Annotated in this window: 56 protein-coding genes, 4 tRNA genes and 1 pseudogene; 23 read left to right on the plus strand and 38 right to left on the minus strand. The window is 39.7% G+C overall.

Translation table 11 applies throughout. The features are described from left to right. Positions 1 to 250: 250 nt before the first annotated feature. Positions 251 to 796 (plus strand): annotated as a pseudogene (locus FTU65_RS10835) (MFS transporter); the annotation flags it as partial. Positions 797 to 831: 35 nt separating this feature from the next. On the opposite strand, the gene FTU65_RS10840 reads toward FTU65_RS10835, so the two are convergent. Continuing rightward, a complete protein-coding gene (locus tag FTU65_RS10840) occupies positions 832 to 1,464 on the minus strand; it encodes a hypothetical protein (RefSeq protein ID WP_180065469.1) in 633 nt (210 codons plus the stop codon). Between the two features lie 106 nt (positions 1,465 to 1,570). Between FTU65_RS10840 and FTU65_RS10845 the strand changes: the two genes are divergently transcribed. Both FTU65_RS10845 and FTU65_RS10850 read left to right on the plus strand, forming a co-directional pair. Next, the gene (locus FTU65_RS10845) at positions 1,571 to 1,972 is read left to right on the plus strand and encodes a DUF3144 domain-containing protein (protein WP_078188837.1); all 402 of its coding nucleotides are present in this window, start codon (positions 1,571 to 1,573) and stop codon (positions 1,970 to 1,972) included. 172 nt (positions 1,973 to 2,144) lie between these two features. After that, complete coding sequence (locus FTU65_RS10850) at positions 2,145 to 3,209, plus strand: amidohydrolase (RefSeq protein ID WP_180007295.1); 1,065 nt, start codon at positions 2,145 to 2,147, stop codon at positions 3,207 to 3,209. Positions 3,210 to 3,288: 79 nt separating this feature from the next. Here the strand turns inward: FTU65_RS10850 and FTU65_RS10855 are convergent, their stop codons facing one another. After that, a complete protein-coding gene (locus FTU65_RS10855) occupies positions 3,289 to 6,057 on the minus strand; it encodes a pitrilysin family protein (RefSeq protein ID WP_180065467.1) in 2,769 nt (922 codons plus the stop codon). A gap of 149 nt (positions 6,058 to 6,206) precedes the next feature. Then, positions 6,207 to 7,028, minus strand: coding sequence for a PhzF family phenazine biosynthesis protein (locus FTU65_RS10860; protein ID WP_180010345.1), 822 nt, complete (start codon positions 7,026 to 7,028; stop codon positions 6,207 to 6,209). A 104-nt stretch (positions 7,029 to 7,132) separates the two neighbouring features. Here FTU65_RS10860 and FTU65_RS10865 point away from each other — a divergent pair, with 104 nt between their 5' ends. Together FTU65_RS10865 and gloB are read left to right on the plus strand one after the other, a co-directional pair. Next, entirely contained in the window at positions 7,133 to 7,741 is a 609-nt protein-coding gene (locus tag FTU65_RS10865) for a flavin reductase family protein (protein WP_180010344.1), read from the plus strand. 109 nt (positions 7,742 to 7,850) lie between these two features. Next, positions 7,851 to 8,582 carry a hydroxyacylglutathione hydrolase gene (gene gloB / locus FTU65_RS10870; protein WP_180010343.1) on the plus strand — a complete coding sequence of 244 codons (732 nt, stop codon included), beginning with the start codon at positions 7,851 to 7,853 and terminating at the stop codon, positions 8,580 to 8,582. 91 nt (positions 8,583 to 8,673) lie between these two features. Here gloB and FTU65_RS10875 read toward each other — a convergent pair whose 3' ends face one another. Next, positions 8,674 to 8,940, minus strand: a complete 267-nt coding sequence (locus tag FTU65_RS10875; RefSeq protein WP_257222679.1) for a hypothetical protein — start codon at positions 8,938 to 8,940, stop codon at positions 8,674 to 8,676. Positions 8,941 to 9,380: 440 nt separating this feature from the next. On the opposite strand from FTU65_RS10875, the gene FTU65_RS10880 reads away from it, so the two are divergent. Further along, positions 9,381 to 9,584 (plus strand): hypothetical protein, encoded by a 204-nt coding sequence (locus FTU65_RS10880; protein ID WP_078188846.1) that lies wholly within the window; start codon positions 9,381 to 9,383, stop codon positions 9,582 to 9,584. Between the two features lie 304 nt (positions 9,585 to 9,888). Here FTU65_RS10880 and FTU65_RS10885 read toward each other — a convergent pair. The 6 genes from FTU65_RS10885 to FTU65_RS10910 form a co-directional block, all read right to left on the minus strand. Further along, positions 9,889 to 9,973: transfer RNA gene (locus FTU65_RS10885), tRNA-Leu, on the minus strand. Between the two features lie 73 nt (positions 9,974 to 10,046). Then, positions 10,047 to 10,131, minus strand: a tRNA-Leu gene (locus tag FTU65_RS10890). 38 nt (positions 10,132 to 10,169) lie between these two features. Beyond that, positions 10,170 to 10,243 (minus strand) — tRNA-Trp (locus tag FTU65_RS10895). Positions 10,244 to 10,280: 37 nt separating this feature from the next. Next, a tRNA-Leu gene (locus FTU65_RS10900) sits at positions 10,281 to 10,365 on the minus strand. 107 nt (positions 10,366 to 10,472) lie between these two features. Next, positions 10,473 to 11,297 carry a protein kinase gene (locus FTU65_RS10905; RefSeq protein ID WP_180065465.1) on the minus strand — a complete coding sequence of 275 codons (825 nt, stop codon included), beginning with the start codon at positions 11,295 to 11,297 and terminating at the stop codon, positions 10,473 to 10,475. Continuing rightward, positions 11,275 to 12,786, minus strand: coding sequence for a DUF3336 domain-containing protein (locus tag FTU65_RS10910; protein WP_180065463.1), 1,512 nt, complete (start codon positions 12,784 to 12,786; stop codon positions 11,275 to 11,277). The genes FTU65_RS10905 and FTU65_RS10910 overlap by 23 nt, the downstream gene beginning before the upstream one ends. 189 nt (positions 12,787 to 12,975) lie before the next feature. On the opposite strand from FTU65_RS10910, the gene FTU65_RS10915 reads away from it, so the two are divergent. Further along, a complete protein-coding gene (locus FTU65_RS10915; RefSeq protein ID WP_180065462.1) occupies positions 12,976 to 13,848 on the plus strand; it encodes an ATP-binding protein in 873 nt (290 codons plus the stop codon). A gap of 43 nt (positions 13,849 to 13,891) precedes the next feature. Further along, complete coding sequence (locus FTU65_RS10920) at positions 13,892 to 15,394, plus strand: chromosome partitioning protein ParB (RefSeq protein WP_180026846.1); 1,503 nt, start codon at positions 13,892 to 13,894, stop codon at positions 15,392 to 15,394. 44 nt (positions 15,395 to 15,438) lie between these two features. Here the strand turns inward: FTU65_RS10920 and tsaD are convergent, their stop codons facing one another. Then, positions 15,439 to 16,455, minus strand: coding sequence for a tRNA (adenosine(37)-N6)-threonylcarbamoyltransferase complex transferase subunit TsaD (tsaD, locus tag FTU65_RS10925; RefSeq protein WP_180065460.1), 1,017 nt, complete (start codon positions 16,453 to 16,455; stop codon positions 15,439 to 15,441). 146 nt (positions 16,456 to 16,601) lie between these two features. Between tsaD and rpsU the strand changes: the two genes are divergently transcribed. Together rpsU and FTU65_RS10935 are read left to right on the plus strand one after the other, a co-directional pair. Further along, a complete protein-coding gene (rpsU, locus tag FTU65_RS10930; protein ID WP_001136722.1) occupies positions 16,602 to 16,817 on the plus strand; it encodes a 30S ribosomal protein S21 in 216 nt (71 codons plus the stop codon). Positions 16,818 to 16,856: 39 nt separating this feature from the next. Beyond that, positions 16,857 to 17,303: a GatB/YqeY domain-containing protein gene (locus FTU65_RS10935; RefSeq protein ID WP_078193617.1), complete on the plus strand. Its 447-nt coding sequence runs from the start codon at positions 16,857 to 16,859 to the stop codon at positions 17,301 to 17,303. Between the two features lie 103 nt (positions 17,304 to 17,406). Here the strand turns inward: FTU65_RS10935 and FTU65_RS10940 are convergent, their stop codons facing one another. The 14 genes from FTU65_RS10940 to FTU65_RS11005 form a co-directional block, all read right to left on the minus strand. Then, complete coding sequence (locus FTU65_RS10940) at positions 17,407 to 17,964, minus strand: GNAT family N-acetyltransferase (protein WP_180041330.1); 558 nt, start codon at positions 17,962 to 17,964, stop codon at positions 17,407 to 17,409. A 47-nt stretch (positions 17,965 to 18,011) separates the two neighbouring features. Next, complete coding sequence (locus FTU65_RS10945) at positions 18,012 to 18,371, minus strand: hypothetical protein (RefSeq protein ID WP_180065458.1); 360 nt, start codon at positions 18,369 to 18,371, stop codon at positions 18,012 to 18,014. Positions 18,372 to 18,492: 121 nt separating this feature from the next. Then, positions 18,493 to 19,932 carry a M48 family metalloprotease gene (locus FTU65_RS10950; RefSeq protein ID WP_180066789.1) on the minus strand — a complete coding sequence of 480 codons (1,440 nt, stop codon included), beginning with the start codon at positions 19,930 to 19,932 and terminating at the stop codon, positions 18,493 to 18,495. 85 nt (positions 19,933 to 20,017) lie between these two features. Continuing rightward, complete coding sequence (locus FTU65_RS10955) at positions 20,018 to 20,989, minus strand: D-glycerate dehydrogenase (RefSeq protein WP_180066791.1); 972 nt, start codon at positions 20,987 to 20,989, stop codon at positions 20,018 to 20,020. 20 nt (positions 20,990 to 21,009) lie between these two features. Next, a complete protein-coding gene (locus FTU65_RS10960; protein WP_180066792.1) occupies positions 21,010 to 21,657 on the minus strand; it encodes a hypothetical protein in 648 nt (215 codons plus the stop codon). Between the two features lie 174 nt (positions 21,658 to 21,831). After that, complete coding sequence (locus tag FTU65_RS10965; protein WP_180065454.1) at positions 21,832 to 23,721, minus strand: M48 family metalloprotease; 1,890 nt, start codon at positions 23,719 to 23,721, stop codon at positions 21,832 to 21,834. Between the two features lie 91 nt (positions 23,722 to 23,812). Then, the gene (gene purF, locus FTU65_RS10970; protein ID WP_078188865.1) at positions 23,813 to 25,351 is read right to left on the minus strand and encodes an amidophosphoribosyltransferase; all 1,539 of its coding nucleotides are present in this window, start codon (positions 25,349 to 25,351) and stop codon (positions 23,813 to 23,815) included. Between the two features lie 24 nt (positions 25,352 to 25,375). Beyond that, positions 25,376 to 25,963 (minus strand): CvpA family protein, encoded by a 588-nt coding sequence (locus FTU65_RS10975; protein WP_078188866.1) that lies wholly within the window; start codon positions 25,961 to 25,963, stop codon positions 25,376 to 25,378. Positions 25,964 to 25,968: 5 nt separating this feature from the next. Further along, positions 25,969 to 26,970, minus strand: coding sequence for a quinone-dependent dihydroorotate dehydrogenase (locus FTU65_RS10980; RefSeq protein ID WP_180003012.1), 1,002 nt, complete (start codon positions 26,968 to 26,970; stop codon positions 25,969 to 25,971). A gap of 90 nt (positions 26,971 to 27,060) precedes the next feature. After that, a complete protein-coding gene (gene gspM, locus FTU65_RS10985; RefSeq protein WP_180066794.1) occupies positions 27,061 to 27,540 on the minus strand; it encodes a type II secretion system protein GspM in 480 nt (159 codons plus the stop codon). Next, complete coding sequence (gene gspL, locus FTU65_RS10990; protein WP_180066796.1) at positions 27,540 to 28,679, minus strand: type II secretion system protein GspL; 1,140 nt, start codon at positions 28,677 to 28,679, stop codon at positions 27,540 to 27,542. The genes gspM and gspL overlap by 1 nt, the downstream gene beginning before the upstream one ends. Before the next feature lie 27 nt (positions 28,680 to 28,706). Continuing rightward, a complete protein-coding gene (locus FTU65_RS10995; protein ID WP_180066798.1) occupies positions 28,707 to 29,162 on the minus strand; it encodes a phosphoglycerate mutase family protein in 456 nt (151 codons plus the stop codon). 79 nt (positions 29,163 to 29,241) lie between these two features. Next, positions 29,242 to 30,315 carry an NAD(P)H-dependent glycerol-3-phosphate dehydrogenase gene (locus FTU65_RS11000; RefSeq protein WP_078188874.1) on the minus strand — a complete coding sequence of 358 codons (1,074 nt, stop codon included), beginning with the start codon at positions 30,313 to 30,315 and terminating at the stop codon, positions 29,242 to 29,244. Positions 30,316 to 30,375: 60 nt separating this feature from the next. Beyond that, complete coding sequence (locus FTU65_RS11005) at positions 30,376 to 30,966, minus strand: nitroreductase family protein (protein WP_171525909.1); 591 nt, start codon at positions 30,964 to 30,966, stop codon at positions 30,376 to 30,378. 212 nt (positions 30,967 to 31,178) lie between these two features. Between FTU65_RS11005 and FTU65_RS11010 the strand changes: the two genes are divergently transcribed. Further along, the gene (locus FTU65_RS11010) at positions 31,179 to 31,568 is read left to right on the plus strand and encodes a hypothetical protein (protein WP_078188876.1); all 390 of its coding nucleotides are present in this window, start codon (positions 31,179 to 31,181) and stop codon (positions 31,566 to 31,568) included. 129 nt (positions 31,569 to 31,697) lie between these two features. Here the strand turns inward: FTU65_RS11010 and rhlB are convergent, their stop codons facing one another. Both rhlB and FTU65_RS11020 read right to left on the minus strand, forming a co-directional pair. Next, on the minus strand, positions 31,698 to 32,849 hold the full coding sequence (gene rhlB / locus FTU65_RS11015; protein WP_180003018.1) for an ATP-dependent RNA helicase RhlB: 1,152 nt from the start codon (positions 32,847 to 32,849) through the stop codon (positions 31,698 to 31,700). A 99-nt stretch (positions 32,850 to 32,948) separates the two neighbouring features. Beyond that, positions 32,949 to 33,161: a cold-shock protein gene (locus FTU65_RS11020; protein WP_005014923.1), complete on the minus strand. Its 213-nt coding sequence runs from the start codon at positions 33,159 to 33,161 to the stop codon at positions 32,949 to 32,951. Between the two features lie 413 nt (positions 33,162 to 33,574). On the opposite strand from FTU65_RS11020, the gene FTU65_RS11025 reads away from it, so the two are divergent. From FTU65_RS11025 to FTU65_RS11050, 6 genes are all read left to right on the plus strand, one after another. Further along, positions 33,575 to 33,769, plus strand: coding sequence for a sulfurtransferase TusA family protein (locus FTU65_RS11025; RefSeq protein ID WP_078189214.1), 195 nt, complete (start codon positions 33,575 to 33,577; stop codon positions 33,767 to 33,769). A 142-nt stretch (positions 33,770 to 33,911) separates the two neighbouring features. Next, positions 33,912 to 34,781 (plus strand): RNA polymerase sigma factor RpoH, encoded by an 870-nt coding sequence (gene rpoH, locus FTU65_RS11030; protein WP_078188879.1) that lies wholly within the window; start codon positions 33,912 to 33,914, stop codon positions 34,779 to 34,781. 169 nt (positions 34,782 to 34,950) lie between these two features. Further along, the gene (locus tag FTU65_RS11035) at positions 34,951 to 35,316 is read left to right on the plus strand and encodes a DUF423 domain-containing protein (RefSeq protein ID WP_180010328.1); all 366 of its coding nucleotides are present in this window, start codon (positions 34,951 to 34,953) and stop codon (positions 35,314 to 35,316) included. 57 nt (positions 35,317 to 35,373) lie between these two features. Continuing rightward, positions 35,374 to 35,571 carry a sulfur carrier protein ThiS gene (thiS, locus tag FTU65_RS11040; RefSeq protein WP_111885686.1) on the plus strand — a complete coding sequence of 66 codons (198 nt, stop codon included), beginning with the start codon at positions 35,374 to 35,376 and terminating at the stop codon, positions 35,569 to 35,571. A gap of 12 nt (positions 35,572 to 35,583) precedes the next feature. Continuing rightward, positions 35,584 to 36,369, plus strand: coding sequence for a thiazole synthase (locus FTU65_RS11045; protein WP_078193631.1), 786 nt, complete (start codon positions 35,584 to 35,586; stop codon positions 36,367 to 36,369). 180 nt (positions 36,370 to 36,549) lie between these two features. Next, entirely contained in the window at positions 36,550 to 37,122 is a 573-nt protein-coding gene (locus tag FTU65_RS11050) for a hypothetical protein (protein WP_180003022.1), read from the plus strand. A gap of 393 nt (positions 37,123 to 37,515) precedes the next feature. Here FTU65_RS11050 and FTU65_RS11055 read toward each other — a convergent pair whose 3' ends face one another. Beyond that, positions 37,516 to 38,127: a glutathione binding-like protein gene (locus FTU65_RS11055; RefSeq protein ID WP_078188886.1), complete on the minus strand. Its 612-nt coding sequence runs from the start codon at positions 38,125 to 38,127 to the stop codon at positions 37,516 to 37,518. A 215-nt stretch (positions 38,128 to 38,342) separates the two neighbouring features. Here FTU65_RS11055 and FTU65_RS11060 point away from each other — a divergent pair, with 215 nt between their 5' ends. From FTU65_RS11060 to trmB, 3 genes are all read left to right on the plus strand, one after another. Further along, on the plus strand, positions 38,343 to 39,785 hold the full coding sequence (locus tag FTU65_RS11060; protein ID WP_180065450.1) for a SulP family inorganic anion transporter: 1,443 nt from the start codon (positions 38,343 to 38,345) through the stop codon (positions 39,783 to 39,785). A gap of 289 nt (positions 39,786 to 40,074) precedes the next feature. Next, positions 40,075 to 42,015, plus strand: coding sequence for a sensor histidine kinase (locus tag FTU65_RS11065; protein ID WP_180065448.1), 1,941 nt, complete (start codon positions 40,075 to 40,077; stop codon positions 42,013 to 42,015). Between the two features lie 175 nt (positions 42,016 to 42,190). Beyond that, positions 42,191 to 42,907 (plus strand): tRNA (guanosine(46)-N7)-methyltransferase TrmB, encoded by a 717-nt coding sequence (gene trmB / locus FTU65_RS11070; RefSeq protein ID WP_078188891.1) that lies wholly within the window; start codon positions 42,191 to 42,193, stop codon positions 42,905 to 42,907. A 104-nt stretch (positions 42,908 to 43,011) separates the two neighbouring features. Here the strand turns inward: trmB and FTU65_RS11075 are convergent, their stop codons facing one another. The 6 genes from FTU65_RS11075 to FTU65_RS11100 form a co-directional block, all read right to left on the minus strand. Next, complete coding sequence (locus FTU65_RS11075) at positions 43,012 to 44,529, minus strand: GMC family oxidoreductase (RefSeq protein WP_180010325.1); 1,518 nt, start codon at positions 44,527 to 44,529, stop codon at positions 43,012 to 43,014. Positions 44,530 to 44,747: 218 nt separating this feature from the next. Further along, on the minus strand, positions 44,748 to 45,431 hold the full coding sequence (locus FTU65_RS11080; protein ID WP_180010324.1) for a class I SAM-dependent methyltransferase: 684 nt from the start codon (positions 45,429 to 45,431) through the stop codon (positions 44,748 to 44,750). A 62-nt stretch (positions 45,432 to 45,493) separates the two neighbouring features. Further along, positions 45,494 to 46,270 carry a Rossmann-like and DUF2520 domain-containing protein gene (locus tag FTU65_RS11085; RefSeq protein WP_180010323.1) on the minus strand — a complete coding sequence of 259 codons (777 nt, stop codon included), beginning with the start codon at positions 46,268 to 46,270 and terminating at the stop codon, positions 45,494 to 45,496. Positions 46,271 to 46,497: 227 nt separating this feature from the next. Next, a complete protein-coding gene (locus FTU65_RS11090; protein WP_078193638.1) occupies positions 46,498 to 46,710 on the minus strand; it encodes a hypothetical protein in 213 nt (70 codons plus the stop codon). A 332-nt stretch (positions 46,711 to 47,042) separates the two neighbouring features. Beyond that, a complete protein-coding gene (gene pepN / locus FTU65_RS11095) occupies positions 47,043 to 49,652 on the minus strand; it encodes an aminopeptidase N (protein WP_180010322.1) in 2,610 nt (869 codons plus the stop codon). A 352-nt stretch (positions 49,653 to 50,004) separates the two neighbouring features. After that, positions 50,005 to 50,280, minus strand: a complete 276-nt coding sequence (locus FTU65_RS11100) for a hypothetical protein (RefSeq protein WP_168378916.1) — start codon at positions 50,278 to 50,280, stop codon at positions 50,005 to 50,007. Positions 50,281 to 50,774: 494 nt separating this feature from the next. Here FTU65_RS11100 and FTU65_RS11105 point away from each other — a divergent pair, with 494 nt between their 5' ends. The 3 genes from FTU65_RS11105 (at position 50,775) to thiM (ending at position 53,226) form a co-directional block, all read left to right on the plus strand. Then, positions 50,775 to 51,038 carry a hypothetical protein gene (locus tag FTU65_RS11105; protein WP_180010321.1) on the plus strand — a complete coding sequence of 88 codons (264 nt, stop codon included), beginning with the start codon at positions 50,775 to 50,777 and terminating at the stop codon, positions 51,036 to 51,038. A gap of 149 nt (positions 51,039 to 51,187) precedes the next feature. Next, a complete protein-coding gene (locus FTU65_RS11110) occupies positions 51,188 to 52,345 on the plus strand; it encodes a hypothetical protein (RefSeq protein ID WP_111885041.1) in 1,158 nt (385 codons plus the stop codon). 11 nt (positions 52,346 to 52,356) lie between these two features. Next, complete coding sequence (thiM, locus tag FTU65_RS11115; RefSeq protein ID WP_180010320.1) at positions 52,357 to 53,226, plus strand: hydroxyethylthiazole kinase; 870 nt, start codon at positions 52,357 to 52,359, stop codon at positions 53,224 to 53,226. Positions 53,227 to 53,340: 114 nt separating this feature from the next. On the opposite strand, the gene FTU65_RS11120 is transcribed toward thiM, so the two are convergent. The 4 genes from FTU65_RS11120 to FTU65_RS11135 form a co-directional block, all read right to left on the minus strand. Further along, on the minus strand, positions 53,341 to 54,087 hold the full coding sequence (locus tag FTU65_RS11120) for an IS5 family transposase (protein WP_180010319.1): 747 nt from the start codon (positions 54,085 to 54,087) through the stop codon (positions 53,341 to 53,343). A gap of 95 nt (positions 54,088 to 54,182) precedes the next feature. Next, positions 54,183 to 54,734, minus strand: a complete 552-nt coding sequence (locus FTU65_RS11125; RefSeq protein ID WP_180010318.1) for a hypothetical protein — start codon at positions 54,732 to 54,734, stop codon at positions 54,183 to 54,185. 19 nt (positions 54,735 to 54,753) lie between these two features. Next, on the minus strand, positions 54,754 to 55,482 hold the full coding sequence (locus tag FTU65_RS11130; protein ID WP_180010317.1) for a hypothetical protein: 729 nt from the start codon (positions 55,480 to 55,482) through the stop codon (positions 54,754 to 54,756). A 381-nt stretch (positions 55,483 to 55,863) separates the two neighbouring features. Further along, positions 55,864 to 57,384, minus strand: a complete 1,521-nt coding sequence (locus FTU65_RS11135; RefSeq protein WP_180010316.1) for a transporter associated domain-containing protein — start codon at positions 57,382 to 57,384, stop codon at positions 55,864 to 55,866. Positions 57,385 to 57,671: the final 287 nt, after the last annotated feature.

Below are 57,671 nucleotides of genomic sequence, written 5' to 3' on the forward strand. Positions count from 1 at the left end.
AGACAGAGCAGAACCTGGTCTTCCAGGCTTAACTTGGGCGGTCTGCCTTTGGCAGGGACATGTTTCTTCAATTGCTCAACCATCAAATAGAAAGTTGACCATGAGATGCCTGTGTATCGCTTGAACTAAGGATCAGAAAGCTTGTTTGAATCGATGTATTTCATCCGCAGATTATGCACGAATGCTAAGAAATCCGGAGTGCAAATATTAACCAAAAATAAGATCGTTTTTTGATTTATGAAAGAGATCTATTATTTTATTAATTGGTTTTGCTCATTTTTCTTCTTATAGTTATCTCGCCCCATTTTTTAAAAATCATGCAGGCTTTGATGCGACCACCATCAGTTCATTATTATTGATCTACGGCATCGCAGGTTTCTTTGGTAATTTATTTGCAGGTTATAGCAGCAACATCAATGTCCGCTATACCCTTGCTTTTGTCGCATTCAGTTTTATCGTGGTATTTTTTAGCTTCCCACACTTTGCAGTTCACTTATTCGGTGCATATCTTTTAACCGCATTATGGGGTTTCGCCTTTGGTGCATTTCCTACAACGGCCAATATCTGGATGTTTGTACATGCCCCTGAAGCTGTTGAAAAAGGCATGCCGCTGTTTATTGGTATTTTCCAACTCATGATTGCGTGTGGCTCTCTATTTGGCGGCTATATTGTCGATCATTTTAATGCCAATACCTTATTGTATTCGGTGATGATCTTTGTCGCCTTCGCCATAGTGGCTATTTTCACATTAGGGCGTGGATTAAATAATCCAAAGCTTCCTTGTGCAGCGAACTAAGTCCACGCTCTAAGTGATATCGTCAAAACATTTGATTAACGATATTTCCCAAAGATTTTCCACGTATTGTTATCTGCTAAAGGGTCACTATAGCTATCACTACGGGCTTTACGTGGTTTGTCACGGGCATCCACCAATTTAAAGTCGTTTTCGACACTGAGTACAATGCCATTCACATAAAAACGGGTACGGGTGTATTCACTTTGTCCATGTTGAAATACATAGGTTCTGAGGTCAATAAATTCACGGTGTGCGACCAAAGCTGCCGTATCATCGCTGTCTAGCCATAGCCGCATCGCTTGAATTTGATCTGCTTCAAATTGCCCACATTTTTCAACTAAGCTGGCAATACCACGAAAGGTTTTAGATTCTTTCGCACGTGTTTTGTTGATTCGAATACGATCCACGTGAAAATAAAAAAGCGGCAGATTCAAATGACTCGGCAAATGAATTGCATCAAGGACTTCATCTTCCATAAAGGGCTGAAATAAGTCTTGAGCACGTTCGATTAAGCCTGTCCACTGCGCATAATATTCAGCCACTTCAGACTGTGTACCATAATAAATGGGCAGCCCTTCTACATTGGCTAAGGTTGAGGGCGGCCAAATATTTTGTCGAAGTAATGCAATATCACTTTTCAGACTTTGCACTGCGATTGCATCTTGCATGGAGCATTCCATTCTACTTAGGCTATTTTTAGATTAAGTCAAAGGTTTAGTTTCTGCAAGGCTTTGCCTATAATACTGCATTAGATTTTTATGCTAGGACACATTCATGGTTCAAAAGATTGAAGCTACTGATGTAACCGAAGAAGAAGCGTTGAATGCAGCTTTCTTTGAACGTGCGGATGAATTTATTAAACAAGCCAATGAATTTTGTCGTGTTGAAAAAGGTTCTCAAGTCAAACCTGCAGAAATGCGCGGTCAAGTAAGTGCTGCCATGTTATTTGGTACTGCTCGCTTTAATACTTGGGTTGCTGCAAATGGCTTCAAAGATGGCAAAGAAATGCGTGATGCCAAAGATCAAGTGATGTCTTATATTCTTCAACAATTTCAAATGATGCTTGAAGATAATTATGATGAATATTGCGAACAGTTTGAAAACTATCTTCGCTTCCGTCATAACGAAGAATTCCATGCAAATAAGCATGATCACGACCACGATCATCAGCATTAATCAAAAGCCCTTCGGGGCTTTTTTTATACAACTTCTCTTTCACAAAGCTTTGATTTAATATTCAGTTATAACGTTGTATTTTCATCATTCAAACTATTTTCAGTACCTTGCGTATACGACAATACAATGAAATACGCAAGAAATGGACATGGTTTTAAGGACAAGGATAGCAATGCAGACGCTCGATTTTGCCATCGTGGATTCACATATACATCAATGGGATCCATACAATACGCCACATGCCGCTTCACTTGCCGTGAAATTATTGGGTAAACATCCCTACTTGCTCGACAAAATGATGCGCTTAGTTAAGCCGCAAGAGTTAATTGACACGGTTGGCTTAACCAAACATGTGACGACACCGTATTTGCCTGAAAATTATAAGCAAGATGCAGGACATTATCTGGTCGATCAAATCGTACATGTAGAAGCGAGCTGGCATGACCATAAAGGCAAAGGGGTGGTTGGTGAAACAAAGTTTATTGAATCTTTAGACTTTAATGCTCAAAAGATTAAACTTGGCGCCATAGTCGGCACTGCAGACCCATGTGACAGTAGTTTTAAGAAAATTCTTAAAATGCATAAACAAGCCTCCCCACATTTTCGTGGCATACGAAAAATGGCAGCTGTACATGAAGACCCAAAAGTTCACGCATGGACCAATGAGCCCCATCTCTATACCAATAAAAAATTTATGAAAGGTTTTGAAGCCCTTGCTCAAATGAATTTAAGTTTTGATGCATGGGTTTATTCAGACCAAATTCGTGATTTAACCGCTTTAGCACGTGCTTTCCCTGAAACATCTATCGTGCTGGATCATTTTGGGACACCTGTCGGTGCCTTTGGACCTGTCGGCTCACATACAGGCTTAACCCAAACTTCACGTGACAATATCTTGTTTCGTTGGAAAGATGATTTAGCTGAACTGGCAAGTTGCCCAAATGTTTATACCAAAATGTCTGGATTATTCATGCCTGTGCTGGGTCATCAGTTTCATAAAGAACAACGCCTTGCATCCAAACAAGAGATTTTCGATTGCGCCTTTCCGCTTATTTCTCATGCTCTACAATGCTTTGGAAAATACCGTGTGATGTTTGGCTCTAACTTCCCGATGGATAGTGTGAGTGCATCCTTGGTGAATATTATTGACGCCTTTTCAGATGCGGTCGCGAGTTATGATCCTGATGCACTGACTTTAGTCTTCCAACAAAATGCCCGTCAGTTCTACCGTCTATAAGTTCGTTAAGATAATCTTACAATCAAGTCATACAATGCAGCTCAAAAAAATCCTCCAGATGGAGGATTTTTTATTCGGTTTATTTTTGAGTAGATTTTACAGCTTGACCATATTGGTCAGCCATCACCTCAACCAAACGCTCAGGTTGAATATATTTTTTGATGACAGCATTAACATCCGCTTTGGTCAAACTAGCAATGCGTTGATCACGCTTTTCACGATAGTTTAAATCACGACCTTTTTCTAACTGTGGAATCAACATACTATGAATGCGACGGTCATCTTCAAGTGCAGTTAAACGCTTTTTCAAAATACTAGCTTTAGCTGCTTCTACTTCCTGTTCCGTCACGCCATTTTTCAATAAGTTTTGCAAAACTTTATGAACAGACTGAGAAACTTGTGCAGATTTACCTGCAGTGTAGTTTGCATCAATACTCAGTACACCTGAATTCACCCATTCATCAAAATTAATGTCTGCACTAAAACCATAAACCAGTGCATTCTTTTCACGTAACTCTTGAGCTAAACGTGAAGACAACTGTGAATCACCAAGTATGTGGCGTAATACTTGTAGTGCAGGAGAATCAGTATGCTCCACACCTACAGGTAGAGTCATAATCGCTTGGTAACTACCAAACTCACGCTGTTCAGACAATGCATGCACTTTCTGTGCAGGATATGCCGTAAACGTAGACTCTAAGCGTTGATATGGCTCGCTGGTTTTCCAATCTGCAAATTCTTTTTTCAGAATTTTTTCAATTTGCTTAGTATCAAAATCACCAGTTACCGCAATTTGTGCATGCTGTGTTTTAAAGAATTTTTGATGTAACTGCTGCACTTGATCACGTGTAGCCGACTCAATTTGTTTTTTCGCAAGTTCAGGTTCGAAGTGATAACGAATATCCCCCGGCTGATAGATCTCGACAATACGCGACAGCGTCATTGCAGCAACGGTATCCGGCTCTGTATAAGGTCGATCCAAACTCGATAAACTTTGCGCTTTGATTAAATCAAATTGTGACTGCTCAAATGCCGGAGCTTTAATAACATCAATGACATATTGCAAAAATTCTGCAAATTTTTCTTTACGAGCAACCACTTGAATCATGAGGCCATTATCATTTGCACTAACCGTTGCACCGCCACCGACATCAATAATTTTATCGGCAATTTGCTGTAAGCTTTGATCTTTAGATGCACGGAACATGAGATAAGCTGTTAAATCTAGCAACTCCCCTTTATTCATTAAGCTTTGTGCTGTACCAAAATCCAATGCAATCGTGGCATAGGTCTTGTCATCACGAGTTTTGGTTGGGAACAATGCATACTGAATGCCGTTTTTAAATTTAGCCCGCTGAATCTGCTTCTCTTTCTGATTTAGATATTGCTTAGACTCTGCAACGTATTGCTTCACTTCAGCTCGATAAACACTCGCATCTTTCAATGGCTCTTCTGCAGGCGCTTGCTGATCTAAAGTTTCAGCAGGTTTTGACGCGGCTTGTTGCTGTGCTTTCTTTTGATCTTCAGGTGTAGGCAGAATATTTCCTGTGACACGGTATTCAGGCTTTAGAAAGTCCTTATACACCTGATTCACCTCGCTTACATTCAGCTTTTGCACTTTATCTAAGTCACGGAAATATTGAGACCAGTCCCCGTTATAAGCCACAGTATAAGAACTAAGACGCTCGCCAAGTGCTGTTGCGCTATTTTTGACATTGTCAGCCATATTTCTAGTCAGGCTTTTAACACGGTTTAGCTCGACGTCATTAAAGGCTTTATTCTGCTCTACACCTTGTGCCAGACTGGTTGCCACTTTGTTAGCATCATGACTTGGGCCATATATCGCCCCCATAAACACCAAATTAAAATCTTTATCTAACCATGTGGTGGATTGAACTGCGGTTGCTGTCCCTGTTTCCACCATGCTTTGATACAAATGCCCACTTGGCTGTAAGGTATACAAAGTTGGAGATACCGCCAAAGCAGTTTTAATCGGTTCGACTGCACCATTTAAATAAATATTAAATTTACCAAAGTCACTGCCCTTATGAACTGTAAATTCGCGTTGCTTTAATTTCGTTCCATCTAATTTAGGGACTTTGGCCTGTTCAGGAATTTGGCGTGCGGCAATTGGGCTAAATTGTTGATCAATTTGTTTTAATACAGCCGCTTTATCAAACTTACCAGAAATCACCATCACTGCATTATTTGGCGCATACCAACGGCGATAGAACTGGTTTAATTCGTTCATATTGATGGATTGAAGTTCTTTCAAATCACCTATCGGTAAGCGGCCTAAAGATTGATTGCCATAGGCTTCTTTTAAAACTTGGTCGATTAACACTGAAAATGGCTGATCTAAACGAATTTCACGTTCACGCTTAACGATATCAATTTCTGTCGGTACAAATTTTTCCTGAAGTACCAATTTATCCATCCGTTCTGCTTCTAAATGCAAAACTTGATCGATTGAACTTTGTTCAGGACGAATCACATTGGTGTATTTCGTTGAATAATAATCCGTACTGGCATTGGTCATCAGCGTGAATTGGTCTAGGCGACGCTGAAATTCATCACCTTTGACATTTTCAGTGCCTTTAAAGGCCAAATGTTCAAGCAAATGCGCTAAACCACCTTTGCCCTCAGGGTCATTTAATGAACCCGTGAAATACACCGTATTCATAAACACTTTGCTTTCTTTATCGTTTTGCGCCAAAACCACACGAAAACCGTTGTCTAATTTATATTCTTCAATGGCTTGTTCAGTTTTAACCAATACAGGTTGAGCAAAGAGGCTTGTACTTAAACCTGCAAAAAAAAGTGAAAGCGTTAAATGTTTAATACGCATGTAATTCAAGTGTCCTCTATATTTAGCATCGATCAGCGCAGTGCTGTCGATCAGATTGGTTTTGATTTTATGCTGAGCTTTTCTGGATTAATAGTTACTTTTTATTAAATACATGCTGCAGAATGAGACAGCATGTATTTGATTTATGTTCAGATATAAATGTCAGACTGCATATACAAACACGCATAGCCTGAGATTTCTATACGGTCATTTTCAAGCATTTGACAGTGTAACTCACCACCACGACTCGATGCTTGATACGCCAAGATTTGACGTTTTTCTAGACGTTCTGCCCAAATAGGCACGATTCCAGTATGAATAGAACCCGTAACAGGATCTTCATTGATGCCATTGCCCGGTGCAAAATAGCGTGAAATGCAGTCATATTGCTGGGCTGCCGCAGTGATTGCAACATCAGTAATCGTACCCGGCGCTGTAATTGCGGTGCGAATTTTGCCAAGACGTTTTAAGATTTCAAAATTCGGTTGTTCGTCCAAGACTTGTTGAGTCGTTTCGTATTCTACGATATACGCCTGCGCATTCAGATAAACCTGCTTAAAAGGTTGACTCAACCCTAGACGTAGCTCTTCAGGATATTCGCTCACGACCTGTGCCCGACGCACAGGGAAATTCATCAGAATTTTTCCATCTTCAGCTTTATTTACGCTAAAAATACCGAGATTTTTGACATGAAATTGGATATTTTTTTCAGCCGTATAAAACTCAAAAAGCACATAACTACTGGCCAATGTCGCATGTCCACAAAAGTCCACTTCAGTGGTCGGTGTAAACCAACGAATTTCATAATTGCTGCTGTCGATTTTTTTCACAAATGCAGTTTCAGACAGATTATTTTCCAAAGCAATCTGTTGCATCAAGTGTTCATCTAACCATTCATCCAACACCAAAACCGCCGCTGGGTTGCCTTTAAATAACACTTGGGTAAATGCGTCCACTTGATACATTTTCATTGATAGAACTCCTGATTTAGTGATTTATATTAAAGGCTTTTGAAAATATTTCATGCGTTATATGCTATGTAGCTACACTTTTTAATAAAACATCTAAGTTATAGATGAACTTAACTATAGGCATAATTTTGAAAACGCATATTCACCCCGTTCCTTTAGAAAAATCATACCGACTTTTAAATCATGGACCGACTGTGCTCGTCTCTGCTCAGGATCAAACCCATACTGGTGTGATGACTGCAGCATGGGCATGCGCCTTAGAGTTCAACCCAGCAAAAGTGACGGTAGTACTGGATAAATCAACTAAAACACGTGAGATTATTGAGAATTCAGGCTATTTCGCCTTACAAGTACCGACACTGAAACAACTCAAACTGGTCTATGCACTTGGTATGATGAGCCAACGTGATGCGCCAGAAAAATTACGCCAATGTGGCGTGGAATTATTTCAATTTAATGCCTCAGATATTCCTGTGGTTGAAGGTTGTGCTGCTTGGCTACTGTGCAAACTTATTCCCGAACCTCACAATCAACAAGCGCACGATCTGTTTATTGGTGAAGTCATTGCTGCCTATGCAGACGACCGCGTCTTCCGTAACGAACATTGGTATTATCATGAAGTAGAAGATGAATGGAAAAGCCTACATCATGTTGCTGGCGGGCACTTTTATACCATTGGTAATCCTGTATCTGTAGATGAGACACCAGACTAAAATAGCGCTATGAACTCTGTCGTTTATTTAGGGTTGAAAATGGATAATCATACCTTTTGAGCATTTTCATGCTAACTTTAACTTAATTTAAAATATTGAATGAATGGATATGGCGTTTAAAATACATACATTGGATGTCAAAAATTCACTGCAAAATTATATTTGGCTGCTTGAGCACACCGAAAGTTATGATGTCATTGCAGTAGATCCTACTGAAGCTGCCTTGGTCGAGCGCTATTGTCAGGAACATCAGCTCAATCTTACGCAAATTTGGCTAACGCATTGGCATAAAGATCACGTTGGTGGCGTACCAGAACTTATTCAGGATAAAAACATTGCCGTTTACGGTCCCCGTGCAGAATTAAGCCGTATTCCATGGGTGAATTATCCTCTCGATCATAATGACCGTTTTGAATTTCATGGGCTTGAAGTTGAAATTACAGCAACGCCCGGCCACACCCTCGGTCATATCGTATATTTTATCGATGACATTCATACGCTTTTCTGTGGCGATGTATTATTTGCTATGGGCTGTGGACGTGTTTTTGAAGGCACCTTTCAACAAATGTACGATTCATTGAACCGTATAGCCGCATTCCCTGCTGAAACTCAAGTGTATTGTACTCACGAATACACCCTATCGAATGCGCAGTTTGCGCGGCATGTTGAACCTGACAACCTTGCCATACAACAGCGGTTTGATGAGGTTGAATCCCTACGCATGCTCGGACAATGTACTTTGCCAAGCAGCATTGAATTAGAACTAGAAACCAATCCATTTTTACGCGCAGAAAGTGTTGAAGCATTTCAACGCTTAAGAGAACTCAAAGACAATTTTTAATTGGATTGCGAGTTATAAGCATTTTAGATTTCATCACAAATATACTGTTTTATTTGTGATGAATGTTTCGGGCCGATTCATCATTTTATATTTATAAAATTTGATTGGTGGCAGCAAACTCATCCAATTCAGCTTGTGTTACAACTAGAACGGCTTGCATTTCATCGATACGTACCATCAATAAACCACCTAATGCCGGCTGATAACGTCGCGCACTGCCAAAAGGCGTATATGCCACTTTGGATTGCTCCGAAAAGACCAACCAATCTTCATGTCCAAGCATCATCGCAACAGGCGTCTGCCCTGCTTGTTGCATCTGTTCAATTTTTGCTTTGACAGCGTGCTCAATGTTTTGCATGCGTTCAATCTATTCATATCGATGGGACATAGTATAAAAGCTTTTCGATAAATCTTGATGAGAAATAGCTTTGCATGCTCACCTATCGAGCCATTTAGGCTGTGAATAATTATTTATTTGCAATCAATATTGCACGCCCAAACAGCTGTGCATTCTAAGCCAAGCAATCGTTTATTTTGCGCACAGCTTCTCTATAGGCATAGGATAGATTTTAAGCCAGCAGTTAAAAACCAAATTTTTAAAATACGTTATATTTACTTACATTAAGTTTAACTTGTTATAAAACAGCAATTTAAATGAATTTATACAGTTTACAAGCCGATAATCTGTTTATTTATCCATCAAAATTTCATATTTTAAATAAAAGTTTTCCATTTCCCCTTTAAAAAATATTTTGACACCCCTATTTAATATTTTAATGATTGATAAGGAGTTCGCTCGTGAAAAAAGTGGTTAAAGCAAAAAATTTAGTTGCCTTCCGTCTTTGGTTAGAAAAGTTAGGATATTCTGTTCGTACACTGGCAGATAATCGTGGATTTACATTCAGTTTTAAAAAAGAATATGGTCTAGTGACTGTAGACTTGTCTGGTAATGCTTTGGCCATGCAGCTCGGTGAAGAGTTTGAAGATCATTTAAAGGCATAATCTTCTCTATAATTTATTCGAACGATTAGAAATAAATGATTTAATTCGATTGATTCGAATCCGCATTTCAAAATTTGCCCGTATATTCGGGCTTTTTTTCACCTTTGTTTTACTGACTCATTTTAACGAGATAAATTTCAGACAATAAAAAAGCAAGATTAGACATCTTGCTGTATCTCTTCGTTCATCATTCTTTCATTAGATTTTTTATTAGAATTAGTCTTCAAAAAAGACCATGTTTAAGACACTGATTTTTCGAATTTCAAAAACAAAAAAGCAAGGTATAAAACCTTGCTTAATCTAATGGTGGGGACGGAGAGACTCGAACTCTCACACCTCGCGGCGCTGGAACCTAAATCCAGTGCGTCTACCAATTTCGCCACGTCCCCAACTCGGGTGCTGACAATGTCAGACTTAAATTTGTTTTAAAAACCTGTTTATTTGGCAACTTAATAAATTAAGTGGTGGGGACGGAGAGACTCGAACTCTCACACCTCGCGGCGCTGGAACCTAAATCCAGTGCGTCTACCAATTTCGCCACGTCCCCAACAGGGTTGCTGACAATGTCAGACTATTTTTAAAACTTGGCAGAGGATCAAGGATTCGAACCTTGACGAACGGTTTTGGAGACCGTCATGCTACCATTACACCAATCCTCTGTGACCTTCACTACTAAACTCATGTTTAGTAATTCAGTGGTGGGGACGGAGAGACTCGAACTCTCACACCTCGCGGCGCTGGAACCTAAATCCAGTGCGTCTACCAATTTCGCCACGTCCCCGATGGCTGTGTATATTATAGAGATCACCCTTACATGACAAGCCTTTTTTATAAAAAAGCATCTTGTTTGTTTAAATAAAAAACAATAGTGCTTTTTTTGTATTTTTCTTAAGCAAATTCAGCAACTAAGTCGCTTTTTAAGCGATAAAAATCCACCATTCTGTCATTTTTTTGCTTCATCAACATGTGTTGCAATAGCTGACTAAACCCTTGATATTGCATTGGCAGATCAAGCTTTAAGCGTTGGCAATGTAAATAGGCCCAATCTTGATAGTTTTTCGCCTCTAAACGCTGTGATGTCAGCCATTCCAAGAAAATAATCCCCAGCGCATAGATATCACTGTGCAAAGATTTTGCTTGTCCATGGAAAAGTTCTGGAGCCATATAACGTGGTGTCGCAGTTAAGGCATTTTGCTGATCAAAATCTAATGGTAGCGCTTGCTCAAAGTCGATGAGTCTGCACTGCCCTTGCCAATCCACAAAATGCTCTTGTTTTAAATCTGCATGTATCCAACCGTGCAAGCTTAATCGCTCAACCACATCGATTGCTTGCCATAGCACTTGCCTCACCTGCTCAATGCTCAAATTCGATACAGGCTGTAAGAACCAAGGCTCAGCATTCGGGAGTATTAATAGGCGATCAATAGGCTCTTGCTGAATACTGAGATGCTTCTCTTTTATCACTTGAAAAGGTAGCGTGATACTGTTTTGTGTAGACGCTTGATTGAATAGCTGGTACAGCTCAATTTCTTGACCAAAACTAGCTACATGTTCAGGGCTGCTGTCACTGACTTGCGCCTTGAGCCAATAACGTTGTTGATTGAATTGAAATTGATATAGACGACGGCCAAAAACCAAACTTTTGGTTTTGGTTTTTGGCTCGCAAATGGTTTGCGCTAAATCTGTGGATTTAAACTGCAATAAATTCTGCATGTCGTTGACTGGGTTCATTTTGATAATTTAATAATTCCAAACAATGCTGAATGGTCTTACCAATGCGGGCTTGCGTTTCGATTAATGAAATCTTCGGCCAAGTGGCTCTTTCACCTTCACGTTGCAATACTTTAAACAGGTAGGGTCGAGGATTTTGCAACATATAACTATAGTGTCTTAAGCCATATTTCCCCACAATATTGACATCACCATAGTAACGCTGATCCACCACGCCATAACCATGATCAAGCAAACGTCTTACAGGTGGGATACTTCCTGCACGCTCACGGGCAAAATCCATCACCCCTTTACTAATCACCTTACCTTGACGACGAACGATCCGCTCAGGCCAACTCAACATGCTTTTACGAAAGCGTGAAGCATCATCCTGCATAAACGGCACAATATGCGGATTGACCTGACTAGCGATACTGTAATTAATATTATACAAACGCGCCATTTTCTCCTGTGGGAAATCACTGCGCACACTGCCATCCACCCAACGCGTTGCCGACATATATGGCGTAAATTGCCCGTCATAACGCTTACTGGTCAGTCGTACCGGTGGAAATAGAATAGGCACTGCACATGATGCCAGCACCGCACTCCACACCAACAAATCGGGTGATGTATACGCATTCATAATTCGTGCATCTTGTGATGCATCATAAGGCGCAACTGCCACATTGATATGCAGACCTGATTGCTTATATGCTTCGGCAAAAGTTAAGTCACCTAAGTTTTCAACCAAAAACTTTTTCAGATATTTTACATCTGCCAAACCGCCATTACCCTGCACTAACTCAGTCAATTTACGAAAGTGAAATGCCTCACTAAAGAAGTTTTGTCCGTTTAATAAATTGGTAAATTCTGACGGTTTAGATACACCCAACATCCCGGTCATAATGGCGCCAGCACTGGAACCAGACAGAACTTTTGGCATTAAATCTTGTTCCATCAGTGCTTTACACACACCGGTATGAAACAAACCTAAAGTTGAACCGCCTGAAAACATCAAAACAGGTTGACCATAGGCTTTTTGACTTTGTTCAAAAAATTCAATTTTTTGTGCAGCATCAAGACAAACGCATTCTTCAGATGCGATAAAGGCCAAACTTTGACTCACCTCATCAACATAGTCTTCAATAATTTTTTTGGTGCCGACGTAGGCTTCTGTAAACAGTAAAGGATGAGCAATATTGCCCACATCATAAGTTAAACCTTCACTTAAAATGTACATCAAATCTCGGGTACGTTTCTGACCACGATATCGTCTCAGTAACCCTAAACGATGAGTAATAATTTCTGCATCAAAATACGGTGAACTATTATCGAATTTCCATTCTTGCGCACCCGATTCTTCATCTATTTTAAGTGCGATATCTTTCCATTCTTCATAACACTCAGCACGGTCAAGCTGACGCTTTAATTTTTTGATCCGATATGCCTGATGTGGATTAATACTTTTTGAAAACCCTGTAAACAACATGACTATCCCTCAGCACATTTTAAACTGTTCACTCGGCTAGATTTATAACAACTTTTTGGTTGTTCGAATAGCGCTGATCTGCCAGAACAATCATTTAACTTTGACATATTTAGGCGATTATAACTGCATTATTGATGTACACTGCTGTCATATACTAACCAACAACAAGACACGACAAGCTGACTTATCATGGCTACAATTGATTTACCTGACAACATCCTTCAATCACTATCTACTGTACTCTTACAACTACAGCACAGTTTGCCTGAGCTTAAACAAGCACCCGATTTTTCGAGTATCGCTTTTAAATGGCAAGATAAACAGCTTAAAGCCATTCAACAGCCCAAAGTCATGTATTTAGAAGATTTAAAAGGAATTGAGCGTCAAAAAGAAAAAGTGATTCAAAACACTTTACAGTTTTTAAATGGCTTACCTGCCAATGATGTTTTACTCACTGGCTCTCGTGGTACAGGTAAATCATCCATCGTCCGTGCTCTGCTCACCCATTATGCAGACCAAGGTTTACGTTTAATTGAAATTGAGCGTGATGATTTATCTGATTTGCCAGAAATCCAAAAGTTGATTGAACATCGCCCTGAAAAATTTATCGTATATTGTGATGATTTGGCATTCAATGCTGAAGATGAAAACTATCGCAGCTTAAAAAGTGTTTTGGATGGTTCATTACAATCAGGTTCAAGTAATTTTATTATTTATGCTACCAGTAACCGTCGTCATTTATTGCCTGAATTCATGCATGAAAACACACCTGTAACCAAGGTAGATGTGCCTCAATATACTGAGCTCCATCCACAAGAAGCGATTGAAGAAAAAATATCTCTTTCTGACCGCTTTGGGATGTGGCTGTCTTTTTATCCAATGGATCAAAATTTATATTTAGAAATTGTTGAACATTATTTGGCTAAAGCCGAGATGCCATGGACAGATGAAGCGCGTGCTGAAGCACTGCGTTGGTGTCAAGGTCGTGGGCAACGTTCAGGGCGTGCTGCTTATCAATTTTCAAAGCATTGGATTGGGTCTAAACAGTTAAAGAACATCTAACGGATTAAGTTACACATTAAATTACTAACCAAAGGCAACTCTTATGTCAAAAAAAAGATCTCTTTCTGAAACAGAAAAGCTAGAAGTTCAAAGAATCCAGCGTTCAACTGATGGGGCTTTAAGATGCTATATTTCTGGAGAAATTATTAATTTAGAAAATGATGCTATTGAATATGATCATTTAAAAGCTTTCGTGAATGGTGGAGATACAGATACTTCCAATATGCGAATTTTTTTAAAAAAATTTAATAGAGAAAAGGGGAAAATGCCTCTTGAAGCCTATAAAGAATATTTTAATTTAAAACGACTATATGAAGAAAAAGATAATAAAGTTAAACTTCAAGATATCCTTGCTTTCAAAAATATTCAACGCGAATCTTTTTACTTAATTTTAAAAGATGGCAATATTAATTTTCTTGGTAATGATAATAAAAATTATTCATACGAATTATTCTATGATCCTAAACTTGAGATTGAATATTTTTATGCTCAATTACCTATATCTTGGCTTAAAAATGATGATGAACAAGGGCTTCAGCCTCGTGTTATTGATTTTAAAAGATTAAATCAACTACACAAACACTTTCAGTCTTATCCTCAACTTGCTCCTTCTATTGCACGTCTTGTCAACAACGAGATTAAGTTATTCGATGGGCAACACAAACTTGCAGCCCAAATATTAAACAACAATAAGACCATAGATATAAAAGTGTATATCTCTCCTAATGATGAGATAAAAGCTAAAAATATTTATGAAAAACTTCTAAAAACTAATTTAGAAGCTCATTCTAAACTAGCCCAAGTTTCTTTCTATACAAATACACTATTTCAAAAATGGAATGAAATGTATTCTATTAAGTGGGAAGAATATGTTGAACTAAATCCTAATGAAAAACACAGCGAATATAACTTCTTAAACTTTTTACTCAAAAAGCATGAAAGGTCAGAAGTAAAAAATATGTTTGAAGCATCTATAATTAAGAATGTACACGACCAATCTGCCCTCAAGAAATACACCGCGGAATCAAATAAAGACTCTACATTCCCACTATCACAAGATTTACTCAAAAAAACCATTTTCAAAAATACTTTATTTTTAAATCCATCTGATGCAGTTATTGATTCTATAGACGATTTTAGAGACAGTGAAAAAAATAACTATCATTTATTAGCAAAAATTCTCGTAGAAGAGAGTGGAATCGAAAAATGGAGTCCAAATAAACAAGATTCAAATCCTGAAGCGATAAAAGCCAGAAGAATCTGGAACAAAGCATCTGTTTTAACTTGGGCTCCGTTTTTAAGTGCTATGTTAAATGCTATTTTTAAATTATTCGACAAAGAATCACAAGACAAGAAATTATACAGACACACTATGACTGAAGATGAACAAAAAGAATTGAGACTATTTTTAAATAGATTATTTAATCATCCTTTCTGGTTACAGAATGATCCAGCCATAGATAAAGCTTTTGCTGCTGCTTCAAGCTTAAAAAGCTTATTTGATCAACAGAATTTAAAGATTCAATATATTTTAAGTGGAAAGTGATTTGAAAAAAGAAAAGAGGCTTTAGCCTCTTTTCTTTTTTCAAATCACCCTTCCGTTGGATTAGTTAATTCCGTCATCGGCCAACGCGGTGTAGTCGTAACAGACAAACCATCATGCTGACCCGCTTTAAGACGCTGATAACCAGCAAATGCAATCATTGCGCCATTATCTGTACACAGTGCAGGTTCTGCATAAAACACATTTGCACGGATTTTTGCCAAATCAGCCTCTAAGCGCTCACGTAAACGCTTGTTTGCACTTACACCGCCGGCAATAACTAAACGTTTTAAACCAGTTTGTTTTAAGGCTTTAACTGATTTTTTCACCAATGTATCAACCAACGCTTCTTGGAAAGATGCAGCGATATCCGCCTGACGACCTTCGCCTTCAACTTTTTTCAATTGAACTGAAACGGCAGTTTTTAAACCACTAAATGAAAAATCTAAGCCTTGGTGTAGCATTGGACGTGGAAATTCAAAGGCATTGATGTCGCCATTGATCGCCAATTTCGAAATATTTGGACCACCTGGGTATGGTAGACCCATCATTTTAGCGACTTTATCGAATGCCTCACCTGCTGCATCATCAATCGACTCACCCAATAATTCATATTGACCAATTCCATAAGCAGCCATCAATTGAGTATGTCCGCCAGAGACTAAAAGTGCCACAAATGGAAATTCTGGTGGAGTTTTAGACAACAAAGGCGCCAACATATGACCTTCCATATGATGTACACCAATTGCAGGTTTATTCAGTGCAAATGCCAACGTACGACCAAACAATGCGCCTGTCATTAATGCACCCATCAAGCCCGGCCCGCGAGTATATGCGATGGCATCAATTTCAGATTTATCAACTTTACTTTCTTCAAGCAATTGTTTTAATAACGGAATTAACTTACGCACATGGTCACGTGAAGCTAATTCAGGTACCACACCACCATATTCTGCATGCAGTTTGATTTGGCTATACAATACTTGTCCGCGTAATCCTTGCTCACTATCGTAGAGTGCGAGTCCTGTTTCATCACACGAAGTTTCCAAGCCTAAAACGATCATTAAACTGCCTTTTGCCCATTTCAAAATATTGCGAAACCTATTATAGACTTGTGATATGAGATGTAAATGAGTAAAATACTGACCTTCACTTGTGATCAAGGGTAATTCGACCCGAGATCTTATCCATAACTTAATGAGGATTCTTCATGCCACAAGTTAAATTGAAAGAAGGCGAACCAGTAGACGTAGCTATCCGTCGTTTCAAACGTTCATGCGAAAAAGCGGGTGTTCTTGCTGACGTTCGTAAACGTGAATTCTACGAAAAACCAACTCAAGAACGTAAACGTAAAAAAGCTGCTGCTGTTAAACGCTACCAAAAGAAATTGGCTCGCGAATCAGTACGTACTACTCGCCTTTACTAAGATTAATTTGTGATTGATTGACTAACCTGGACAAGATAAATGACTACTTTAAAAAACCAAATAACTGAAGTTTTAAAAGCCGCTATGCGTGCTAAAGAAATGGACAAGTTAACGGTAATACGTAGTCTACAGGCAGCAATCAAGCAAATCGAAGTCGATGAGCGCATAGAGCTTGACGATAAGCAAGTTCTTGCGGTCATTGAAAAGCAAATCAAACAACGCAAAGAATCGGTTAAAGCCTTTTTAGGTGCAAATCGAGATGATTTAGCTAGTAAGGAACAAGCCGAGATTGAGGTGTTATCTCAATTTCTACCAGAAGCTATGACTGAGGAAGAACTTGATTCCATCATTGCGCAAACAATTACTGCGCAAGAAGCTACTAGCATGAAAGATATGGGTAAGGTGATGAACTCTCTACGTCCGCTCATAGCCGGACGTGCCGATCCTGCACAAGTTTCAGCTAAAATTAAAGCGAAACTCTCTTAATCTTTCATCTATATTGTTTGATTTGGTCTATTTAAGTACGCTGATGACTTAAATAGCCAAATTATCCAAATTCAAATTTATTCATCATTTATAATTTTCTTTCTTATCTAACGATTTCATACTTACAAATATCTCGCCAACTTCCATCTACTGGATTTTGAATTGCAGCTTGTTCGATTTCAATCAATTTAAAATTTGCTCGTTCACATAGACGTCGTGCTTGCTTGTTTTCTACATCTACAAAAGCGTTTAATTGCTGAAATCCTAGATCATTCAATAATTGATCCACAAATAACTGCAAAGCTTCTGTCATCAAGCCCTGCCCTTTAAATTCAACATTTCCCCAAAATCCAACGGCAGCTTGGTTTTCCATCCAATTGATTTGATGAATATCCATGACACCTAAAAAGTTATGCGACTGTTGCTCACGAATCACATAAACAAAATTTTCCTGATTTAACGCTGCCAACACTCTCGAATCACAAAATGCCAATGAAGCATCTAAATTAGGTTCTTGTAAGGACCAAGCCAAACTTGCAGGAAACATTCGTAAGGTTTCTATACTTTGACAAATCGCCTCATAAAGTGCTTTTGCATCGTGGCGCTGAATCAACTGAAGCGTGATTCTGCCATGACTCATACCAAAATCATCGAGTTTCATTTTTATTCAGTTTCTCGTGATGATTTAAAATGCTTATAAATTTATTTTTAATTTAGGGCACATTGCACATTATATTTTTTTAATAATTGCATCTCTTTTGATGCGATCACCTGCTGAATCACATCCTGCTTATTCATATTACGGTACTCACGATCTAAAAATGCACGATTTTCGTCTGCAGCACGATAAAGATCATTTACATAAGTCTGAACAATACCGCAGTATTTCACTTGCTGGTCTGCTTTAAATCCCTGTTGCTGTGGGTCTAACTGACTAAAAAATTGTCGCACATCGGTTTTATATTTTTCGTTAATATCATTCACAGCGATCACATATTGTTCTGCGTTCGCTGCTGCAATATTCGTTGCTAAGCCCAACAGACAGGCCGCCAAAATCATATTTTTCATTTGTAAGTTCTTAATCATAAACATTTTACATCCAGCTAGTTTACACTGATTAATCTAAACCACTAAAACTACAATTTGCACTTTATAATCGACATAGATAAGTACATCACATTTGAAATCTTTATATTTTTAATTTCCGTTCATTTTGCATTTCGTCCACACGCTGCTTGATTTTCGCAGAAAGACTTTTCGAGTCTTTGGCGATACGTTGCGCCTGTAGCAAAGATTTAATCGCGCGTTCTTCATCCCCGCCCCAATACTCTACTTCAGCTCGATATCGCAGTACATTGACTGAACGGAAGCTTGCATCTTTATCTGCATCAGCCATTTGCAACATCAGTCGCCAACCACTCAAGTCCCGTGGATTTGCTTGTAAAAATCGCTGAAGAATCAGTTGTGCTTGCGCATATTCTTTGTTTCGAATCAAAGCCTCTGCATATTTATAATTTAATGCACGATTTTCAGGCATGATGATTGCCGAACTTTTCACAGCGTTCACAGCTTCAGCCGCTTTGTTTTGACCCAACAGCACATCGGTCTGCAAAATAGTAAAAAGTGCATGCGAAGCATTTTGTTTTGCTGCTTCATTTAATAACTTTTGAGCAGCACTAAAGTCACCTTGTTTAATATGCAAGCTCACCAAAGCCAACTCAGCTGCATAATTCTTTTGCGCCACCATCGCATTTAATTGCAATTCAGTCGCCTGACCTGACAATACTCGACTATACCAGCGCAGAATTTCAAAATCTTGATCAACCAAACTAGTTTTAACTTGAGGCAACTGATTGGCACGTAAGCGCGCTTCGCTCATACGCTCCGTGGTTAAAGGATGTGTCAACCAAAAATCAGGCAGAAAGCTCACTCGACTCGTAGAGCGATGCATCACTTCAAAGAAGTCAGCCATACTCTGCGGATTGTATCCAGCACGGTACATATACTGCATCCCGATACGGTCTGCTTCACGTTCTTGGTTTCGGCTATAGGTTAGCTGTTTATCCATTAAAGCGGCTTGTGAGCCCATCATTACAGCCGCACCGACATCACCATCTGCCTGTGAGGCCACCAAGGCTCCGACCAAAATACCGGCTAGTGACAATAAACCTTGCCCTTTAAAGGCTTCTTGTGAACGACTGTAATGACGTTGTGATACATGTGCAATTTCATGTGCCATCACCCCTGCCACTTCATCCATGTTGCGTGCTGAATTAATTAATCCCGCATTTAATGCAAATAAACCACCCGGTACAGCAAAAGCATTAATTTGTGGATCATTAATTAATAACAAACCGACCGGTTGATTGAGTTGAGTTTGGCTCAAAATATGCGTAAAGACAGATAAAAGACGATCTTCCATCCACGGATTTTCAGTCACAGGAAGTTGACGATGCACCTCACGATACACCTTCTCGCCAATGGCACACTCTTTTTGTTGATCCAACAAGCCGACGCCACTACCTATTTCAGGCACAGAAAATTGTGGGGATGAACTAAAATCTACGGACTGCGTCTGCGCCAATGTCGAACAAAGCCCGAGACCACATGCCAGTAAAATCTTTTTCAAAGTCTATTCTCTAAATTTCATATTCGTACTTCATCGAATATAGCATTGAATTTTGGTGAATTATGGAGAAAACTGTTGTGATTGTTTATTCAAATTTTGGATTGACCACATAGCGCGGCGCGCGCTCATGTACCAAAACATCCACTAAATTTTGATAAGCCAACTCTGCCATACGTTTACGGGTTGCCGCTGTTGCTGAACCCACATGGGGCAATGTCACGACATTGGCTAATGTAAATAAAGGGGATTCTTGAAGTGGCTCTTGCTCATACACATCTAAGCCTGCTGCAAATATTTGACCACGACTTAATGCATCGATTAATGCGGCTTCATCAATCACTGAACCCCGTGAAATATTGACCAATACCGCATGTGATTGCATCAAGGCCAACTCACGCTCACCAATTAAAGCTTTCGATTCTGCATTTAAATCCACTGCAACGACCACAAAGTCAGCACGTTGCAACAAATCATCCAAATCGCAATATTGCGCTGATAAAGATTCAGCCAATTCAATTTTTTCCCGGCGATTATGATAGAGCACATTCATATTAAAGCCGTAGCGAGCACGACGCCCAATCGCTGCTCCAATATGTCCTAAGCCAATAATTCCGATGGTTTTAGCAAAGACATCCATGCCAAATTGCTCAGGGCCCACTGTACGCTTCCACTGCCCTTGTTTGGTCCATTGATCCAATACAGGCACTTTCCGTGCTGCACTCATCAGCAAGGTAAAGGCTAAATCTGCTGTAGTTTCCGTCAATACATGCGGAGTATGGCTCAACCATATATTTTTTTGGTTTAAAAATGTAAGATCATAGTTATCATAACCGACACTTACACTTGAGATGACTTTTAATTGTGATGCATGCGCTAAATTCGAAGCATTCAACAAACGTCCCGCACCGATCATGGCGTCAGCATCTTTTGAATGCTCAAGAATTTGCTGATTCACATCACCCAATTTAGGGCTAATTTGGAAAACTTTAAATTGCTGTTCTAAACGTTGAATTATTTCTTGATCTATTTGACTAAAAACCACTACTTTTTTTTGCATAAATTTTCCATTTACGTAATTTAAGTATTTTGTCCTGCCTTATTTTGCATAAATTGCCATAAGCGTTTTTTCAATAAAGGCTGTTCAATCATTTGCTGTAAAGATGCCAATGGATACACCTTCGCATGCTCTAAATGCGGAATATCGCCTAAGCAAATAACATTTTTATCCAAGCTCATCGCATCAATAAAGCCCTGCACATAAGATGCTGCACCACGACCATCTTGCAAATTCACCCAACCAAATGGCCACTGTAAAGCAAAGAAATCGGCACTGACTGCGCGCTGAATATTGCTCCACAAAACTTGCTGCTCTGCAGTTAATTCTGTGGCATCAATAACAATGACACAGTGCATTAAACAGATAGCTTCTAAGTTAAACGAAGGGATTTGAACAATCGGACGAACTTCAACAGGCTCAACAACCTTTGGTTCATCCTTAGGTGCTTCTACAGGTTGATTTACAACAACATCAACGTTGTTTTTAAGCTCAGTCTGTGATGAAACAGGCGTTGGCTGAGGCTCATTTTTGAGTAGAATTTCAGAGACTATTTCAGGAGCCGCCTGATCTCGCCAGATATTTGAGCTAAATTGCTGACACGGTGCCGCCTGAGGAATCCATACATCAATTCCCATTGCCGCCATTATGCTTCGCTGATGCCCAATCATGCTTTCATTTTCACCTATTCAAGGCTTGATATTCTAACGGGATTCACTCTGTTTTGCTGAACTTTTATAAATCAATTAGATCATACTATTTCTTTAAAGATTCTTTAGAATTGCTCAGACTAATTTTGACTTAAAATTAAACAATTTATTCATAAATCAAGCCGCTATAAATAATTATACGATCATCAAACTATTTTTCTTTTGCATTAGTTCAACTATCTCAGCTGATTCAAATCCAATACGCCAATATAGCAACTGCAAAACATCCAACTCATCTTGCGTGATAATTCGATCATTCCATAGACATACTTCTGCAACCCCAAGGATGCTTAAACGCTCACGCAGCAACAATCCTGAAATATCATTTAGGATTTCAGCCAAGTCTATTGGCTCATCAGAAATATCACGATAAAACTCTAGTTCTTCTTTCGTTAAGATTCGATTGAGGATTTTTTCACGTACTTCGAGTTGGTTATCACTGTTAATTTGTTGCACATGCAACAAGGCATCAATCAAACGCACAATACTCGGTTTTACATCTTCTAAAGATGTAGGTGTATGTGCAGGCAACAGATTTAACTCATATTTGACTGTTTCAAGTAGTAATGCATCGAGCAAACCAATTTCACCATCTTCCTGAATAATTTTGGCCAGCTTGGTTAAGAACTGCCGTGAAATTGTTGCTGGCATGGTACCAATATTTTTACATGCCTCATGAAAAATTGAGATATGCACACGACCATCAAGATTCAATAAGGCATCCACAATCGCACGACTCACTTCAGCTTCAGTCGGAATAAACTCTCGATACTGACGAATCATTAAAATAGCAACCATCACCTCACGCGAACCCGTTGCTGTTTGCAAGGCACGTTGGATCAATTCAGGCCGCTGCCAATTTTCACGAATCTCGGGGTTCAACGGTTTAATTGCATCTCGTATCGCAAAACTAATCGGTGACAAGCGCAGTAAAGGTAATGGTTGTGGCGAGTTCCATGGTGTTGCAACATCTGGATTAGCTTCTTCTAGTGAACGGAATAAATAAAATAGCGGTTGGTTTCGCAGTTTTTTTAAATTTTCTAGTTGTAAATCATGAATGAGCGCTGGATTTAATTCAAAAATGCGCTGTTCAATACTCGGATGAATATTCATCCAGTTTTGCGGACTGAGTGAGTTTGCAAAACACATATGAGAAATCGATTCCGCATATTCACTATGAATTTGCGAACCTGAATGATGCACATAAATCCTTAATAAGGTTTGAATATTGGCATCATTTTGAATCAGACGTTTGGTTTTCTGATCATTGCGATAGGTTCGAGAACCCAAAGAGATATATTTAATAAAGCGGGAAATCAAAACACCCAAGCTTCCGATCAACCAAATGACCGCGCCAATCGCTACAAAGAGGGTTTCAAACTTATTGTCCCGTGCTTGTCCATTTTTATAGAAACCACGTTTTGCAATTTTACTACCCCACTGACTAAAGGTCGTCAAACCGCTATATAAGATTTTCAAACGGGTATTTTCCGCAGCTTCCCCTGACAAGATTTTATTAAATTCATGGCTCAGCAAACCATACATTTCCATCTCATCTAAGGTTTGTAATGCACCCCAGGTTAAAATGATCGATGTATCTCGAGGGCTAAAACCTGCGGTGAGTGCATTTACACCCACTTCATCGGGTAAGACATAAAGTGCAGGAGTATCGATTAGAAAGGTATCTGCCAGCTGCTCAGTCATACGCAGTGCAACACTTTCTTCAGGAATACTTTCTATCAGACTCAGACGACGCGCACCCAACTGTTTAGCAAGTGAATAACCACCTAAGCGAAAGGTGTAAAAATCATAGAGAACTGAAACCAACATAATCAGCAGCACAGCCGCCACTAAAAATGGGCTAAGGACATGCCAATAGATAGACTGAGTGAAATCATAATAATCCACAATTAAACCGACAATTACATTAATAATTGCGACGGTCAAAAACACTGCCGCCATACACATGGTGACAGGCCAAAACATATTTTTGTTTTTTATAAAATCATAACCCACACGTCTCAATGTAATACCCTTAAGCTACATTGTCTTTTGTTTGCTCATCATAAATGAAAAAAGCGGGAAATTCCCGCTTTTTCAGTATGTTTTCAGCAGATTATTCTTCGCGAACACCTGTTAAATCCACAGAAGCTGCATCAATGTTCACATCGATATAAGCTGGCTTTTCATTTTTTGCAGAGTCATTACGCTTACGCTCTAATGCTGCTAAATATTCAGCATCAATACCGCCTGCCACATATTTACCATCAAATACCGAGCAATCAAAGTCCTGTAACTCAGGGACTTTCTTGGTACGTACTGCAGATTTCAAATCTTCCAAATCTTGGAAAATTAGGCGATCAGCACCAATGATTTCACGAATTTCTTCTACACTTCGTTCAGACGCAATCAGTTCAGATTTGGCTGGCATATCGATACCGTACACGTTTGGATATTTCACCATCGGTGCAGCAGACGCAAAGAATACTTTTTTCGCACCCGCGTCACGCGCCATTTGAATGATTTCGTTACAAGTCGTACCACGTACAATCGAGTCATCGACCAATAGTACGTTTTTGCCTTGGAACTCTAGCTCTACAGGGTTTAGCTTTTGACGCACAGATTTCTTACGAAGTTGCTGACCCGGCATAATGAAGGTACGACCGATATAACGGTTCTTCATGAAGCCTTCACGGAATTTCACACCTAAGGTATTTGCAAGCTCGAGCGCAGAAGTACGTGAAGTATCAGGAATTGGGATCACGACATCGATATCGTGCTCATCACCCCATTCACGTAGAATTTTCTGAGCAAGTTTTTCGCCCATTTTCAAACGTGCTTTGTAAACTGAAATACCATCAATAGTCGCATCTGGACGCGCAAAATATACGTATTCAAAGATACAAGGACGATATTCAGGGGCTACTGCGCACTGCTTGGTCGACATCACGCCATCAGCAGTAATATAAATTGCTTCACCCGGTGCAATATCACGTTCAACCTTAAAGCCGAGCGCTGTAATTGCGACAGATTCAGACGCAATGATATATTCCATACCATTTTCAGTTTCACGCGAACCGTAGATCAATGGACGAATACCATTTGGATCACGGAAACCCACAAGGCCCTGACCTGTGATCATAGCAACAACCGCATAACCACCTTTGCAACGTTCATGCACACGTGAAACCACGTGGAATACATCTTCAGCGCTTGGTGTAAGTTTTGCGCGTTTTTGCAATTCGTGAGCAAATACGTTTAACAATACTTCTGAGTCTGAATCGGTGTTCATGTGACGTAAGTCAGTCGTGAACAAGTCATCATGAATTTCAGCAGCATTGGTTAAGTTACCATTATGTGCAAGCGTGATGCCATAAGGTGAGTTTACATAGAATGGCTGAGCTTCAGCACTGCTTGAAGAACCAGCAGTTGGGTAACGAACATGGCCAATACCATAATTACCCTGTAATGCACGCATATGACGTGTGTGGAACACATCACGCACCATACCCGTATCTTTACGCAGGAATAAACGACCATCCTGACAAGTTACGATCCCGGCTGCATCCTGTCCACGATGTTGTAACATCGTTAACGCATCAAACAACATTTGGTTAACAGGTGATTTACCAGCTATACCAACTACTCCACACATAGCAACCTCGCAGACAAGCTAGGGTTAATAAAAAGGATTATTTGTTGACTCACCCGATCCAGAACGTCCGTGCTTGTTCTGCGACTCAGATGGGAGGTCTGAAGATTTCTGAGCATCTTCAGACTGAATATGATGAAGTGCTTGATTTGCAGCATCTTTGGACAATTCGGTTGCCCAAGGCGCATATGGCAATAATGACTGAACCATTTTAGATTGTTTCCAATGTGGTGAACTTTCTACCCAAGGACCTAGCCCCTGCATAGTGATCAGCACCACCAACAATCCTTTTAAGCTTCCAAAAACACCACCTGCCAGTCGATTTAACGGACCGAGCTTTAATGTTTTCAAAATACTGTTCAATAACCATGTCGCGACCCAAGTCATGACTACAATCAACAATACAATAAATGCGAACGCGGCAATCTTCTGTACCACTGGATCTGTACTTAAAGATGTCATCGAAGGTGCAAGGACGGTTGCATACTTTGCCGCAATGACAAGTGCAAGAATCCATCCAATGAAGTTCGCAAAGGCTTTTACAAATCCTTGACGCAAACCGTTAAGCCCTCCAATGAGCAAAATAATCAGTATAAAGATATCAATGGTATTCATGATATTTACAATGCGTCTACGCAGTCTTTTACAAGTGTCGGACCTGTATATATGAGGCCACTATACACTTGTACAAGGCTAGCTCCTGCTTTTTGTTTCGCAACAGCATCCGCGCCCGACAAAATACCACCTACACCGATCAATGGAATTTGACCGTTTAATACTTTAGCAAAAGCCGCCAAACATGCCGTACTTTTTTCAAAGACTGGCGCACCGGATAGACCACCTGCTTCATCACCATATGGAAGGCCTTCAACACCTTCACGTGACAAAGTCGTATTGGTAACAATCAGACCATCAATTTTAAATTTTAACAATTGTTGGGCAATAAAATTAATGTCTTCTGGTTCTAGATCTGGTGCAACTTTAAGTACTAAGGGTACATAATGTTGATTTTCATCCGCCAACTCGAGTTGACGTTTCTTGAGCGTCTCTAACAGTTCAGTCAAAGCATCACCGCTTTGTAAGCTGCGAAGATTTTTTGTGTTAGGAGATGAAATATTAACCGTAATATAAGAAGCGTAGTTATAAACTTTTTCTAGACAAATCAGATAATCGTCAACTGCTTTTTCAACAGGTGTGACTGCATTTTTACCGATATTGATCCCAAGTACACCCTTAAATTTTGCAGCTTTGACATTTTCGATCAGCTGATCCACGCCATCGTTGTTAAAACCCATACGGTTAATAATAGCTTTTGCTTTCGGTAAACGAAATAAACGAGGTTCAGGGTTACCTGATTGTGGAAGTGGTGTAATTGTACCAATTTCAATAAAGCCGAAGCCCTGGCTCGCCAGCGCATCGATATAAGCACCGTTTTTATCAAGACCGGCTGCTAAACCAACAGGATTAGGAAATTCGATTCCCATACATGTCACTGGTTTAGACGCCACGTTTTGACGCATCATTCCCATCTTGTGAGAAGATTTCAACAGCGATAATGTCAGCTCATGTGCACGCTCTGGTGCTAAAGTAAACAACAAAGGGCGGGCTAGAGAATACAACATATCTATAAAAGTCTACTGCTTTTTAAGTCGGCATATTATAGGCACAGCACAAATAAAACACCATGCTTAGCAGATCTTTATTTTTACCGATTATTGCACACTCGCTGTTAATTTGACCTGTCCCGCTTCAGAACTTAATTCCATCTTTTCAATACTTAAGCCCATTTGAACCAATTGCGTCAAAAAATTGGCCAGAATTGCATAATTTTCATGCATCACTGCAATCTGTATTTGCTCACCGACTTGTTGCGATGCTACTGACAAGCCCTGTTGTTGCGATACACGCTGAACTTTTTCCAACGCGCTCAGTTGTGTATCACCTGCTGGTTTCATCGTGACGGCATTACTTTGCATCCAAACAACAGTATCTTTGAGTTCATTCACGCGCTTTTGTTGAAAATTTGCAGCTTTGTTCATATAAAACAGTGCCGAACCAATCGCTGCCACTACAACAAAAATCGTGGTAAAGATCACCATGACTCGTTCACGTGTTGACAGTTGGCCTAAATAATCAGTGATGCGCTCAATTTGCCCATCTATACGTTGCTGTAGGTTTTCCATTTTTGTCATTATTGTATTTTCACCAATCCAATCGCGCCGTTGGCACCTGGTTGAATATTCCCTAATTCAACTTTAAAACCTTGTTGTTTTAATTGATTGGTTAGGGTTTGTAGTACTTCTGCCGAATTGGCTTTTAGCTCCATATTTAACATCGAGGCTTCATAGCTCACACGATTTGCAGAAATTTGGTTTTGCATTAGAACAGGACCAACACGGCTCAGTAAAGACAAAGCCTGTGCATTGCCCGTTTGACTCTGACGCAATTGTGATTCGAACTGGCTTTTCAGCGTTTGTTCAGTGACAGGATAGCTTTGACCAAACCAATATTTAAACTGATCAATCGCTTGTGCCGCAGTGATATTGGCCACTTTTTTGTATTGATACCAGCGAACTGCATCATAACTAAACTGAGTAATTAGAGCCGCAACCAAAACAGCTGCACATGCTTTCCAATAGCCACTCACACCCGTATTGGCTTTGGCTTTCGGCAAAACATTGAGTGGGTGTTGTTTCGGTTTTTTTATATTGGGTAATTCATAATGAAAAGATTCAATGTGATCATGCGTTACAGCGGCTTCAAGACTATGCGTCTGATCTGAACTTAGATTTGAAATCTTATAGTTCGGCTGACCAATTTGATAATCTAAATACAATGCCAAATCATCAACAGACTGACCGACATATTCATTATTTCGGACCAATAAATGACCGCTGACATTTGCCAAAACATGTTGCCCTGATTCTGGACTTGGTAAGACCAAAAAGTCTGGTAATAATGAAATAACTTTTACAGGAATTAGCGTCAAAGCATGCTGCATCGTTTCGACTGCACTATGTGCAATCCCCATGACCGTTAATTCATCTGGACTTTGAAAATGATGCAATACTTTCATTGCATCCAAAGGCAAAATGACATATTCCTCAAGTAAATATTTTACGCCGTCTGGGCCAAGTTTTTTATATTGGTTTTTTGGAAAATTTTGCTGAATGATTTGTACATCACGACTCGGAAAGAAAACAACCGCTTCCTTTCCCGCATGTGGCTGAATTTCCTGAATCAACTGTTCAAGTGTCGATGACTGCTTCCAGAAATCCCCTTCTGACCATTGCCAAACCCCATTGGCTTCGGGCATCCATAAATACAACATTAATTTTTCTGCCGTTTTAATTGGTTTTTATGTTGATGGTATAAACGTTTTAATTTGAGTTGATAACCCTGGAGCAATGACCGCTTGTTCATAAATGCGCGCTTCTGCCAAAGCATAGGGATTAAAATATTCTGAGACCAAAACACTGGCCATATGTGCCACAACGTTCATATGGCACACCACCACAATAGACTCATACGGTAAATGTGACAACCATTCCACTGCAACTTTGGCATCATCTTCCGGTTTGATGGCATTACAAATAACCACAGGCACATGTGGAAAATGTTTTTGCAAAGATGAAAGTGTTTGCTGCGCACGCAGTAGCGGACTCACCACAAAAACGTCTGGTTGAATTATATCTTTCAAATATGCTGCAGTTTCTTCCGCTTGAGTTTGTCCACGCGCTGTTAAAGGACGCTTTTCATCATTCCCCATTACAGGTGGAGCAGCTTCGCCATGCCTAACCAATGTCAGTTGCATAAAATTTCCTTATTCTATTCCGCACATTATATACAGCCAGTATGACAAAGCTATGTGTATTGCATATTAATCAGCAAACTTAAACTTGCTGATGTGGCAAGACAAATTCAACGTCACTGCGATGTCCATTTTTCATCAATGACAAAGCAATGTTCAGGGCCGGCGCACCTTCAAAAATCACTTCATACAATGCACTGGTAATTGGCATATATACACCCAACTCCTCAGAGCGTGCGCGTACTTGCACAATAGTATTAATCCCTTCCGCAGTTTGTCCTAGTTCTTTGGTCGCTTGTTCTAAGCTTTTACCACTGCCGAGTGCAAAACCGACTTGGTAATTACGACTGAGCGGACTACTACAAGTTGCAAATAAATCACCGACACCAGATAAACCTAGGAATGTTAATGGGTTTGCGCCTAATTTCACTGCAAAGCGGCTCATTTCTGCCAAAGCACGTGTCAAAATCATACTCTTGGTATTTTCACCGACACCATAAGCTGCAGCTAGACCCATCGCGACTGCATAGATATTTTTCAGTGCACCGCCCAATTCCACGCCATGCACATCATCACTTGCAAATACACGGAATAATGCACTGTGCAGCGCTTGTTGAACCGCATAACGAACCAGTTCAGATTGGCTTGCAATCACAGTCCCCGCAGGTTGCCCCGCAACAATTTCCTTCGCCAAGTTTGGCCCTGAAAGCACACCATAAGGGACTTCAGGAAGCTCTTCACGAATAATATCGCTCATAAAACTAAAGGTATTGGCTTCAATACCTTTGGTTAAAGACACCACTGCTTGTGACGTGATAAAAGGTTTTATCTGTTGTAAAACACTACGGAAAGAATGGCTCGGAATGGCCACCAAAATAATGTCACGATTACATACTGCTTTTTCTAAATCTGAAACAGCAAGCAAACCTGCTTCTAATTGAAAATCTGGCAAGTAACGTTTATTGATATGTGTTGCATTGATATCCGCAGCTACCGCCTCATCACGAATCCATATCATGGTGTCACAGCCATTACGTACTGCAGTATTGGCCATCGCAGTACCAAAACTCCCACCACCCAACACCGTCACACGCAGTGCCGTTTTTTGGTCTACTGACACAGGGCTAACAAGACTTGCAAAATCAAGTTCTGACATTGTTCTTTTATCCTAATTTCTTTACTGATCGATCTTGTTCAATCGACCTATTTTTCACTTTTATTGGTTTGCTTTATGCCAATGGCTTACAAAGTCAGCAGACTGTATTTCAGCACGCGGTGGAATTGCTTTCACTGCTGTACCGATATAAATAATGCCTGAAATCAAATCATTTTCCGTTAAGCCTAAGGCTTGTTTAAACAATTTAGATTCAACCACCGCCCCACTACGCCACATGGTTGAAAAGCCCTGTGCTTGTAGAGAGAGCAAAAAGTTTTGTACTGCTGCGCCTGAACTTAAAATTTGTTCGAAATGCGGAACTTTGGGATGATCTTGTAATTGAGTTAAAGCCAAAACCAATAGTGGCGCACGAAATGGATGGTGTTTCACACGTTCCAACTGCGCTTCTTCTGTTTGTCCAGTATCGGCTAAAGCATGTGAAAGCAACTCACCAAATGCTTCACGTTCAGTTTCAGGAATAATCACGAAACGCGTAGGCTTAAGACGATGATGATCTGGCGCCGTTAAAGCGGCTTGAAACGCATTTTCCAATTGCTCAGCATTCGGCGCAGGTTCAATTAAATGACCAATCGACTGACGCTGATGAATATTTTGATGAACTGTATCAACTGCTGATTTTAGAATTGACATCTATACACTGTACTTTAAAACGTTTGCTCAAGATTAGCATATTCTCAATAACTTACTCTAGAATGTTTACATCAGACTCGGTGCTTATTTGTTAAGTCAGCTTTATTCACAGATTTACTATAAAAAAACCGCATAACTTGTACAGCAGTTCCCTGTTCTATAAGAAATTTTATGTTCAAATAAATCAAATTGTTTCTAACTCGGGGCACCGCATGAAAAAATTCAACAAAACTGTTGCCATTGTTAGCACGCTAAGCGCAACTGTGCTTTTAGCTGCATGTACATCTACGCCAACAAAATCTTTAGCGATTCAAAAACCGAATAATCAATATGAAGTGACTGCCGTAGGTAAAACCAGTTTAGCGGCAAAAAATAATGCAATTGCAGCAGCAAATAGTACCTGTGGTAAAAATGCGACCCCTGTCGTCGTGGATGAAAAGCAAGAATACAACGGTGTTTTAAAAGGCGTGGTCGATGAAAAGACAGGTCAAATGATTCAGGCGGCGGCTGGCGTACTTGGCACCATTACAGGAAATAGCGGCAGCATCAGCAAAGATGATGATTACCAAACTGTACTGACCTTTAGTTGCCGTGCCAACTAAAACGTTAGTCTGTGATGTCGTTTTGTCATTAACTCAAAATGAAATTATCGTCATGAAATAATTGTTATGAAATAGTCGAGATGAAATAAAAAAAGCCTGCAAATCTGCAGGCTTTTTTTGAAGCAAAAATTAGCAATAACCGTCTAAACGGGTTAAAGGTAATTTTTGACCAATGGCTTTTTCAATTTCAGGTAGTGAAAAAGCATCATCTTCAGACAAGAAACTAATACTGACACCACGTGTTCCTGCACGACCTGTACGACCGATACGGTGTACATAATCATCAGACTGTTCAGGAAGTGTAAAGTTCACGACATGAGAAACGCCATCGACATGGATACCACGACCTGCAACGTCTGTTGCAATCATGATGTTATGTTGACCATTTTTAAACTGATCAAGCATTTTCAAACGCTTATCTTGAGCGATTTCACCTGACAACATCACCACTTTATAACCGTCTTTTTTGAGATGATCATAAAGTTTACGCACTTGATCACGACGGTTGGCAAAGATCATGACCTTTTCAATTGGTTCATCACGTAAGATGTCTTCCAATAATTTATATTTATCAGACTTCGCCACCATGTAGACACGTTGCTCTACATCTGCATTGGTTTTTTTCTCAGGTTCAATTTCAACAGTTACTGGTTCAAACAACCATTGCTGTGCCAAATTTAAAACATCATAACTAAATGTTGCAGAGAACATCAAAGTTTGTCGTTGTTCTTTACGTGGTGAAAAGCGCACGATACGTTTTACAGATGGGATAAAGCCCATATCTAATAAACGGTCAGCTTCATCAATCACTAAAAATTCAATTTGATCGAGCCAAACTTCTTTTTGTTCCACAAAGTCAATTAAGCGACCTGGGGTTGCAACCATAATGTCGACAAAATTACGATTTAATAGATTTTTTTGCTTATCAAAATCTACCCCACCGAGCAAAGTCATGACATTGAGATCAGTGTATTTCACTAATTCTTTAGCATCACTTTCAATTTGCAATGCAAGCTCACGGGTTGGTGCAAGAATCAATGCACGCGGTTCACCACGATAACGCTGTTCCTTAATTGGATTATTCAACAAGTCATTGATCACACTGACCAAGAAAGCCGCAGTCTTCCCAGTACCAGTTTGAGCACGACCAATAGCGTCATGTCCAGCCAATGTAAATTTTAAAACCTTTTGCTGAATAGGCGTCATATCCTTAAAACCCAAAGCATCAATGGCTTTTTTAAGGTTCGGATGTAAATTTAAGGTTTCAAAACCTGATGACATATAGATGTGCCCTAATTGAATAATCACAAAATTGCTGAAGCATTATAAACAAAAAACGCCCCAATTTACATTGGAGCGTTTTTGAGTACATTCAGACGATTAGTCTAAAGGTTGTACTTCTTCAGCTTGGAAGCCTTTTTGACCTTTAACAACGCTGAATTCTACGCGTTGACCGTCACGAAGTGAACGGTGACCTTCGCCCATAATTGCGCGGAAATGAACGAATACGTCGTCGCCGCCGTTACGTTGAATAAAGCCAAAGCCTTTAGTGTCGTTGAACCATTTAACAACGCCTTGTTCACGAGCTGTCATAAGTTAATCCTTATCGTATTTAAAAAAGAAGGACCACCCGGTGTTGCAAACAGCAGACCAAACAAGGTTAAAAAATATTTTTATTTCTAAGCTTGTAATCATTCTGTAAAACTATCAACAAAATCCCGGTTACATCCAAATATATCAAGAGTTAAGAGGCTTCACAGCCAACAAAAATCTTAACAACGCAACGAGCTTAACACGGGTTTACCGCAATTAATAGATTTTTTTGATCTATTTTCCTTTTGAATATTCTTATTTTTTCACATCGTTTGAGTTATAAATCACAAAGGATTTTTACCTATTTTAGGTTGGGATTTGGCACTGTATTTGCTAATATTTCCATTGAAATGTAAACATGTTGGATCTGCTTCGTGAGTGACAGCCAAAATTCGCTTTTAACTGTAGATGCAATGGGTAAACCTTGCCCGATGCCACTATTGATGCTCAAAAAAGCTTTAAAGAAAAGTCCAGATCAATCTTTATTGTTAAAGTCATCCGATCCGCACAGCCAACAAGATGTATCACGATACTGTCAAATACATCAGTTAAACTGTGAAATGCGCAAAATTTCCGATTCTGAGTTTCATTACTTAATTGAATCTTAAAAAGATTCAGTTAAACTAAATTGCTTCATAATTGAATAAAAGTTTACATTTCTATACCCAATTTTCCATAATTTACGGAAATATTGGATTAAGATGAATCTTAGTTATTGGGCTTACCCATTTTAATTCTCAAGGAGAAAACATGAGTGACAGCAGCAATCAATTGATGCCCCTGTCATTATCGGCACCTGGGGTGAATCTTGGTGCTTATATTAGTACTGTTAATCAGATTCCAATTTTATCGGCCGAACAAGAAAAAGAGCTGGCCGAACGTTATTATTATGACCAAGATTTAGACGCAGCTAAAATGCTGGTGATGTCACATCTTCGTTTTGTTGTGCATATCGCACGTAGCTATGCAGGCTACGGCTTGCCACAAGGTGACCTGATTCAAGAAGGTAACTTGGGCTTAATGAAAGCGGTAAAACGTTTTGACCCAAACATGGGCGTACGTCTCGTATCTTTTGCTGTGCATTGGATTAAAGCAGAAATTCATGAATATGTGATTCGTAACTGGCGTATTGTCAAAATTGCGACCACTAAAGCACAGCGTAAATTATTCTTTAATTTACGTAGCTTAAAAAAGTCATCTAAAAAATTAACTTTGGCTGAAGCACAGTCGATTGCCAATGACTTAAATGTGACACCTGAACAAGTCTTGGAAATGGAAGGCCGTTTAACCGCTTATGATGCTGCATTTGAAGCTCAAGGTGATGATGACGATGAAGGTTCGACCCATGTCGCTCCTGCCCTTTATCTCGAAGATAACCGTTACGACCCTGCGCGTTTAGCGGAAGATGAAGATTACGAAGAACAAAGCACTTCAGCTTTACATGAAGCCATGGATCAGTTGGATGACCGTTCGCGTAACATCTTACAACGTCGCTGGTTAGATGACGAAAAGTCGACGCTGCATGAATTGGCGGCAGAATATAATGTATCTGCTGAACGTATCCGTCAGTTGGAAAAAAATGCGATGGAAAAAATTAAAGTCGCAATGTCTTCAAACTAATTGGAAAGCATTTCCTAGTCATCCTAAAAAAGAGCATTTCGATGCTCTTTTTTATGTCTGAATAGTATTGAATGACAAACTACAACACAAAAACTTTGGGCATTTTTGCTTTAACCCTGCGCGCTAAATATGCTATGGTTATGCGCAAATTTTGTTAAGGTGAATGCACATGTGGATTGCCATTTCCGCACTTAACTTAGCTTTTGCTGTGATGCTTGGTGCCTTTGGTGCACACGGATTAAAAGCGCGCGCGACTGAAGCCCAATTGGCTTGGTGGCAAACTGCAACGGACTATTTCTTTTACCATGCACTAGGCTTACTTGCCCTCGCGATCTTATCCAAAGTCATTCCCCAACTTCCAATTAAAGCTAGTTTCCTCCTTATACAAGTTGGTATTTTCTTCTTCTGTGGTTCTTTATATGTGATGGCTCTAGGCTTACCACGTGGTCTCGGTGCCATTACCCCAATTGGTGGAGCGCTGATGATTGCTGGATGGCTCATATTGGCCTGGAATGCATTTAAATACGCAAAATAATTAACAACAGATTTTGGCCTTATTCAATAGGTAAGGCAGCAAGAACGGAATCCAAAAATGCAAATCTATTTAAACGGCGAAGCTACACAAACCGAATGTGTCAACCTCTTGCAATTGGTTCAACAATTACAACTGGAAGGCAAACGCTTCGCTGTTGAAAAAAATGAAATGATCATCTCGAAAAGTAAATTGGAACAAACCCCAATTGCAGAGCAAGATCATATTGAAATTATTCATGCCGTAGGTGGCGGCTAAAATGGAGCTCCCATGGAAGATACACCCCTAATCATTGGTTCACGTACATTTAATTCACGACTTTTAGTTGGTACAGGTAAGTACAAGGACTTAACGGAAACTGACCAGGCCATTCAAGCTAGTGGTGCTGAAATTGTGACCGTTGCCATTCGCCGTGTGAATATTGGTCAACATCCAGACCAGCCGAACTTGCTTTCTGTAGTTCCACCTGAGAAATATACGATTTTGCCAAATACAGCCGGTTGTTTCGATGCGAACAGCGCGGTTCGTACTTGTATGTTGGCGCGTGAACTATTAGATGGTCACAATCTGGTTAAACTTGAGGTTTTAGGCGATGAGAAAACCCTATATCCAAATATTACCGAGACTTTAAAAGCTGCACGTACATTGATTGACGATGGCTTTGAAATCATGGTTTATACCTCAGATGACCCGATTGTGGCACAAGAACTGGAAAGCATGGGCTGTGTAGCCATTATGCCTTTAGGTAGTCTCATTGGCTCAGGTTTAGGCATTCTCAACCCACATACTATTTCGATCATTAAAGACAATGCCAAAGTGCCTGTCTTGGTCGATGCGGGTGTAGGTACAGCAAGTGATGCAGCGATAGCGATGGAATTGGGCTGTGATGGCGTATTAATGAATACAGCAATTGCAGCAGCTCAACACCCTGTTCTGATGGCTTCAGCGATGAAAAAAGCAGTTGAAGCCGGTCGTGAAGCGTTCCTAGCAGGACGTATGCCGCGTAAACGCATGGCAAATGCCAGTTCACCTGAAACCGGATACTTCTTTAAATAAGAACTCAATCACGGTATAAAAGAGGACTCTATAGAGTCCTTTTTTTGATTTTAAAACCTAATAACAATGAAAATATCCCATATATTTTGTACTTTTAGTCTTTGTGCCGCATCTAGTTGGCTGTCAGCCCAAGTGCCCAGCACAGCCAAATCACTTGCACCGCAAGGTTGGAACATTTTGATGGCTACGACTGGCGACCTAAACAAAGATCAAATGCCAGATGTTGCGATGATCGTGGAAAAACAAAAAGTCGATGTGGTGACCTATGATGACGATGGAAAAGTCGTTCATAACCATCCACGAAAACTCATCGTGTTTTTTAAAACCGCAAAGGGATATCAACGTATCGTTGAAAACCATAGTATCCCAGTCGCTCAGCAGCCGAATTCATGCTTACTTGATCCACTTGCTGAAGCAGAAGACATCCAAATCAGTAAAGGCAATTTACTCGTTCATTTTAGTTATTTTATGGCTTGTGGTGGCTGGGAATGGCCCCGACATAGTTACACCTTCCGTTGGCAAAATCAACGCTTTGACCTGATTGGTTTTGACTACAGTAGCTTTCACCGAGCTTCTGGTGAAGAAACATCGAAAAGCTATAATTTTTCGACCTTAAAACGTAAGGAAATTGTAGGCGGCAATATGTTTGAAGATGCCAAAACTCAAACCAAATGGTCAACCTTCAAAGCACCACAGCAACTGACGCTTAAAAATATTAACTTTGATGATTTCTATACACAGTTCGAGTACTAAGTTGAACCTGAGCAATGCCAATCTAGCAATAAACAAACCGCCAATTTCGGCGGTTTGTTTATTCAATTTCAAAACTGAATTTAAAGAACTGATGTTACGCAGTAAAATCAGAAACGTAATTTGATTCAAATAAAAGAATGATACGCGGTATCGTCATCCGTAATTGTTTGAGACAGAGCTACTTCTAATAAAAATGTTTTTGCGATACTTTGAAAAATTAGACGGTAGTGAACGAGTTTTGCGGATGACAATGGTTTTGGGTACTTTTGCCTAAACAAAAGTACCTCCAGCCGAAGGCTAAACCCTTTATTCAAACGCTAAATGTAAGACTCCGTCGAATCGGCTTAAAAATCATTTAAAAAATGCGAATTACTTTTACGGGCGAAACATCTTTTAAGGAATCAATCCTTCATCACGCATCGCAATTTGAACTGATTGGCGCTCTGCAACTTTGTTGCGTAATGCAATGATATTTTTATATGGCGTTAAATCATGTCCGATGCCATTTGACCAATTTGTCAGTACAAAGAGATAGGCATCTGCTGGGCCGAAGTTATCATCGACCAAGTAGTCGTTATCCGATTCACCAATCGCTTTATCGATATATGTCAATAAACGATCAATTTCTGCATAGGCTTTTTCTTTAGCGTCTGCATCTAGTGGAGCACCAAAGAATACGGCATAAGCATCATGTAATTCTGAGTTCAAATAGCCAAGCCATTCTAAAACTTTGGCACGACCTAAACCTGATGGAGGAATTAAGTCTTGTTTAGGATCATGTTGTGCAAGGAACGGTAAAATGGCCACGTTCTCGGTCAGGATCAAACCTGGGTTGATTTCTAATGCAGGTACATAACCTTTTGGGTTGATCTCGTAATAATCCACCCCTTTTTCTGTTTTATGGTTTTTTAGGTCAACACGGACCAAATCAAAATCGACATTAATTTCATTTAAAATTATATGTGATGCTAATGAACATGCACCTGGAGAATAATAAAGCTTCATATCTGATCCTTGTTATGTACTATTCAATGTTTTAAATCTCTTCTGTCAAACTTTCAAGTGATCAAACCTGTAAATTGCAAAAAAGCGTAAATGCTGAAACACATATACTCATTGACTATTGTCCATAATCAAGAAGATTTCAAGTCAATCTGTTATGCATTTTTATACTCAGTTGTTTTAACATAGCCGCGTTTAAGATTTGATGAAAAGTTACCGTGTTACAACTTAAAAAAGAACAATGGTTTTCCAATATTCGTACCGATGTGCTCGCTGGCTTAGTAGTTGGACTGGCGCTAATTCCAGAATCGATCGCCTTTTCAGCTATTGCTGGGGTTGACCCTCAGGTTGGTTTGTACGCTTCGTTTTGTATCGCCGGCACCATTGCCTTATTTGGTGGTCGTACAGCAATGATTTCAGCTGCTACGGGTGCGATGGCCTTACTTATGATCACATTGGTCAAAGATCATGGTTTGCAATACCTTTTGGCTGCCACGGTTTTAACTGGTGTCATACAAATCATTGCTGGCTATTTTAAAGTGGCAAAACTCATGCGCTTTGTCTCGCAGTCAGTGGTGTATGGTTTTTTAAATGCACTCGCGATTTTGATTTTTGTCGCACAGCTACCTGAAATTTCAAAGATGGATAGTTTGGGCTATGTCTTTATGCTTTTAGGACTTGCAATAATTTATCTTTTTCCATATCTACCTAAAATTGGCAAAGCTATTCCATCACCGCTGATTTGCATTATTGTCCTCAGTAGCTTGGCATTATTTTTGGGTGCTGACCTGCGTACTGTAAGTGATTTGGGCAAGTTTCCAGAGACTTTACCCATGTTCTTGATTCCTGACATTCCTTTCAATCTTGAAACCCTCACGATTATTTTCCCCTTTTCCATCACCCTAGCAACAGTTGGCCTATTAGAAACCATGATGACCACGACAGTGATCAATGAAGTCACTGGAACTGAAGGAGATCGTCATCAGGAATGTCGTGGTCAAGGGATTGCCAATATTGTCAGTGGTTTTATGGGCGGCATGGCAGGTTGTGCCATGATTGGTCAGTCGATTATTAATGTCAGCTCTGGCGCGCGAACTCGCCTCTCCACTTTGGTTGCAGGTGTATTTTTGTTGTGCTTAGTGGTGTTCTTAAAAGACTGGTTGGCCTATGTCCCAATGGCGGCCTTAGTCGCGATTATGGTCATGGTGTCATTCACTACGTTCCAATGGAATTCAGTCAAGCAATTTTCAAAGCATCCGATGTCCTTTAATGTCGTGATGATTGCTGTGGTGATCGTGGTGCTTGCAACACATAATTTGGCGCTTGGCGTATTGGTTGGTGTGCTCCTCTCTGCGTTGTTTATTATTAATCAACTGGAAAGCTCGGTAAAAGTTACATCAGAACTTAAAAACAACATCCGTAGTTACACGGTCTATGGGCAAATTTTCTTTAGTAGCTCTGAGAGTTTTTATCAATTTTTTGATTTTCAGGAGACGGTTAGTCAAGTGCGAATTGATCTGAGCCATGCCCATATTTGGGATATTACTTCCGTTAATATTTTGAAGAATGTCGTACAAAAATTTGAGTCAAAACACATTCAAGTAGAGGTTTTTGGCTTAAATGAAGCAAGTAGCACTTTACTTGACCGTGTCAGTGACTAATGGGTTTTTGAAATATTCACTTTGAATCAAATCAATTTTCAATAAAGTGTGACCTATTGAAACCCTATGCAGGATGTATATAGCAAAGGGTTTCAATAATCAAAGTCTCATTTGTAATGACATTACATCAAATACCAAGCCTATAAAAAAGAGAAAAATTCACCATTCATTCGATTTAACTGTATAATTCATCTCATAAAATTATAACTATCAATAATAAAACAAAGATTTGATCTGACTTTCTATTTATTTTTTTAAATTGTGGATACACAAAATTGGGGGAATTTTGATGGTATGGTTTTGGTCACGACACTGCATTCAAGCAAATCGGCTGCTGGTCTTAGCAAGTCTATTTTGCCTGCTATGTTGTATCGCTATACCCAGTTTTGCCAATGCCACCCCACAGATCTCAAGCAGTCATTGTCCTGTTGAAATTACCCATATTGCCACAGCTAAAAGCGCTGTCGAGCAAGAGCGCCCACGTACAGGTTGGCAAAATCTGCAAAAGCTTCCAGACACTTGGAATAAACGTTGGCCGGATTATCATGGTATCGCTTGGTACAAAATCCAATTTAAGTTGAACTGTGACCTCCATCAGTTAAATCAACCCATTGCTATCGCTATACAAGGCATCACCCAAAGTGGACGGGTTTATATCAACGAAGCCCTACTTTGGCAAGATTACATTTCAGCAGAACATTTTTCGCGAAGCCAACATCAACCTAGACTGTTGAACTTACCTAGCTCGAGTTTAAAGCAAGGTGTAAATACCATTTGGGTGCAAGTGTATGGTTCGGTGACCCAAAAATCAGGACTCAGTTCAGTTCAAATTGGGGATTACCAGCAAGTCTATGACACCTTTAAAATTTGGTTACTCGAACAACGACAATTAGTCGAACTGAATACGATGATTAATTTCGTCGTGGCCGTGTTCTTTTTTTTAGCATGGCTCGCCAATCGTAATGAAAGAGCTTACTTATGGTTAACCATTACAGGCATGGCTTGGGTATTTTATAGCCTGTGTATTATTTTTAATGGGCCAATTGCATTACTAACCACCGTACAGGTCGATCGTCTACAAAATATTATTTTCTGTTTTTATACGGTTTTTGGCTGTATTGGTGCGTGGTATTTTGCAAACCACCCCTTCCCAAAAATTCAAAAGCTGTTATTAAGCCTTGCCACTATCGCAGCGATCTGTATTGGTTTTGCACCAGAGGCTTATTTAAAGACCGTCATCCAAATTTGTTTTAGCTTCTTTGTTTTAGTCTTTGTGGCCAAATGTATTAGCTACCCGTACTTGGCGTATAAAGCCAAAATGGCCGAAACCTATTTGCTTGCAACGCTGTATCTGATTTATTTACCGATTGCAGTACATGATGCGCACTTTATGATGACCATGGAAGGCCATGCGCTCTCACCATATACTGGCCCACTAACGACCCTCGTTTTGGGTGGCGTACTGGCTTTGCGTTTAGCTCGACACACCCATCAAATTGAACGTTTTAATAAGACCTTAACTGAAAATGTACAACGTGCAGAACTGAAACTTGCTACCTCACTCGGTCAACAACATCAACTCGCACTTGAAAATGCACGACTTCAAGAACGAATTCATTTATCTCATGACTTGCATGATGGTTTAGGCGGATCTATTGTCCGTTCAATTTTACTGTTAGAACAAAATGACAAAATTGAAAAACCACAAATCATGTCGATGCTTAAACTGTTCCGAAATGATTTAAGACAAGTTATCGATTCGGGTTCAAGTATAGGGACGAAAGTTCCAGACACCCCGATCGAATGGGCGGCGCCGATTCGCCATCGCTTTGTACAGCTCTTTGAAGAATTAGACATGAGCTCGAGCTGGAAATTTGCTGCCGAATGGATTCACTCACCCTCTGCGACCCAATGTCTCAATTTGACTCGTGTCGCTGAAGAAACCCTGACCAATATTTTAAAGCACAGTCAAGCAAGCAAAGTTCAGGTCAGTTTGTGCGAAACAGAGACTCAGCTGATCTTACGTATTGAAGATAACGGTATCGGCTTCAACCCTGACGAAGTTGAGCAAGGCCTACATGTCGGCCTTCACAGTATGCAAACGCGAATCCATCGTATTGGTGGTGAATTTAAAATACAGTCACAGCCGGGTTGTACCGTGCTTGAGGCCATTTTGCCGTTTAAGCTTGACGGTGCTGATAATGAAGATCTTGACGATAAAAACGCCTAGCTTAATGTTATTTCATCACTTTTGAGCTGAGCATTTGACTGCTCATTGCAAATGCTCAGCACGGCTTCAGTCGGTGAGATTGAGCAAAAAGCGGATTTATTCACGGTAAAAAATTTGACTTGTGCATCTCAGGACTTAAAATACCGCATTCGAATTTTTTACATTTGCCAAAGTTATGTCGAACGATCAATTAGACCAGCACGCAGTAGATCTGGATAACCTAAACGAACACCGTGAAATCGTGACGTTTATGCGCCGCTCTGCGCCACTTAATACTTCGCAACGTACTGCGCTGGAACAATATGGTCATCTAATTTTGGAATACCCCGTTGGTGATTTGCGTCAGCATTTTGAACACCCTGAACGCCCATTAACTGTAGAGATCGGTTTTGGTATGGGTCGCTCTTTGGTGCTAATGGCAAAAGCAAACCCAGAGCGAAACTTTGTCGGCATTGAAGTGCATGTTCCGGGTATCGCTCAATGTGTTTATGAAGCAGGTCTTGCAGGTTTAACTAACCTTCGAGTATTGGATGCTGATGCCATCCAAGTGCTACGTGAAATGCCAGATAACAGTATTAATACTGTGCAATTATACTTCCCAGATCCATGGCAGAAGAAACGTCATTTCAAACGTCGTTTTGTATCTCATGACCGTATGCCATTGGTTGAAGAAAAATTAGAAATCGGCGGCACATTCCACTCAGCAACTGACTGGGAACCGTATGCTGAATGGATGATCGAAGTTCTTGAAGAACGTCCACGTCTTGAAAACCTTGCGGGTAAAGGCAATAGCTACCCTCGTCCAGACTGGCGTCCACAAACTAAATTTGAACGTCGCGGAATTGAAGCAGGCCATAAAATTAATGACTTCATCTTCAAAAAAGTAAACTAATTTTTGAATGAAATAAAAAACCACCGTTAGCGGTGGTTTTTTATTGCTGTTTTTGATCTGAGATTTATCTGTGTTGTATCAAATCACATAAAAACGAATAACCACTAGGCTACTTGCGCTTGGAGCTGACTTTGTCGAATCATATCCACGGCTTTTTCAGCAATCATCACTGTCGGCGCATTGGTATTGCCATTCACCACAGAAGGCATAATAGAGGCATCGACGACACGAAGGTTTTGAATCCCGTAGACTTTTAATTCAGGGTCAACCACAGACATCTCATCCACGCCCATCTTACAACTACCGACAGGGTGATAAACTGTATCCACACGCTGACGTAAGATTGCACGTATATCATCATTTGTTTTGACCAGTGAGGTAAATAAATCTTGCTGATAATGACTCGATAAAGACGGAGACATCATTAATTGCTGCGTCAACTTAAAGCCTTGTACCAAATCTTCTAAATCCTGCTCATTCCCTAAAAAGTTTGGATCAATCAATAATGGATCATTTACACTGGAACCACTTAGTTTGATCGTGCCACGACTTCTTGGATTGAGCAGACACACATGACAAGATAAACCATGGCTTGCGTGAAATTTACGTGCATGGTCATCTACTAACGCCACAACAAAGTGTAATTGCAAATTTGGAATGGCTAAATCGGGTGAAGACTTTAGAAAACCACCACATTCTGCAAAATTTGAAGCAATCATACCTCGTCGTTCCTTACGATAGCGACTGATCTGCTTGAACATATCAATTGAGCCAGGTAAGGACACGCCAAATGTGCCTTGGTATTCTTTGACTTTATAACCAAAAATGAAATCGGGATGATCGTGGAAGTTCTTTCCTACACCCGGTAATAAGACCTCCCGTCTGGCTTTTAGGTGTTTCATTTGCCCTGCATGTTGTACTTCTACACCAGTCGCAACTTGATGCTCTATGGTAATTTTATGTGTCGTTGCTTTGGTTAATACAGTTAAATTTGGCCGATCTAAATGTGGAAATAAGTACGCACGCGCCACACTACAACGTTCTCCATTGATATGCGTAACCTGATAAACCCCTAAGCCTTCTTGTTCTGCACCATTAAAATCATCGAGGACTTTATGGCCTTGTGCACGAGCCGCTTCGGTATAGCGTTGATGGAAAATATTGTCGCTTTGCACATCTGTGACGGATAGAGGGCCGTCATTACCGTGGAATTCATTCTGTATTCGATTGTTATTTTCTGAGCGAATAAAATAGGGCAAGACCTCGTCGTATGACCAGCCAGTATTGCCCTGTGCTGCCCATTGATCATAGTCATTTTTATGTCCACGAATATAAATCATGGCATTAATACTGGATGAACCACCAAGGCATTTTCCACGTGGTTGATAGCCTTTACGACCATTCAAGCCAGCTTGAGGCACAGTTTCAAAGGCCCAATTATTGATTTTAGTCGGTAAGCTCACGACGCACGCAGCTGGAATATTGACCGTCCACTGATCACCTTGCCCACCTGCTTCTAGTAAGCACACAGATATATGTGGATCTTCACTGAGGCGTGCAGCCAGTACGCATCCCGCACTTCCGCCACCAATCACAATATAATCAAATTCCATTTTTGACATTATTTTCATCCAATTGATTCTTTTTATAAATGCACAATAAGTGATTTAACGCTGACTGAAAAGTTTCTTTTTTAAAAAAATGAACACGCTACCGTGCAAGAAGGATGAAACTGATGATCGAAATTTTGTTTCATGCTTCACTCTTGCAAGGTGGCATCAATATCTGTCAAATTGATCGATGAACTTCATACGCCCAATCGTGGACTCTATTATTTTTTTCAATTAATCGACGTTTTAAAAGCACAGTAAGCTGCATAGCTAAAGATTTGACTGAAACAATGGATTTGATCAAAGCCTATTTCCCTCAGTAAGCTTTGATAATACTGCTGGCTAATCAGTTCAAAATCATCCTCTAAACGCTGCATCATTTTTGTCGCTTGTGCAGCAGATAAACCTTGCATTTGGCAAAACTCAGGCAGGACACGCTGCTCAAAATTCGAATGAGTTTGCATCAAGTCAAAACTTAAAAAAATGCCCTGCGGTTTAAGCAATTCAAAAGCTTTTGTTAAAAATTCATTTTTTTCGGACAACGCAATGAAGTGCGTCACCAAGATACTCAGCGCCGCATCAAAACAACTCGCCTGCTCAAAAGTAGTGTGACTGCCCAAAACAAATTTGACGCGATGCAACTGTCCAGCAGCTTCAACACTTTGCCGTGTTTGATTCAGCATATTTTCAGATAATTCTGTAACGGTAAATGACCATGTTGGATTCAAGGCCATGAGATAGCCCAATTCATAGCCCGTCCCACATCCAATAATCAGTACATGGGCATCTTCAGCGACATAGCAATTTAACACCGCCTGAATCTGTTGATGGACAAGTTCATAACCGGGAATTAATTTACGTATATGTGCATCATAACTTTCGACCACTTGTGGGCTATTAAAATCTTTTGCCATGTAACATCCTGTTTGACATGTATGTCTAAGCTAATAAATATTCATTGTTCTTTATGGATTGTTTATTTCTGATGATGCTCAAAAATCTGCTGACTCAACATTTCATAGACCGCTTTCAGATCGACTTGATCAGCTTGCTCAAGCATATTGGCATGCATCAACATGATATTTTGATCCCCACGCATTGCAGGACCTGTTTGCATGTTACGTGGTTCAGCCTGAGTAGCTTTATTGGCTGTCTCTAAAATCAAAGGATAAAGTAAGCTAAATTCGACTTGTTTTGCATCAACAATCTGCTTTGCCATGTCATAACAATAATTACTAAAATTACAGGCAAACACCGCAGCAAGATGCAGACTCAAGCGCTGTGCCGAATCATATTGATAAACCCTTTGGCTCATGCTGTTTGCTAAATCTGTAAGTGTCGTCAAATCTGCAGAGTCGGCCGCTTCTACAAAGATCGGTGTCGACATCCAGTCCACATCTCGATCTAAACTAAAGGTTTGTAAAGGATAAAACACCCCTGCTCGCGAATGCTGTTGGGTCAGTACCGTGATATTGGTGCTACCTGACGTATGCACAATCAAAACTTGTGGCAGATAGGCTTTGACTTGCTGAATAACGGTTGCAATCGATTGGTCGCTCACCGCAATGATCAAAAGATCAATCTCAGCATTCAACTTAGTTGGGGTATGAATGGCTTCTGCACCTACAGTTGCCGCAAGTTTTTCTGCATTATCAAGATTTCGCGCATAAACTTGCACAATGTGATGTTGTGGATGAAGCACATTGAGCAAATGATGTGCAACACGACCTGCACCCACAATACTGATTCGCATATAGTTTTAACTCATTTTGGATGGCTACAGCATGTCAGGAAAATATCCGACGTGCAAATCGAGTCGTATCGATAGAATGATTTATTTTCAATTCTTCGCATCAGTTTCGCTCAGATAAGCACAAAAAAAGGGATGCACTTCATCCCTTTTGCTAGACGTCAATCTGCGTCTGATTCATGTCATGTCCATTTCAATCTAGACAATATCCACGATATGCACTTTAGCTTTTACGATTTACCAATGATCTGATTCAGAGTCTGTAGGTATTGTTCTGCATCGCGGCGCGCATTGAATTTCTTTTCAAATACACCTGTGTTTTGCACACTATTGGGTGTGTATTCTACCGAAACAACAAAGGTATCAAGCAAATCTCTATTAATTCGAATTGCAATAATATGATGTGAGTTTAAATAAAAACCTTCATCAACCTTAACTAACATGACCCGCCTCAAAATCTTGCACAATGAAATAGATAAAAAAATCTAAACATTCATGAACTTGGATGCCTTACCGCATACAGTCATTCATGTGTTAGACCTATTTTATTGTAGCGCCATTATGTGATTTATATTGCAATTATTATGTAATTTAAATAAATGCTCAGAGAAATTTTTTGAGTTTCAGTCATCTAAACATGATTGATTTTCAATCCTAACTAAAGTTTAGATAAAAAAGACTGGATATAAAAAAGCCTGCTGCCATACCTATGACAACAGACTCATTTTAGTAGGACTGATTTAACTCAAATCAATCGTACAGAGAGGTTGAATGATTAAACACTCAACATACTGTTTAATGTTTCTGACACATTCTTCGATTTCACAACAGGTTTAAGTGCTTCAAGTTTTGCTTTGACTTCACTACGCTGCGGTTCTGCCAAAGTGTACCAACGGGACAAAATTTGCAGTAAACGTGAACCGACAATTGGATTCTTCTCATCGAGGAATTTTGCCAATTCAACAATGTGCTGCACACCAAAACTCCATGTGTTGACAGGATTGCTATTTAAACCGCCTGTAACCGCACGAATACGGTTCGGTACTTTCAAGTCATAGTCAGGATGAGCAGTCAGTGCATTGATGGTTTCCGCAGTTGCTTTCGGATGTGCTGCTTGCAGCATAAACCATTGGTCCATCGACAAGGCTTCATTTTTAAAGCGTGTGTAGAAAGTTTCTAAAGCTTGCTGTGCTTGTGGTGCATCATTCCAAACCAATACTTTTAAAGCACCAAGACGTTCAGACATATTGCCTGTAGAGCTAAATTGTTCATAGGCCAATTCAAATACGGATGCATCGCCTTGACGTGCCATCATGCTCAACATGATGTTTTTCAATGCACGAACACCCATGGCTTGTGAAAACTCTTTCTGCGCATCAGGGTCTAAAGTTGCATAAGTCTCTTTAAAGAAAGCACCTAACTCACGTGCCACACGACTTAAAAGTGCTTCACGCTGTTCTTGCACTTGGGCAGGACTGTAGTCGGCATCAATACGGCTACCTAAATAACCCTCTGTCGGTACATCGAATAAACGTGAAGCAAGTAGTGGATCACGCTCAACCAATGCTGGTAATGTATTTTGTATAGCTTGGACATAGATGTCAGCATCATGGCCATTTAACAAAATACGTTCTAACAAGGTTTGGCTGGCTTGCCATTGGTTAAAACCATTCGGCTCGTACTGCATCAGGAAAGCAAGCTCTTCATCTGAATAGTTAAATTCAAGATTAACAGGTGCAGAGAAATTACGCAGTAAAGACACAACAGGCTGGGTTTTTACACCGCTAAATGTAATCGTTGCAGTATCGGTATCAAATAAATACACGCCATCTTTGATGCCATTTTCAACCAATGCATCTGAGCTGAGAACTAACTGTTCACCACTCGTCGCATCAAACAATGCCAAAGCCACAGGAATTGGCACTGCTTTTAAATTTGGATATTTCGGATGCGCTTTTAAGCTTTGTTTCAAACTTAAAGTATAGGTTTGATTTGCAGCATCGTACTCACCTTTTGCTTCAAGTTTTGGTGTGCCCGGTTGGTTATACCAAATCAAGAAACTCGATAAATCTACACCTGAACCTGCTGTTAGTGCTGCCACCCAATCTTCAACAGTCACAGCTTGACCATCATGGCGTTTGAAATATTCGTCAGTACCTGCACGGAATTTTTCTTTGCCCAGCAATGTCGCCATCATGCGGTTAATTTCCGCACCTTTTTCGTACACTGTTGCGGTATAGAAGTTATTAATTTCAACAAAATGATCTGGACGCGGTGGATGTGAAAGCGGGCCTGAATCTTCAGGGAACTGATGTGCTTTTAACACTGCAACATCATCGATCCGTTGTACCGCAGCAGATTGTAAATCTTCTGAGAACGACTGATCACGGAATACTGTCAAACCTTCTTTTAAGCAGAGTTGGAACCAATCACGACAGGTAATACGGTTACCCGTCCAGTTATGGAAGTATTCATGTGCAATCACAGACTGAACGCGCATGATCGCAGCATCAGTCGTATATTCTTCATCAGCAAGCACACAAGAGGTGTTGAAAATATTCAAACCTTTGTTTTCCATTGCACCCATGTTAAATGCACTGGTTGCCACGATCATATAATTGTCTAAATCATAAGGACGACCATAATGTTCTTCGTCCCAACGCATCGAATGTTTTAAAGCTTCCATCGCAATATGACATTTTGGAATGTCTTTTTCTTCTGCATAGATTTCTAAAGCAACATTACGACCTTCAGACGTCACATAAGAATCTTTGAGTACAGCCAAGTCACCAATCACACAGGCAAATAGATACGATGGTTTTTTGGTTGGATCTTGCCAAACGGTATAATGACGACCTTCACCGGTTTCACCCGCTTCAATCAAATTACCATTGGCAAGTAATACAGGGAATTTTTTATCCGCTTCGACACGTGTGGTAAATACCGATAGCACATCAGGACGGTCAGGATAATAGGTAATTTTACGGAAGCCTTCAGGCTCGTTTTGGGTGACGAATAGATCGCCTGCCGCTTGGTATAAACCTTCGAGTTGAGTATTGCTTTCAGGATGAATCACGACTTCGGTTTCAATGACAGCTTGGTCAGGTGCATTTGAAATCACCAGTTGTTCTGCATCTACAACATAGGCATCTGCCGGCAAGACTTGACCATTTAAGCGAATTGATTTGAGTTCCAAATCACGACCCAATAACACCAAATCCCCTGCTGTTTGACGCTGCATCACTAATTTTGCATTTACATTGGTATGGTCATCAAAGACTTGAATATCTAGATCGATACTATCTACGACAAATGATGGTTTTTGATAATCTTTTAAATAAACAGTTTGGTCTGCTTCGACCACTGGATTTGCCGCAATGTTCATATCTCGTCCTATTCCTTAGTTATTGCTTTATCAGCTTTTTGAACACATTGTGAATGACTTGATCATACGACAAGATGCATAAGCTGTCTTCGCATTTACAATGATTTATATATGGGCTCAGCGCATGTTGTTTTCAATCATCTTTATTGAATAATTTAAAGGCTGGCACATATTTTCGCCATGTTTAAGCAAAATAAATGCCTGAGTTGAGCACAGCTACTGCAATATGCAAATTATTAACTACATCAAATAAATAAAGCACCTATATACTAGAAAGAGAAAGTACAAATGCTTTATCCATCTGTACGTTCAAATTATTGCGCTCAAACTTTCCAGCTTAAGATTTAGAGGATTATTGATTTGCAAAAATTAAATCGAGTGCGCTGTCGTAGTCTGCAGCAAAGTAAAATTGAAATGCCGTGACTTTGGAGGTGAGGAATTGCTGAATTTCTTCCGTCACACCAGCCACATAAATTTTAGATACTTGATGTTGCTGCGCCAGGCCCAGTAACTCGATCGTCTTTTCTAAAGTTTGATCATGCCCAATAATCAGCGCGCCAACCGTACCCTGTGGCTGCTTATATAATTGCATGCGAGTGATATTGCTGTTTTTAAGTGCGTCTGACATGTGTATTCCATACAAAGAAAGGATAAAAAAGATCAAAACCTTTAGAAATCAAGCTGAATCATGCTGTGTATCAAGTTCAGTAGATTCCGCTTGGTTTCATTTCGAGAAGCCTAGATCATTAAAAATTATAAGCTCAATATATACAAATATACTTTTCAAATCTAATCGCTTAGGTGATTCCTTCCAAAAAGCACCTTAGTAAGCAATTCATATCAATCTTCTCATTTGGATTTGATTGCATACTTCTGTTTAAACCTTGCACCAAGATGTTTCTTTTTCAACAGTTTAAGCATTTTGAGAATGCATCTGGGATAGAAACACTCATCAATATTATTTTGTTACTTTTAAATTAATAATTTATTTTCAATACCTTAGTAAGTAAATATACAGTTTATCTGCTTTAAAATCTCTACTCAAAACAGTTGAGCATGCGTTTTGCATCTACTTAATTGCCAAAAGCAAAATATTCAGAATAAAACAAAAAGAGGTGCATTATGTTTATTAAAGAACACATCATCCGTATTGAAAATATGAAGACACTGCAAGCACTTGATGCTGTAAATATCGACCATCAGGTGATTGCAATGTTTATGACCTGCGAAGGGATTCCACTCAAAGCCTTTGAGGTCAGTTCATTACTTAACTCATATAGTGCATTAGGCACTAAAAAAGTTGCGCCTAAAAAAGTGCAAGCTTTAATACAAGCCAAACAACTTGGAGAGGAGGACGAATCGATCCCATGCCCAGCCGCCTATTAATAATCCATTCTGACTAAAAGCTGCATCATCACTATGCAGCTTTTTTTATTTGTCGACTTCTCGCCTGAGCTGCTGCAACTGAAATTGCAAACCCGTCTTTAAACAGAGATGTGTATAATCAATTTAACCTTTCAAGAAACGCTGGCAACATGTTCAATATTCTACGCAAACAAATGGATGAAAGTACGCAATGCCCGTTGTGTCGTGCATCTATGTATTGGGTAGATGCTGAAAAATTAGATGAGCAAGAATTTAATTTTTATCAGTGTAGCCACTGTCATCATCAAATATTTCCAGAACAGCAATACAACTGTCATTGTGAAAACTGTCAGGCTGCGCGAAAAAAACTACTGAAAGAAACCCGTTTACAAGAACAGCGTAAACTCAAAAATAAAGATATCGTTGAACGTGAATTAAGTGAACTGAGTTTTTTACAGAAACTCTTTTTGCTGGCTTTATTGGATAATCACGTCCAAGAACATACGGCGCATCAAGAATTTATCGACTGGGACGCTATTAAGTATCATAACATCAGCCCGAATTATTTCTTCCAACAATCACTCAAAAAGCATCTCGTGCATGAGCAAATTTTGATTGTGAAAGATGATGCACTACAAGCTGAACAGTATTATATCAATGTCCGTTTGGATGGATATTCAGAGCCCAGCCTTTTTAGCGTAGCACAGCAACTGCGCCATTGGTTTTATGAAAATTTAGCTCTGGGTGTTCCTTTTAAAAGCGCTGACGAAGTGAAAGAGTGCTTGTATCTCCTACTGTTTCAAGAAATTGTCCAATTCATGCAGTTTTACTGTAAGACATGGGGCATTCAAATTGCAGGGAATAAAAGCTTTCAAGTGTTCTGTTATCGCCTACTCGACCATCTAGCGGTTGGGCAGATTTACTATATGATTCAGTCAGCACTCGAATATCTACATAAACAAAAAGCTCTGCAAGTACGTAATGAAAACTTCATTAATACTAATCTGTTAAAAAAGACCTTACAGCAATACCGTGAACGTGGCTTACAGGAAAAATGGGAAACCTTTACCCTCCCTCGTCCGCCACAATTACCGTTTAGTAAAATGAGTGAAATTTTGCTCTTTAACTTTTTAGGACTCGATGAAAGTATCTTTGTGCAACCGATACGCCATGCTTGGAAAAAAATCGAACCACGATTAAATTTTTATTCCACAAAGCGCTGCATGTACTGTGGTTCACAAGAGCTCTCTGTCGATTATGATGCCGCAGATTATGTGACCCTGTTCTGCCGTAATTGTAAACATCAAGACCATTACTTCACCCGCTAAGGGAGAAAACGATGAATCAATCTGAAAATTTTGAAACGACCATGAACAGTGAATTAACTGACTTAAATAGCCCGCTTTTACAAAGCGTCATTAATGCGTGGATTGAACTTCAATCCAAACAACCTTTGGTGCATATCCTCACCAATGCAGTTGCGAGCAATTATGTCGCCAATGTCCTTTTAGCTGCGGGTGCTTCTCCTGCAATGATTGATAATCCCTTTGAAGCCGAAAGCTTTGCCTCTATTGCCAGTGCATTGAATATCAATTTAGGTACGCCAACGTCTGAACAAATGCAGGCCATGCAAATTGCTGCACAAACAGCACAAAATTTAAATAAACCTTGGGTGCTTGACCCTGTCGGTTATGGCCCCGTTTTGCCATGGCGATCTGAAATGGTTGACCAATTACTCCAATACAAGCCAAGTATTATTCGCGGCAACGCATCAGAAATTAGCGGTCTTGCAGGTAACCAAGGTGAATCCCGCGGTGTCGATAGCACGCTCAATAGTGCAGAAATTTATTTAAATGCTGTGCCCTTGTTAGAACACTGTGAATGTGTGGCAATTTCAGGCGAATCAGATTTCATCTTATCGAAAGAAATGAATGCGGTGATACAGATTAATGGTGGATCTTACTTACAACCCAAAGTGACGGCTTCTGGCTGCGCTTTAGGTGCGTTAACAGCGGCTTATTGCGCCGTGAGTGAAACGCTAACTGCTGGCACGGTCGCAGCACATTTGCACTTTGCGATTGCGGGTCAAAAAGCCTATGAAATTAGCTCAAGTGTCGGCAGTTTTAATGTTGCATTTTTAGATGAAATTTATAATCTCAATGAAGACGATTTCAATCAACTTGCCAACATGCAAATTTATGCACTATGAAGCTATGATAGCTTGAGAAAAAAAACAGCTTGAGTAAAAGGCTCAAGCTGTTCAGGGATTCATACTGTTTTGTACTAATTAGGGTGTGTTGACATTTACAGCCGATAAATTGAGCTAAAGAGGCAACCATATAAATATACAAGCTAAAGCAACAGCGCTTTGATAGTTACGTTTTAGCTTATCGTATCTTGTGGCAATTCCTCTAAATTGTTTTAATCTACAAAATGCATTTTCAACTAAATGTCTGATTTTATATATATACCAGTCCATATCATCATTGCTAGATTTGGCATTTGATCTTCGAGGAATGTTTGCTTTCGTATTACTTTCTCTAATTTTCTTTCTGAAACTTTCTGAATCATAGCCTTTATCTGCACATAGCATTTCTGACTCTGTTAAATCTAATTTTGATACAAGATCAGGTGCAACCTTAATATCATGTGGAGTTCCATCTGAAATAATAAATTCAATAGGATTACCATTTGAATCGATTGCTAAATGTATTTTTGAACTATTACCACCAATACTTTTGGAAATACTTTGATTCTTAATACCAGCTGAATGTTGATGCGCTCGTACATGGCTCCCATCGATAAAAATCCACTCTTTATCAGCATGCTGGCTGAATAATTCAAAAATATTCATAAACTTACTATTTTTAGACCATCGATTATATTTCTTAAAAATAGAATTTGATTTACCAAACTCTTGAGGTAAATCTCGCCAAGGACAGCCTGTTCTAATTCGAAATAAAATCGCTTCAATAAAATTCCGTAAATTTAATTTGAGATAAATATTAAAGTGACGGAAAATAGCAAGTAACTTGGACCAGTGTTGATCATTTAGCATTGTTCGAGGCATAGCGAGTGTAAAATTGGGTTTGGCGATTTAATTTTACTATCTCGCTATTTTTTTAATCAACAAATGTCAACAGACCCTAATATGCGACAAAAATTTTACTGTGCCGTACTGTCACTTGCAGCATTGGCATCAAACATTTCTGAATTTTCGATCGTTTCTGTTGGATTACTCAAAATCATGTCGAGGTCATAGTCCCCCGCATAGACAATATTTTTGATTTTTGAACAGTCGCCATCACTCATTTCATAATTTAATACTTTGGCTTCATCGCCAATTTTAAACTCAGCACGAACGACGTTTTTATTTTCATCAAAACTCAGTTTAGGCTGAACACCTTTTTTCGAATCTTGCTGCGGATCTTGGCTATCCGTGAAAATATCAAAATCCACATTACACGCTTGTTGCGACTGCTTACAGTTAATTTCTGCTTGCATACGTTCCGCTAACGATGGCTCAAAATAGGCAGTAAGTTGATCTTTACTCAAAGCATGCAATTTCAACTCTTGATCATAAATTTGTTTGACCAGTTTTTCGGGGGCAACACATTTCTGCGATTGCTCCTGTACTTTTTGCTCTGCTGGCTGACAAGCCGTTAAAAAGATCGCCGCGCCGAAACCGAATAATCGATATATCGTCATTTGTCGCATAACACATCCATGTCCATCATTAAACTGCCCGCCCAACTGCCAGATTCATACTTGCTTCAAAAATAGTTGAAACATTTAATTTACAAATACACATTAAACCCATGCCATCAAAATAATCTGGCACGTGCTGCATAAAAAATTGAACATGTTCATCAGATTTTTTCCGTAGCCGAACCAATTGCTCAGGCGTCACCTTCGGTAAATCACAACGATGAACAAAAATATCCTCAGCGCGATGCTGCACATCATGCTGACGGATTTTATAACTGTTTAAAACATCCGCATACTCAGTGGGCATCGGGACACCATGCCTTGGATAAAACTTAACAGAGCGCGAGGCAAATAATGTATATACCTTTGGTTGTGCCAATGTAGCCACAAACCACATCGGAATCGCTGGAAATCGAATCTGATGCTGCATCGCCACTTTAATCGCCGAATTTAAGGTCAGGTTTTTCCGCCGGTAATCTACCAATACCCCTGCCCGTGAATTAAAAATAAAAATCGGCCGATTGTTATGCATAATTTTTAATATACGCACAATGTTTTGCCCGATCAGTTTATCTTGCTCAAAATACTGAATAATTGGTAATGCTACAATATCGGGGTCATGCATGTATTGATAAAGTTGCTCAATTTTCGATGTCGGGAAAATACGTTGATCAAACTCCCAGAGCCGTTGAAACAACTCATGTTTTTCTTCAGTCGTGAGTTTGCAAAAATCAATGATATTCTCAGTGATCGCCATACCAACACCCATTTTCTTAATGGATTAACTTTGATGTTTTTTCAAAGTCCCTAGTTATAAAGTTTTCCGAAGCGATATTTAAATGAAATAAAATTATTCATAGATCATCAATGATGATTAAAACCCAAAGTTAAAAATGAATCGCTATTTACCCTCATGCTTTTTTTAAAATCAACCCTATCAATATTTTTTACTTTTGAACCGCTTTAACCCTCTAAAAGCTCAAAAGTTGCAGCGTTTTTTTACTGTTACATCATGTAAATATAATACGTTTTAACATCGTGAATTACAGCCCCCTTGGATAGGATTTCTTATACTTTCTAGTCATACAAAAAAGACAGCTTCTAAAAGCTGTCTTTGAGTTATTTTAAGATTTAAGCATTAAGCTTGGTAATAGATATCAACCGTTTTAATGCGGTTTTCATCCATTGCCGTAACTTTAAATTGGATGCCTTTAAATTCAACCACAGTTCCGACTTCAACATTGCCATGAGTCTGATCCAAAATGAGGCCTGAAACACTGATGTAACCATCATCTTCTTCGATCAAATCCAGCATTTCCAATTCAAGTTCTAACTGATACAGATCGAGCATGCCTGAAGCTTTCCAATGTTCATCATCGATTTTAATCAAATCAAGTTGTTCATCCGCATCAGGGAATTCACCAGCAATCGCTTCAAACACATCGAGTGGTGAAATCAGACCTTGTACCGCACCAAACTCATCCGTAACCAGTACCAAAGAGCCTTTAGAGGTACGCAAGGTATTAATCGCATCAATCACCTTCATCTTTTGGAAAATAAAGATCGGACGATGACGTTTAATCAATGCTTTTAGATCATCTTCACTATCTAAAACATCAATAAGCTCTTTCGCACGGACAATACTAATCACTTTATCCAAGCTACCACGACACACAGGGAATAAACTGTGCGGCACTGAAAGGACTTGCTCACGAATTTGCTCAGGTGTGTCATTTAAATCCACCCAAGAAATTTGATTACGGGGAGTCATGATCGATGCAACTGAACGCTCTGCAAGCGTCAATACACCACCAATCATGTAACGCTCTTCGTCTGCAAAGGTTTCTTGCGCTTGATTACCGACTTGATCGGCTTCTAAGCGCCCACCCATCAGCTTTAAAATACTGTCCGCAGTACGGTGGCGTAATGGAATTTTCGCTTCGTGTTTTTGAGCATTACGCTGACTAAACTGGTTAAAGGCTTCGATGATAATCGCAACTCCAATACCTGAGTAGATATAGCCTTTCGGAATGTGGAAACCAAAGCCTTCTGCAATCAAACTAATACCGATAAGTAATAAGAAGCTTAAACATAGAATCACGACGGTTGGATGTCGGTTCACAAAGGCCGTTAACGGTTTAGATGCAAGTAACATCACTGCCATTGCCACAATCATTGCAGCCATCATGACATAAATGTTGTCGACCATACCGATTGCTGTAATAACAGAATCAAGAGAGAAAACTGCATCTAAGACAACAATTTGCGCCACGACTGCCGTAAAGCTCGCATAAGCCACTTTTGTTGTCACTTGAACTTCTGGTTTACCTTCTAATTTCTCATGCAGCTCTGTGACCGCCTTATAGACTAAGAACAATCCACCGAACAATAATATGAGATCTCGACCAGAGAATGTCCAATCAAAAACGGTAATCAGGGGCTTTGTTAATGTGACCAACCAAGAGATTGCAAATAACAATCCTAATCGCATTAACAATGCGAGTGAAAGACCAAGTATACGGGCTTTGTCACGTTGTTCTGGAGGGAGTTTTTCTGCCAAAATGGCAATGAAGACTAGGTTATCAATCCCTAGTACAATTTCTAAAATAATTAATGTAAGTAAACCAACCCAGATTCCAGGATCTAACAAAAATTCCATTAGCTCTCTTCCTCATTCTGGATTGTAAGAATATCTTTAATCAGACCAACGCACGGCGACGGATCCATAAATTTAACCTGTGTAACTATAGACCATTCCATTATGCACAATCTTGCGCATTTGTAATGTATTCAAGCATATTTTTTCGCATCAACAATATGACAAAATGTTAAAAAACGCTGAATGCGTTACAGTTTGAATGGCCGATATAAAATACACTTCTAGATGTTAAAACCTACTTTTTGAGATATCCGCTTCCACTTTAAAAAAAGCTTGAATTCACCTGA

This window comes from Acinetobacter sp. YH12129, from assembly GCF_013418685.1.
Classification (GTDB): Bacteria; Pseudomonadota; Gammaproteobacteria; order Pseudomonadales; family Moraxellaceae; genus Acinetobacter; species Acinetobacter amyesii.

Coding starts and splice junctions, on each gene's coding strand:
- FTU65_RS10840 (WP_180065469.1), bottom strand. CDS start 1,464: ATGCAAGATGCAATCGCAGTGCAAAGTCTGAAAAGTGATATTGCATTA.
- FTU65_RS10845 (WP_078188837.1), top strand. CDS start 1,571: ATGGTTCAAAAGATTGAAGCTACTGATGTAACCGAAGAAGAAGCGTTG.
- FTU65_RS10850 (WP_180007295.1), top strand. CDS start 2,145: ATGCAGACGCTCGATTTTGCCATCGTGGATTCACATATACATCAATGG.
- FTU65_RS10855 (WP_180065467.1), bottom strand. CDS start 6,057: ATGCGTATTAAACATTTAACGCTTTCACTTTTTTTTGCAGGTTTAAGT.
- FTU65_RS10860 (WP_180010345.1), bottom strand. CDS start 7,028: ATGAAAATGTATCAAGTGGACGCATTTACCCAAGTGTTATTTAAAGGC.
- FTU65_RS10865 (WP_180010344.1), top strand. CDS start 7,133: ATGAACTTAACTATAGGCATAATTTTGAAAACGCATATTCACCCCGTT.
- gloB (WP_180010343.1), top strand. CDS start 7,851: ATGGCGTTTAAAATACATACATTGGATGTCAAAAATTCACTGCAAAAT.
- FTU65_RS10875 (WP_257222679.1), bottom strand. CDS start 8,940: ATGCAAAACATTGAGCACGCTGTCAAAGCAAAAATTGAACAGATGCAA.
- FTU65_RS10905 (WP_180065465.1), bottom strand. CDS start 11,297: ATGCAGAATTTATTGCAGTTTAAATCCACAGATTTAGCGCAAACCATT.
- FTU65_RS10910 (WP_180065463.1), bottom strand. CDS start 12,786: ATGTTGTTTACAGGGTTTTCAAAAAGTATTAATCCACATCAGGCATAT.
- FTU65_RS10915 (WP_180065462.1), top strand. CDS start 12,976: ATGGCTACAATTGATTTACCTGACAACATCCTTCAATCACTATCTACT.
- FTU65_RS10920 (WP_180026846.1), top strand. CDS start 13,892: ATGTCAAAAAAAAGATCTCTTTCTGAAACAGAAAAGCTAGAAGTTCAA.
- tsaD (WP_180065460.1), bottom strand. CDS start 16,455: ATGATCGTTTTAGGCTTGGAAACTTCGTGTGATGAAACAGGACTCGCA.
- rpsU (WP_001136722.1), top strand. CDS start 16,602: ATGCCACAAGTTAAATTGAAAGAAGGCGAACCAGTAGACGTAGCTATC.
- FTU65_RS10935 (WP_078193617.1), top strand. CDS start 16,857: ATGACTACTTTAAAAAACCAAATAACTGAAGTTTTAAAAGCCGCTATG.
- FTU65_RS10940 (WP_180041330.1), bottom strand. CDS start 17,964: ATGAAACTCGATGATTTTGGTATGAGTCATGGCAGAATCACGCTTCAG.
- FTU65_RS10945 (WP_180065458.1), bottom strand. CDS start 18,371: ATGAAAAATATGATTTTGGCGGCCTGTCTGTTGGGCTTAGCAACGAAT.
- FTU65_RS10955 (WP_180066791.1), bottom strand. CDS start 20,989: ATGCAAAAAAAAGTAGTGGTTTTTAGTCAAATAGATCAAGAAATAATT.
- FTU65_RS10960 (WP_180066792.1), bottom strand. CDS start 21,657: ATGATTGGGCATCAGCGAAGCATAATGGCGGCAATGGGAATTGATGTA.
- purF (WP_078188865.1), bottom strand. CDS start 25,351: ATGTGTGGAGTAGTTGGTATAGCTGGTAAATCACCTGTTAACCAAATG.
- FTU65_RS10975 (WP_078188866.1), bottom strand. CDS start 25,963: ATGAATACCATTGATATCTTTATACTGATTATTTTGCTCATTGGAGGG.
- FTU65_RS10980 (WP_180003012.1), bottom strand. CDS start 26,970: ATGTTGTATTCTCTAGCCCGCCCTTTGTTGTTTACTTTAGCACCAGAG.
- gspM (WP_180066794.1), bottom strand. CDS start 27,540: ATGACAAAAATGGAAAACCTACAGCAACGTATAGATGGGCAAATTGAG.
- gspL (WP_180066796.1), bottom strand. CDS start 28,679: ATGTTGTATTTATGGATGCCCGAAGCCAATGGGGTTTGGCAATGGTCA.
- FTU65_RS10995 (WP_180066798.1), bottom strand. CDS start 29,162: ATGCAACTGACATTGGTTAGGCATGGCGAAGCTGCTCCACCTGTAATG.
- FTU65_RS11000 (WP_078188874.1), bottom strand. CDS start 30,315: ATGTCAGAACTTGATTTTGCAAGTCTTGTTAGCCCTGTGTCAGTAGAC.
- FTU65_RS11005 (WP_171525909.1), bottom strand. CDS start 30,966: ATGTCAATTCTAAAATCAGCAGTTGATACAGTTCATCAAAATATTCAT.
- FTU65_RS11010 (WP_078188876.1), top strand. CDS start 31,179: ATGAAAAAATTCAACAAAACTGTTGCCATTGTTAGCACGCTAAGCGCA.
- rhlB (WP_180003018.1), bottom strand. CDS start 32,849: ATGTCATCAGGTTTTGAAACCTTAAATTTACATCCGAACCTTAAAAAA.
- FTU65_RS11020 (WP_005014923.1), bottom strand. CDS start 33,161: ATGACAGCTCGTGAACAAGGCGTTGTTAAATGGTTCAACGACACTAAA.
- FTU65_RS11025 (WP_078189214.1), top strand. CDS start 33,575: ATGGGTAAACCTTGCCCGATGCCACTATTGATGCTCAAAAAAGCTTTA.
- rpoH (WP_078188879.1), top strand. CDS start 33,912: ATGAGTGACAGCAGCAATCAATTGATGCCCCTGTCATTATCGGCACCT.
- FTU65_RS11035 (WP_180010328.1), top strand. CDS start 34,951: ATGTGGATTGCCATTTCCGCACTTAACTTAGCTTTTGCTGTGATGCTT.
- thiS (WP_111885686.1), top strand. CDS start 35,374: ATGCAAATCTATTTAAACGGCGAAGCTACACAAACCGAATGTGTCAAC.
- FTU65_RS11045 (WP_078193631.1), top strand. CDS start 35,584: ATGGAAGATACACCCCTAATCATTGGTTCACGTACATTTAATTCACGA.
- FTU65_RS11050 (WP_180003022.1), top strand. CDS start 36,550: ATGGCTACGACTGGCGACCTAAACAAAGATCAAATGCCAGATGTTGCG.
- FTU65_RS11055 (WP_078188886.1), bottom strand. CDS start 38,127: ATGAAGCTTTATTATTCTCCAGGTGCATGTTCATTAGCATCACATATA.
- FTU65_RS11065 (WP_180065448.1), top strand. CDS start 40,075: ATGGTATGGTTTTGGTCACGACACTGCATTCAAGCAAATCGGCTGCTG.
- trmB (WP_078188891.1), top strand. CDS start 42,191: ATGTCGAACGATCAATTAGACCAGCACGCAGTAGATCTGGATAACCTA.
- FTU65_RS11075 (WP_180010325.1), bottom strand. CDS start 44,529: ATGTCAAAAATGGAATTTGATTATATTGTGATTGGTGGCGGAAGTGCG.
- FTU65_RS11080 (WP_180010324.1), bottom strand. CDS start 45,431: ATGGCAAAAGATTTTAATAGCCCACAAGTGGTCGAAAGTTATGATGCA.
- FTU65_RS11085 (WP_180010323.1), bottom strand. CDS start 46,270: ATGCGAATCAGTATTGTGGGTGCAGGTCGTGTTGCACATCATTTGCTC.
- FTU65_RS11090 (WP_078193638.1), bottom strand. CDS start 46,710: ATGTTAGTTAAGGTTGATGAAGGTTTTTATTTAAACTCACATCATATT.
- pepN (WP_180010322.1), bottom strand. CDS start 49,652: ATGAACATTGCGGCAAATCCAGTGGTCGAAGCAGACCAAACTGTTTAT.
- FTU65_RS11100 (WP_168378916.1), bottom strand. CDS start 50,280: ATGTCAGACGCACTTAAAAACAGCAATATCACTCGCATGCAATTATAT.
- FTU65_RS11105 (WP_180010321.1), top strand. CDS start 50,775: ATGTTTATTAAAGAACACATCATCCGTATTGAAAATATGAAGACACTG.
- FTU65_RS11110 (WP_111885041.1), top strand. CDS start 51,188: ATGTTCAATATTCTACGCAAACAAATGGATGAAAGTACGCAATGCCCG.
- thiM (WP_180010320.1), top strand. CDS start 52,357: ATGAATCAATCTGAAAATTTTGAAACGACCATGAACAGTGAATTAACT.
- FTU65_RS11120 (WP_180010319.1), bottom strand. CDS start 54,087: ATGCCTCGAACAATGCTAAATGATCAACACTGGTCCAAGTTACTTGCT.
- FTU65_RS11125 (WP_180010318.1), bottom strand. CDS start 54,734: ATGCGACAAATGACGATATATCGATTATTCGGTTTCGGCGCGGCGATC.
- FTU65_RS11130 (WP_180010317.1), bottom strand. CDS start 55,482: ATGGCGATCACTGAGAATATCATTGATTTTTGCAAACTCACGACTGAA.
- FTU65_RS11135 (WP_180010316.1), bottom strand. CDS start 57,384: ATGGAATTTTTGTTAGATCCTGGAATCTGGGTTGGTTTACTTACATTA.